Genomic DNA, 56,096 nt, shown 5'->3' on the forward strand with positions numbered 1-56,096 from the left:
GCAGCGCCCGCCAGCCGACGGTGCCCTCCAGCTCGGCGCCCGTGGCGAGGTAGTCGACGAGCACCGTCGCCTTGAGCCCCGGGATGCCCCGCCGAAGTTCGTCCACAGTGGACCGAGTGTCGAACTGCCTGCCGTTGTAGACGTAGCCGTTGACCGCGACGAGCACGGTCGGCTCGATCTGGGTGAAGCGGTCGGACACCGCGCGAGCGCCGAAGTCCGGTGAGCAGGAGGACCACGTCGCGCCCAGGCTCGCCGCCGCCAGGAAGGCGATCAGCGCCTCGGGTGAGTTGGGCACCAGCGCCGCGACGCGGTCGCCCCTGCGCACGCCCAGCTCGACGAGCCCGGCACGCGCGGCGGCGACCTCGGCCCGCAGCTGCCCGTGCGTCAGCGTCGCCTCGAAGCCGTCCTCACGCGCGAAGATCACCGCGGAGTCGTTGTCGCCCTTGCCTTCTCCACCGCGCAGCGCGTGCTCGGCGTAGTTCAGCGTGGCACCGGGGAACCACGTCGCGCCCGGCATCCGCTCGTCGTCGAGCACCGAGCTCGGGCGGTCGTGGAAGCGCACGTCGGAGAACTCGGCGAGCGCGCCCCAGAACCCGGCGAGGTCGTCGACCGACCACTGCCAGAGCGCCGGGTAGTCCGGCAGGTCCAGCTCGCGCTCCGCGCGCAGCCACGCGCGGAACGCGGCGATCTTGGTGGTGGCGACCCGATCGGGGTCGGGCCGCCACAACAGCTCGGGTTCCTCGGCGTTGAGGTTCTCGCTCATGCCTGCTTCCTAACTCATCGGCAGGCGGAGAACCAGGGATGTGTCCCAGATCTACCGGAGGTGGGAGTCGAACCAGTTGAGGGTGCGCTGCCACGTCTCGGCCGCGGCGCGGGGGTCCTCGGCGTGCGGGTCGATCGGGCCGGAGTACACGACGACGTCGGTGGCGACCTTGGCCGAGGAGGCGGCGTCGCGCAGCTTCTCCACGTCCTCGCGCGGGATCATCGTGTACTGCTCGCTGTAGATGCCCAGCCACGGGCACGTCAGCTCGCCCGCGACCTCCACCAGCGGCGGCAGGTTGGGCGAGAGCGCGGAGACGATGCCCGCGCCCGCGACGGTGACCGCCGCGCCGATGCTGCGGCTGGTGGCCACGAACAGCGCGACCGAACCGCCGACGCCGAAGCCGACGACGCCCATCCGGTCGGGCTCCACGCCCTGCTGGGCCAGCCACACGAAGGCCGCGTCGGTGTCGGCCAGCACGGAGTCGGCGGAGAGCCTGCTGACCTGGTCGAGGATGCTCTCGGCGTCCTCGGGGTCGTGCACCTGGTCGTCGCCGTCCCGGTGGTAGAGGTGCGGCGCGATGGTCAGCCAGCCCTCCTGCGCCAGGCTGCCCGCGACGTCGCGGATCGCGTCGGTGACGCCCCTGGCCTGGTGCAGCAGGACAAGTCCGCCACGAACCGCCGTGTCCGGTTCCGCGACCGTGCAGCGGAGTTCGCTGCCGTCGGTGAGCTGGAGCGTTTCGGTGCGGGTCTGCGTCATAAAGCCAGCCAATCACGTGGGGGTGAACACCAGTCAACGTGACCAACCATACGGAGCAACAACCGCGAGCCGCCCGGTGGAATTCGTGCATTAGGTTCGTCTTCGGCTGTTGGACCAGCGGCGAACCTGAGGAGCGACGATGACCGTGCGGACTCGCCCGGACCTGGAGACACTGCCCGGCTACCTGCCCGGCAGGACGATCCCGGGCGCGATCAAGCTCGCCAGCAACGAGGTCTCGCTCGGCCCGCTGCCCAGCGTGCGCGGCGTGATCGCCGAGGCCGCCGCCGGGATCAACCGCTACCCGGACATGGGGGTGACGGCGCTGGTGGACCGCCTCGCGGCGAAGCTCTCCGTCGAGCCGTCCAGGATCGCGGTCGGCTGCGGTTCGGTCGCGCTGTGCCAGCAGCTGGTGCAGGCGATGTGCGAGCCCGGCGAGGGTGTGATGTTCCCGTGGCGCTCCTTCGAGGCCTACCCGATCGTCACGCAGATCGGTGGCGCGCGGGCGATCAAGGTTCCGCTGACCGGAGCACACGCGCTCGACCTCGACGCGATGCTCGCCGCGATCACCGACGACACCCGCGTGATCTACGTGTGCACGCCGAACAACCCGACCGGGACCACGCTGCGGCGCGCGGAGCTGGAGCGCTTCCTCGACGCGGTGCCCAGGGGGCCGCTGGTCGTGCTGGACGAGGCGTACAAGGAGTTCATCACCGACCCCGACGTGCCCGACGGCATCGAGGTGGCTCGCGGCCGCGACAACGTGGCCGTGCTGCGCACCTTCTCCAAGGCGTACGGCCTGGCCGGGCTGCGCGTCGGCTACTGCTACGCCCCCGAAGAGGTCGCGGCGGCGATGCGCAAGGTCTGCGTGCCGTTCAGCGTGAACATGATCGCGCAGGCGGCGGCGATCGCGTCGCTGGACGCCGAGGACGAGCTGATGGAGCGCTGCCGGGAGATCTCCGGGGAGCGCGAGCGCGTGCGCGGCGAACTGCTCGCGATGGGCTACGAGGTGCCCGAGACCCAGGCGAACTTCGTGTGGCTGCCGCTCGCGGAGCGCACTCCGGCGTTCAACGCGCACTGCCTGGAGCAGAAGCTCGTCGTGCGGGCCTTCGGCGAGGAGGGCGCGCGCGTGACGATCAGCACGGCCGAGGAGAACGACCTGTTCCTCGCCGCAGCGCGGAGCTTCCTGGCCGGCTAGCCCATCAGCCCGTCAGCCGGAAGTCGATCACTTCGACGGGCATGCCCGCCCCGGCGACCGTCGTCCAGTGCCGGTCGCCGGTGAGGACGGGCACGCCCTCTTCCCACGCGAACGCGAGGCAGCACAGGTCGCCGAGGGAGAGCTTGCCGAGCCTGCGCTCCCGGGTGCGGCGGATGCCCGCGTCGATCCGCTTCAGCTCGGCGAAGCGCTGCGCGTGCTCGATCTCCAGCGGCACCACGGCGACGCCCATCGCCTCGATCTCGGCGGTCGCGGCCAGGGAGTCGATCCCGGCGGACTGGGCCAGGCAGTAGAGGACCTCGCCGAGGTTCACCGAGGTGATCAGCGAGTTCGGCAGCACGTCGGCGTAGGGCTGGGCGCGCGGTTCGCCGTCGAGCAGCGCGAGCACGAACGAGGCGTCGAGCAGCACCGGGCCTTCTGGGAGGGTCATTCGCGCTCGGCGTCCTCGGCCCGCGACTCCAGCAGCGCGGACTCCATCGAGGCGTCGACGCCCTTGGTGCGCTTGCCCTCCGCGACGGCGGCCTGGAGCCTGCCGAGCGCGGCTTTGGGGTCCTCCAGCACGATGCGGCCGGGTCCGACGACCCTGGCCACCAGTTCCTTCGCCTCCGGCAGCTCCGCGTCGCGCAGCAGCTGCGCGGGCAGCGTCGGCCGCCGCTTGGCGTCGAGGACGAGCCGGTAACTGGTCATGTCACCCACGGTACGCCGAAGGTGGGACGTCGTCGATGCTTCCCACCCGACTGCCGGAGAGGGTCAGGCCACCAGGCGCCACTGGTAGGAACCGCTCTTCAGCGGCGCGGTGATCTTCTTCGTCCACGCGGTCTTCACCGTGCAGGACGGGGTGACGGAGGTCTTGCGGACGGTGAACGTGCGCGCCTCGACGTACTGCTGAACTCGACGGATCTGCCCGGCGGGGACCTTGGCGGAGTGGGTCCAGCGCGCTGCGTGCGCGTGGGCGAGGACCACGGTGGCGCGCAGCGAAGTCCTCGCGGAAGTGAAGATCCGCTCGGCCTCGGCCTTGGGCACACCGGCGAGAGAGGCATTCGCGCGGACGTCGGCCCGGGCGTCGAAAATGATCTCTCCGGGGCCTTCCAGGTAGTCGCTGCGCAGGTCGGTCGGTAACCAGGAAGTCGCCGCACCGGAGACGGAATACGAAACCTGCCCGGATTCGGCACAGGCGGCGAAGGCGGCCGGAGCGCTCAGCGCGCTCACCGTCGCGGAGGCGAGAGCGACGCACAGCGCCGCGTTCAGTATGCGAGTCACGGCCGGAGATAATGGCAGCATCACCGCAGCGCAGCGGACTCAGCATCGATAAAGTGAACCTATTTCGGGCGCACTGGTTTCACCTCAGGCCGAAAGGTGAGGAAAAGACGTGAAAAGTGGGGCGACCGCCACCGATCGCCCCACTGCGCATCAGTATGTCACCTGGCGAGCTTCCACAGGAAGTTATTGTTCTTCACGGGGGCGACAACATTCTTCGTCCACACCGTCTTGACATTGCAGGGCGCGACGATGGTGGTCTTCTTGACGGTGAACTTGCGCGCTTCCTTGTACTGCTGGAGTCGCCTGGTCTGCCCGGCGGGGACATCGGCGCGATAGGACCACGAGTCGGTCTTCGACCAGCTCTTGCCGACCTGGACGCCCAGCGAGACGCTGGCCTTCGCGAAGATCGCCCCGGCCTCCGCGGTCGTGGTCCCGGTCAGCGAGGCGTTGGTCTCGGAGGTCGCGCTCTTGGTGTAGGTGATCGCGCCGGGGCCGGTGAGGTAGTCGCTGCGCAGGTTGGTCGCCTTCCAGTCCTTCTCACCGTTGGAGATCGAGTAGTAGACCTGCCCCACCTCCGGACAGGCCGCGAAGGCCTGTGCGCCAAGGCCGACGGCGGCGGGAACGATCGTGGCGGTGAATGCGAGGGCAGTGGAGGTCACCGCGGTCCTGAATCGCATTAGCTCTCCTGATGTCATTCACACCAAGGCCCCTACAGGGGGCGGGGCCTCGGTTCCCCAAGTGAGCAAGAGCGTAAGCAGCGCCCAACAGCACAACCATATTGACATTATTCGAAGCACATGTATCGACGGATTCTGATCGACCAAGGAAACGCAGTGCCATCACGCGATCACGGAGTGAGATGACAAAACGCTGCTCCATTTGCGAAAGTCCCAGCTCAAGGACGCATCAAGTCGGACAGTCAAACGCGCGGAACACTTGCCTTTCACATTTTTGACTCTTCGCCCCGGAACGAACCGACGCCTTGACGACTACCGAGAACTGGGCGCATACTCGGTAGTCGAACCGGACGGGGAGGTCGCCATGACGGTCACCGAGGAGACCCGCCAGCTGATGGACCTGTTCGAGCAGGTCGAGGACATCGAAGAGGTGGCGGAGTCGCTGCCGCTGGACGACCACCGGCGCAAGAAGCTCGTCGACGTCGCCGACCGCATCCTGGCGCAGGTGCCACCGGTCCGACCGGTCGTCGCAGGGGCGCTGCTGGACATGACCGACAAGACCGTGCGCGCGTGGGCGCACGAGGGCGTGCTGACGGTGCTCAGCACGGAACCGAGGATGCTGCTTGACCCGGCGCGGCTGCACGAGGTGCTGCACCTGGTGACCGACCTGCGCAGAGCGGGCAAGACAAGAGGACTGCTGGACGAGGTCTACCGGCGGCTCAGCGACCTGGCGCTGCTCGATCGCGAGGACCTGACGGAGAGCATCGACCAGATGCACCGCGGCGAGGGCAGAGTGGTCCGCCAGGCGGAGGCGGACGGCTGAGGCGTACCGGGTGAGGGTCACCGAAACCACGCTCGCCGGGTCCCAGGCCGCCGGACTGCGCGGCCCGGCCCGCAAGGCGTACGAGACGTTCCTGGACGACCTGGCCAACCGGGGCTGCGCGGCGCTTGGCTACCGCGTCACCGGCCCTGAGCCGTTGCCCCATCTGTGCGTGAAGCACCTGCGGGGCAACGACCGCGTCGTGGTGGCCTTCGAGAACCGGTCGTCGGTGTGGGTGCTGCTGGTCGGCCCGCACGAGGACGGCGACCCCGGCCGCAACGTCTACGACCGGCTCTACGAGCTGGCGGGTGTGACCCCGCCGCCGAGCTGGAAGCGCACGCGTCCGACGTGCTGCTCGGAAACCGGTGAGGCCCCGCTCACCAGCCCCGAGGTCGTCGACGACCTGGTGCTGCGGGCTCGCGCCGTGGGGCGCAAGCACCGCAACCAGTTCCGCCGCTGACTAGTAGTCCATCGGCCTACCGGGCACGTGGATGCCGAAGGTCCACTCGTAGCCCTCCAGGTCGAGCACCCGGCAGCGGTAGTTCCACTCCGCCTGCTCCGGCTTCCACACCTCGGTGGCCCCACCGGCGATCGCCGTCGCGAACACGGCGTCGACCGCCTCCTTCGACGGCAGGCTGACGTAGAGGCCGTGCCCGGTGGTCGGACCGCGCAGTTCGGAGCGGTCGTACCCGGCGCCGTCGTCGCTGAAGACGATGATCGCGACGTCCTCACGGCGCAGCTCGGCATGAGCCACGCCGCCCTTGCCATCGGGGAACTCGACGGTGGTCTCGAAGCCAAAAGCCCTTTCCAGCCAACGAAGTGCCGCGTTGGCGTCGCGGTAGCTGAGGTAGGTGTGCAGCGTTGCGAGGTGTGTCGCCTGGGTCATGGGGCGACCCTGGCAGCCATTTAGGTCAGCCAGTGTCCTCAGGCCGCGTCCTCAGGAGTAGTAGTCGGCGACGGCGGCTTTCGCTTCTTCGAAGAGCGCCGGGCCTTCCTTGGGGACCACGGGGAAGTCGCCACCGGACTTGATGCCCAGCAGCTGCTCCGTCGACAGCGCGAACACCACGCGGCCCAGTCCGGAGCGAGCGATCGCGCCCTCGCACATGCCGCACGGCTGGCAACTCGTGTACATGGTCGTGCCCGCAGCGGTCGCCGCGTCCAGCTCGCGAGCCGCCCACCTGGCCAGCTTCAGCTCCGGGTGCGCGGTGATGTCGGAGTCGGTGATCGAGCTGTTGCGCTCCTCGATCAGCACGTCACCGTTCGGTCCGACCAGCAGCGAACCGAAGGGCGGGTTGCCGTTTTCCTTCGCCTCGTGGGCGAGTCCGATGGCGCGGCGGAGAAGTTCTTCGGTCACTGGAGGTCCTTCCTGAGGTCGGCGACGGTGGCCAGCGCCTTCCAGGCGGCTTCGGGGCGCAGCGTCTCCTGGGGGTCGCCGTTGAACGGGTCGAGCAGCAGGGATTCGGCGCCCAGCGCTCGAAGCTCCGCGATGTCCTCCGCGATCTGGTCGAGGGTTCCTTCGCCCGCAAGGCGATCCTCGCCGAGCACCGGCTTGTCCGTCAGCCGCAACGCGATCCTGGGCGCCAGCGCGGGGGCTCCTGTCTCGGGCAGCTTCGCCACCGCCGCACGCATCCAGGCCGGGGTGAACCGCAGCATGTGCCAGGCGTCGCCGAAACGCATCGCCCGGCGCAGCGCGGCGTCGCTGTTGCCGCCCACCCAGATCGGGATTCGCTTGGAGCCGTAGTCGTTCTCGTCCTGCCAGACCTCGCGCAGCGTCTGGAGGGCTTCGTCGGTCAGCCGACCGCGCCGCTCGAACGGAACGCCGAGCGCCGCGAACTCCTCGCGCGCCCAGCCGACTCCGACGCCGAGGATGAAGCGTCCTCCGCTCAGCTCGTTGAGGTTCGACGACATGCGCGCCAGCACCAACGGGTGGCGGTACGGCGCGACCACCACCGTCGTGCCGAGGCGGATGCGGTCGGTGATCCCGGCGAGCCAGGACAGCGTCGTGAACGGCTCGTAGAACGGCGCCGGGTACTGCTCCGCCACGTCGGGGGTCACCGCGACGTGGTCGGACATCATCAGCAGGTCGAAGCCAAGACCCTCGACGGTCTGGGCCCACGCCCGCAGCGTCGCGGGGTCCGTCCCTGGGCCGAAGTTCGGCACGTTCACACCGATTTCCACAGCTCAAGCGTAGGAAGCGAGGCTCGGCGAGTGAAGGGATTCATCACGGCGTTAAGCGCGTAACGCCGTGGATCTCGCGGTATTTTCAGCCTATGACCGAGACTCTCGATCCGACCGACTGGGAGATCCTCGTCGAGCTCCAGCGCGACGGCCGACTCCCGCTCACCGAGCTCGGCCGCCGCGTGAACCTCAGCGCGTCCGCCACCACCGAGCGCGTGAAGCGCCTGGAGGCCGCAGGGGTCATCAGCGGCTACCGCGCCACCGTCGACCTGACCAAGGTCGGCTACCCCGTGCTCGCCGTCGTGCGGCTCAAGTACCCCGGAAACCGGCACCAACCGCTGCACCAGATGCTCAGCGAGCGCACCGAGATCCTTGAGTGCCTGCGCACCACCGGCGACGACTGCTACACCCTCAAGGTCGCCGCTGGCTCCATGGAGCACCTGGAGAAGATCATCGACAGCCTGGCGCACTTCGGCAGTACTACGACCAATGTGGTGTACAGCCAGACACTGCCCTATCGCGGCCCTCAGCGACCGTCCTGACCGCTTCCTCCGCCCGCGCCGCCAGGCTCCGCCGGTCTTGCCCAGCCGTCTCGATCAGCGGCAGCACGTGGACCTCGATCTCCAAGCCCCGCAAGGCAACCGTGCGCTGCAACGCCGTCAGGAACGTTTCTTCGCCGAGGAACGCCGTCGCCGTCGTCGGCCTACCGCCCACCACGAAGCGCAGCGCCAGCGGCCGCACCGGCACCCCCGCGTCGATCGCCGCCTGGAACGCCGCCGGCTTGTAGTGCCCCGACTCGCGGCCGCACCACGTCGTCCCCTCCGGGAACACGCTCACCGCCGCTCCGCTCCGCAGCACCCGTGCCAGTTCCTCAACCGTCGCTGGCAACGCGGAGAGCTTCGCCCGGTCCACGAACACCGTTCCCGCCCGCTTCGCGAGCGCTCCGATCACCGGCCAGTCCCGCACTTCCCCCTTGGCCAACGCGCGAGCCGGTCGCACCGCGTTCACCGCCACGATGTCCATCCACGACGTGTGGTTCCCCACCACCAGCACGCCACCGCGCTCCTCGGCTTCGCCCAGGACTTTCAGCTTCGCCCCCACCGCCCTGAGCACCGCCCGGAACCACCACCTGCGGCCTCCCACCAGGCACAACGGCGCCGCCAGCACCACCGCCGCGAGCCCCACCACCCGCAGCGCCTGCCTCAGCGGCGCCACCGTGTTCTCGTCCTGTAGGCATCCCACTCCGCAGGGCGACTGCGGCATCCAGGCATGCGCCGTCATACCCCCACTGTGGCGCCCGCCCCTGAACCCCAGCTGACACCCACATGTCCACCCGGCTCAGTTCTCCACAACTACTTCCCGCGCACGGATGAGCGCCTGCCGCTTCTCCTCGATCTCCTCAGCAGTGAGCGCCCCATGCTCCGCCTCCGCCGCCGCAATCAACTCGTCGAGCTTCGCCCGCTCCGTCACCAGTTCTGGGGAATTGTTTTCCACTCCACGCACCTCCTACCCGTTCTAGCGCCGTCACGGTGTCACCCAACCGCTCGCCTGGCACATCTCACAGGGGTCGTCATCGCGCTCCGGACCGTAGTCCCCGTCGCCATCGCAATCAGCGCACACGTGCTTCTCGGTAAACATGTCGGTCACCATCAGCGCGTGGTGTCACCGGCCGAGCTGCCCGCCGAGCCACAGAACATAGAGGCAGCGGCACGCGCTACCCGATGGGCTGCCAGTCCACGATCGTCGGCCGCTGATGGGTGCGCAGGAACTCGACCAGCGCTCCTTCGAGCTGGCTCAAGGTGATCTCACAACGCGCCGGGAACTCCATCTCGGCGTAGACCGGGCCGTCCTCGGGACCGTCGCCCAGAGTCACCCACGAACCCGCACCATCCGCGTAGAAGATCGCCCCGACCGGACCTTGATCACGGCGGCGCACACCGAACCGGAGGTCATGATCCGGATGGTCGTGAGGAGCGACGCGAGGCCGCGCGAGGTGAACCGCGGCGGCGTCCAGTCCTCCCTCGGTCTCAAGACGGTGCAGCATCACCGGGATGTCGGCCGGGTCGTCGATCTCCACCCGGGTCGTGGTCCAGGCACCGGTGTGCCGGGTCTGCCACGCAACGTTGATGGTCATCTCTGTTCGACCCCTTGGTAGGTGTACCGGCTGCCATCTTCCACCAGCACCGTCAACGACGAACCGGGCGGGAGGAACAGCGGAAGCAGCGTGTCGCAGGACTGGCCACCTGGCACAACGGGCTCACAGGGCGACCGGTCGATCGCGATCGTCTCGTGCAGTGGGCCAGCCCCCGCTGGTCGACGTTTGACCATCGCGCGCATTCTGACCGCAAACTGCAACTCAATGTGCCTGGCCATCATCCATATCCCGGCTGGCGGAGCATGTCCACGCTCACGCGCCCAATCCTGTGTGGGACCGAACCACGGGCCAGGCCCACTGGACAGGTCGTGCACCGAGCCGTCGGACGCCACCCACTTCCCGAGCGCGCGGGCTCCCGGTACCCCTGGAGTCAACACAGCACGAGCGCTTTCGAGAATTCGTGCACGCTCAGCAGGAGTCACCGAGTCCGCAGTTCTCGCATCTGTAGAAGCCACGTCGGAAAGAGCACGACCACCGAGACCCACGATCCACGCCTCGACTCGGACTGGCACTTGAAGCATGAGTTGCCGTAATGCGTGCAGATCGTCCTTCGCGGCCTCGAACGTGGCGTGCACCTCTTCAATCGCAGAGTCGCGCCCACCCTGGGTGGCGTGCTGCCAATGAATGGCGGCCGCGTCAATCGCGTCCTCAACGACATCGACCAGCCCAACGGGCAGCATGGCGACGGCCGCACGAGCGGCTGCGACTACCTCGCTGCGGATGGACACGTCTCAACCATGCCGCCGGTCGCCCGGCATCAGGCCGATTTTATTGGCGTCCACTCGATGGAGCAACGAAAGGGGTGGCTCCCTGATCAGCGAGCCACCCCTGCTCAAGCTGCGGAAGTGGAGGGATTTGAACCCCCGGACCCGTGAAGGTCTCCCGCTTTCAAGGCGGGTGCATTCGGCCGCTCTGCCACACTTCCCTGGTCGTGCACGGGCAGCCTAACGCGCGCCGTCAAGATCAGTTGCGTTGGCCGCGCAGGTGCTCGTCGACGCGCTCGAAGACGCTGGCCAGGACGGCCTGCTCCTCGTCGGTGATGAGGTCGATGAGGTGGGTGCGGACGCCGTCGAGGTGAGTGGGAGCGGCGGTGTTGAGGACCTCAGCACCCTTGTCGGTGAGCTCGGCGAAGACGCCCCTGCCGTCGCTGGGGCACTCGGTCCGGATGACGAGCCCGGCCTGTTCCATCCTGGTGACCTGGTGGGAGAGGCGGCTCTTGGAGGAGGCCATCTCACCGGCGAGCACGCTCATCCGCATCCGCGCGCCGGGCTGCTCGGAGAGCCGGACGAGGATCTCGTAGTCGGCGAGCGCGAGGCCGTGGTTGTCCTGGAGCTCCCGGTGCAGCCGGTATGACAGCATCTGGGAACCGACGATGTAGGCGCGCCACGCGCGCATCTCCTTGTCGTCCAGCCAACGGGGCTCGGTGTCGGTAATCCGCGTCACACCGTCAAGGCTATGCGTACCCACCCGGTATCTGCCCTTCATCACGATGTAACCGTTTGACCTGGTGCCAGCGGGTGCCAGCGGGCACACTCCACGCCCGTGCGCCCCCGCAGGCGCCTGGAGGAGGACGCAAGTATGACCACGACCACCCGGCGCGGCCGCGCGCTCGCGATCGTCGCGCTCGCCGCCGCAGCACTGGTGGCCGGCACGAGCGGGACCGCTGCCGCCACCCCGCGCGGCTGGACGAGCGACGTTCGGCTGATCGCCTTCAACGACTTCCACGGCAACCTGGAGCCGCCGTCCGGCTCCTCGGGCCGGATCACCCTCTCCGACGGCAAGACCGTCGACGCCGGTGGGGCGGCCTACCTCGCCACCCATCTGAAGAACCTGCGCAGCCAGGCGCGCGACTCGATCCTGTTGTCCGCGGGCGACAACATCGGCGGCTCGCCCGCGGTGTCCGCCCTGTTCCACGACGAGCCGACCATCGAGTTCCTGAACTCGTTGGACGTCAAGGCTTCGGCGATCGGCAACCACGAGCTGGACGAGGGCTACGAGGAGCTGAAGCGGATGATCCGCGGCGGCTGCCACCCCAAGGACGGTTGCCAGTTCCGCAAGTCCTTCAAGGGCGCCAAGTTCCCGATGCTGGCCGCCAACATGACCTTCGAGAAGACCGGCGTGCCCGCGCTGATGCCGTTCTCGATCGAGTTCTCCGGGCTGATGCCGATCGGGATCATCGGCGTCCCGCTGAAGGACCTGCCGACCGTCGTCTCCGCCGAGGCCGTCAAGGGCCTGAAGTTCGAGGACGAGGTCAAGGCGATCGACCGGACCGCGAACCTGCTGGACCGCCTCGGGGTGAAGGCCCAGGTCGTGCTGCTGCACCAGGGTGACAACACCGAGGGTGGCGGCCCGAACGACTGCAAGACCACGCCGGGCCCCGCGCGGGACATCGCGCAGCGCGCCTCGGCCAAGGTCGACGCGATCTTCACCGGGCACAGCCACCAGCAGTACGTGTGCTCCATCAACGACCCGTCCGGCAAGCCGCGCCCGGTGCTCCAGGGCGCCTCGTTCGGCCGCATCCTGTCCGTGGTGGACGCCAAGATCGACTGGTGGACCCGCGACATCATCCGGTCGACGGTGAAGCCGTTCAACCAGGTCGTGACCCGCGACGTGCCCGAGGACAGGGCGACCAAGGCACTGGTCGAGGAGGCCAAGACCAAGGCCGCCCCGATCGCCGGGCGCAAGATCGGCACGATCAGCGCCGACATCATGCGGGCCGCTGCGCCCTCCGGCGAGTCGCAGCTGGGCAACATGATCGCGGACGCGCAGCTGGAGTCCACCAAGAGCGCGGGCGCGCAGATCGCGCTGATGAACCCGGGTGGCGTGCGCGCCGACCTGGTGTTCAAGGGACCGGAGGGCGACGGTGTCGTCACCTACGGCGAGGCGTACACGGTGCAGCCGTTCGCCAACATCCTGCAGACGGTCTCGCTGACCGGAGCGCAGATCAAGACCGTGCTGGAGCAGCAGTTCCAGACCGGCCCGGACGGTGCGGCGATCATGCGCATCCTCCAGCCGTCCAGCACTCTGAAGTACACCTGGACCGCCTCCGCGCCGAAGGGCTCGAGGATCTCCGGGATCACCGTGGCCGGTCAGCCGGTGCAGGACAGCACCAAGTACCGGGTGACGGTGAACAACTTCCTCCAGGGCGGCGGTGACGGCTTCACCGAGCTGTCCAAGGGCACCGAGCTCACCGGCGGTGCGATCGACCTGGACTCGTTCATCGACTACCTGGCGAAGAACCCCAACGCGGCTCCCCCGGCGACCGACCGGATCACCGCGAAGTAAGCAGCACCAGAAAGGGCGCCCTGAAGCTCTCAGGGCGCCCTTTTGCTGTGTTCGGAAGGAGTTTCTACGCCCGAGCCCCCGGCCACGGTCCGATCGGCGTGTCAGCGACCTCGATCGTCTCCTCCTCGACGCGGAAGACCTCGAAGCCGCGCGCCTTGTAGTTGGCCAGCGCGGAAGGGCCGTCCAGCGAGCACGTGTGCACCCACACGCGCTTGGTCGGCTCAAGCTGCGGCCAGCGCTGCGCGAGGTTCCACGCGCGCACCCCGGCCTCGTGCAGCATGTGCCCGCCGAGCCCGCGCCCGACGAAGCCCGGCAGCAGGCCGAAGCAAGTGATCTCCACCTGGTCGTTCGGCTGCGCCTCAAGCTCGACGTACCCCGCCGGAGTGCCGCGCGAGTACAGCACCCAGGTCTCGACGCCGGGCCGCTCCAACCACTCCGACCAGCGCTGGTGGTTCCACCCCAGGCGGTCCGTCCAGTGCCAGTCCCCGCCAACGGCGGTGTAGAGGAAGCGGCTGAACTCCGGGCTGGGCACGTCCACCCGCACCAGGTCGACCGGCTCGGCGGGCGGTTTCGCTTGACGGAGGCCGTCAAGGTCGGTCTGCTCAAGGGACCACGTGGTCACCACCTGCGCGCTCATCCGATCACGTCCACCCAGACGGCGTGGTGGTCGGAGGCGTCGTTCAGGCGGGCGAGCGGCGAATGGCTCGGCTCCCAGAACACCCCGGCGCGCACGGGGATCAGCGGCAGCGACGGCAGCACGTAGTCGATGCGCAGGTTGCCGGGGGTCTTGTCGTTGAAGTCGCCGGTGTCCTGCCACGACGGCCCGCGCTGGCCCTTGTTCGCCCCGCCCTGCACGAGCGCGGCCTCGACGGCGCCGATGCTGTGCGGCTTGGGGTCGATCACCTTGTGCGCCTTGAGGAGCAGCTGCGCGGGCAGGTCCGCGCTCTCACCGTCGACGGGGTCGGCGTTCTGGTCACCAGCGAAGACGAACGGCCCACCGGTGAGCCCGCCGCGCTTGCCGGCGTCGTCGTAGATGTAGCCGCCCTTGCCCGGGTTGACGTAGTCGGCCCAGAAGCGGATCTCGTCGTGGTTGCGCTTGCCGTTGCGGTCCTCGGGGCCGTCGAAGGTGGGCGGGGTCGAGTGCGAGACCAGGAAGTGCACCTCCTTGCGGCCGACCTGGACGGGCACGTCCCAGTGCGACTTCGACGACAGCCGCAGGATGTCCTGCGCCTGCTTGGAGTAGAAGTCCCTGGGCAGCTTCGAGCCCGGCATGTCGGCCCAGCGGAACTTCTGGAAGGTCCGGACCGCAGCGGTGTCGATCGGGTGCTTGGAGAGCACCACCATCCCGTACTGCCCGGGGAACAACCCGAAGCCGTACGCGTCGTCTCCGCCGCCGACCTTGCCGTCGTTGTTGAGGTCGATGCCGGTCGGGACGCCGGTGTTGACGGGCGCGGTGTAGGAGTAGCGGTACTCGATCGGCTGCGCGCCCTGCTGGCCGACTTCGAGGTAGTTGCGGCGGAACGCGTCCACGGCACGATTGCCCGAGACGTAGTCGAACTCGTTGAGCAGCAGCACATCCGGGCGAACGCGCTGCACGACCTCGGCGACCTTGCGCGCCTGCGAATCGTCCTTAGTGGACAGATTCGCGAGAAGTTCACCCTCGGTCGCGCGGTTCAGCGACGCGTTGAAGGTAGCGAAGCGCGTGGTGAGCTTGTTCTCGGCGGCGACGGCTGTCGGAGCGGCTATGACCACCACGGCGAGCGCGGCGGCGAGACTGCGACGGAACAACGTTCGAACTCCTCAGGACTCCCGCACCACACTGGTGCGGTCCAGCTGGGCAGGGTTGGCGTAACCGGAGAGCGCGAGCATCAGGTCGAACTCGGCGAGCAGGCAGCGCATGGCGTGCTCGACACCACGCCGTCCCGCGACACCGAGTCCGTAGACCCAGTGCCTGCCAACGAGAACGGCTGACGCGCCGAGCGAGAGCGCGACCATCACGTCAGCGCCGCAACGGATTCCGGAATCGAAGAGCACCGGAACCTTGCCGGGCAGGGCGCCGACGACCTCGGGAAGGCAGTCCAGCGCGGCGCGCGCACCGTCGACCTGGCGACCGCCGTGGTTGGACACGATGATCCCGTCGGCGCCGGCGTCGATGACCGCGCGCGCGTCCTCGGCGTGGCAGATCCCTTTGACCACAACGGGAAGCTTGGTCCAGGACTTCAGCTTCGCGAGGTCGGCGAAGGTCAGCGCGGGGTTGCCGAACTGCCGGGACCACTCGTCGATCGCGGCGCGCATGGCGTCCTCGCCGGACTCCGGCGGCTCGGGCAGTCCTGCGCGGAACACCGGATCGGTGAGGTAGTTGCCGATGCCCTGTCCACTGTGGAACGGCAGGTTGCGGTAGCCGAGATCGCGCGGGCGCCAGGACACCGCGCTGGTGTCCACGGTCAGCACGATCGCCTCGTACCCGGCGCGTTCCGCCCGCGTCACAAGGGATTTCGCGAGTTCGTCGGTGCGCGGCCAGTACAGCTGGAACCAGCGGCGGCCCTCCGGCTCAGCGTTGGCGATCTTCTCAAGCGGCGTTGTCGACGCCGTGGACACGACGTGCACGAGCCCGAGCGCGGCTGCCGCGGCGGCGGGGGCGAGTTCCGCGTCGTCATGCACGATGCTGTTGAGCCCGACCGGGGCGAGCAGCACGGGCGCGGCCATCGGGGTGCCGAAGAGCGTGGTGGACAGGTCGCGCTCGGAGACGTCGCGCAGCATCCGGGGGACGAGCCGCCAGCGGTCGAAGGCACCGGGGTTGGCGCGCGCGGTGCGCTCGGTTCCGGCTGCTCCGGCGACGAAGGCGAACGCCTGGGCCGACATCGCGTTCTCCGCCGCACGCTCCATGCCGTCGTAGGTGATCGGCAGACCCTCGCCGGTGTCGCCGTAGATCTCCTGTTGGTAGTCCCCGAAGTGGCCCACCGGGGTATGTCTACCCGCCGCGTCGGGTGGGGGGAAGGCGGTTCGCATATCTTCGACTGCGCTCGCAGCACATCACGTGGAGGCAGCCGTGCGGTTCAACGAGGACGCCGATCTGGACGTCTCACAGGTGGAGGACCTCCGCGACTCCGGCGGTGGCGGGGTCGGCGGACGGGTCGCCATCGGCGGTGGTGGGCTCGGCATCGTCGGACTGGTGCTCTACTTCCTGTTCTCGCAGTTCGGCGGCGGTGCCGGCCTGCCAGCGGTGCCCGGTTTCGGGCTGGAGCAGGTGGAGCGCGGCGGGCGCGTGGACAACGCCAGGCTGGCCGAGGAGTGCCGGACCGGGGCGGACGCCAACGCCAAGGAGGACTGCGCGCTGGTGGCGGTGATCAACTCGATCCAGGGCTACTGGAAGCAGCAGTTCGCCGAGTCCGGGCGGACCTACCAGGCGGTGCCGACCAACTTCTTCCGCGGCGGCGTCAACACCCGCTGCGGCAGCGCGACCTCCGACGTCGGGCCGTTCTACTGCCCCGCCGACTCCGAGGTCTACATCGACCTGGGCTTCTTCACCGAGCTGCGGCAGAAGTTCGGCGCACAGGGCGGGCCGTTCACGCACGCGTACGTGCTGGCGCACGAGTACGGGCACCACGTGCAGAACCTGCTGGGCACCTCGCGCCAGGTGCGCGGGAGCGCGACCGGGCCGACGTCCGGCTCAGTGCGCTTGGAACTGCAGGCCGACTGCTACGCGGGCGCGTGGGCCAAGCACGCGACGACCACGCCGACCAGCTCGGGCAAGCCGTTGATCACGCAGGTCACGCAGAAGGACATCGACGGCGCGCTGGACGCGGCGGCCCGCATCGGTGACGACTTCATCCAGTCGCAGCTCGGCGGGCGGAAGGTCGACCCGAGCCAGTTCAGCCACGGCAGCTCGCAGCAGCGGCAGAAGTGGTTCACCACCGGGCTGCGCACCGGCAACCCGAACTCCTGCGACACCTTCCGCACCAACGACCTCGGCTGACGCTGACGCACCACGGCCCCGGGTGCGGGACCCGGGGCCGTGGTGACGAGCTGTCAGGCGGTGATGTGGTCGTGCGAGTGCTTGTTGTCCAGCTTCAGGCTGGGCGCCGAGCGCAGCGCGGCGAGCCTGGCGTTCTTGCGGACAGCGCGCGACGGGACGCCGTTGACGTCCTCGGTGCTGGTCGCGTACGCGCCGACCGACCAGGCGATGGCACCGGAGTTCCGGTTCAGCGCGGCCTGGTTGACGTTGCCGAGGTTGTCGCACGCCTGGTGGTAGCACTTGTCGTAGGCGACACCCGCCTGGCCGCCCCACTTCTCGGCCTGCGCGGCGGTCATGATGCCCTCGGCGCCGGTGAACAGGCCACCGGCCGGGATGCCGACCTTGATGAACTCGCCGTAGTCCGAGCGACCGGAGAAGTCCGTGCCCTCACTGGGAACGCCGCGCTTGGCGAAGTAGTCGACGAAGGTCTTCTCGATCTGGGCCGAGCCGTACGGGCCGGGGCCCGCGCCCGTCTTGTCCGAGTCGTCGCCGTCGTAGACGAAGTACGCCGCGTTCGGCGAGCCGACCATGTCGAAGTTCAGGTAGAGCGCGATGTCCAGCTGCTGCTCGAAGGTCAGGCCCTGGACGTACTTGGTCGAGCCGACCAGGCCCAGCTCCTCAGCGCCCCACCAGGCGAAGCGGACCGCGTTCTTGACCTTGGCCGTGCCGCCGAGCTGCAACGCGGTCTCCAGCAGCGCCGCCGAGCCCGTGCCGTTGTCGTTGATGCCCGCGCCGCCGTCGACGCTGTCCAGGTGCGCGCCCGCCATCACGACGTTGTCGACGCGACCGGTGCGGGTCTGGGCGATGATGTTGCGGCTGGGCCGGGCCTCGATGTGCACGCGCAGGTCGATCGTGGTGGCAGCGCCCGCCTTGGCCGCGAGCGCGGTGCCCTCGGCCTTGGTCACGCCGCCGGTCGGCACCTTCGCGCTGGCCGCGTCGCCGAGCGTCCAGCCCTCCGGCCCGGTGTCGCTGTTGTCCGAGATGATCACGGCCTTGGCGCCGAGGCTCGCCGCGTTGAGCTGCTTCTGCGCGAAGGAGCACGAGCCCCTGCGGATCAGCACGACCGCGCCGCTGACCGGGAGGCCGGCGAAGTCGCTGGTCTCGCAGCCGGGGCTGCCGTCCTCTGGCACGACCACCAGCGGTCCGGAGATGCCGCCGACCGCCGTGTTCGGCGAGAACTCCAGCGGGTCGGCCGCGGCCTTCACGCCGCCCGCGTCCACCGTGCCCGCGTCGATGATCTCGTGGTCGTAGGTGAAGGTCGGCGTGGTGACGTCGAAGCCCGCCGCCCGGAGCTTGCCCGCCACGTAGTCGATGCTGGCGTCGTAGCCCTTGGTGCCCGCCGCGCGGGAGCCGCCGTTGGAGTCGGCGATGCGCTGGAGCGCGCGCAGGTGGCGGTGCACGTTGTCGACGGTGACCTTGCGGTCGAGCTGCTTGGCGAGCGCCGGACCGTCGATCTCACCGCCGGGGGCCGCGGGGCCGGGGATCGCGCCCGCCGACGCGGAGCTGATAGCCAGCCCCGCGCACACCGCGGTCGCGAGCAGGGATGTTCGGAGAGCCGTACGGGGTGAACGCATGCGTGCTCCTGAATTAGTTCCGCCCAATGGCGACACCCTCGTCGGCACGTCCTTGCTGTTCAAGGGGTTATCCGGCCGTCCGGACTAGGCCAGGCGGCGGTATCGGCACGGCCGACCTCGCGCAAGGGGTTCGTCTCGTTCGGGTAACCGTCCTGTCCCGACTCGGGTGGGGTGATCGTCGCTGCGCCGAGCCCGGGTACCGGCCGTTTGCCGATAGCGTCGGCGCATGCAGGCGATCGTGATCCGTGAACCAGGTGGTCCCGAGGTGCTCAGGTGGGCGCCCTTGCCCGACCCGAAGCCGGGCAAGGGCGAGGTGCTCATCGAGGTGACCGCGACAGCGGTCAACCGCGCCGACCTGTTGCAGCGCAAGGGTTTCTACCCTCCGCCGCCCGGAGCGTCGAAGGTGCTCGGACTGGAGTGCTCCGGCACGGTCCTGGCCGTCGGCCCCGAGGTCAGCGGCTGGAAGCCCGGCAACCAGGTGTGCGCGCTGCTCGCCGGCGGCGGTTACGCCGAACGGGTTGTGGTGCCCGCCGCGCAGCTGCTCCCGGTGCCGCAGGGCGTGGACCTGGTGACCGCGGCGGGCCTGCCCGAGGTGGCCTGCACCGTCTGGTCGAACCTGGTGATGAACGCCGGGCTGACCGAGGGCGAGACGCTGCTCGTGCACGGCGGCGCCGGCGGGATCGGCACGTTCGCCGTGCAGGTCGGCCGCGCGCTCGGCGCGAAGGTCGCCGTCACCGCGGGCACCGACACCGGCCTTGAGCGCTGCCGCGAACTCGGCGCGGAGATCGCCGTCAACTACCGCACCGAGGACTTCGTCGAGGTCGTGCGCAAGGCGACCGGCGACCGCGGCGCCGACGTCGTGCTCGACAACATGGGCGCCGCGTACTTCGAGCGCAACGTCGAGGTGCTCGCGCAGGACGGCCGCCTCGTCGTGATCGGCCTGCAGGGCGGGGTGAAGTCCGAGCTCAACCTCGGCACCCTGCTCACCAAGCGCGCCACCGTGTCCGCGACCGCGTTGCGCAGCCGCCCCGTCGACGGCCGCAACGGCAAGGGCGAGATCGTCGCCCAGGTCCGCAAGCACCTGTGGCCGCTGATCGCCAACGGCACCGTGAAGCCCGTCGTGCACACCACGCTGCCCGTCAAGTCCGCTGGCGACGCCCACCGCATCCTCGAAGCGGGCGGCGTCATCGGCAAGATCATCCTCGCGGTCCGCTCCTCCTGACGCCAACGCCGTCGAACTCCCGTTTCGTACTCATAACGGCCGTCACCCCGCTATGAGTACGAAACGGGAGTTTCTCCACAGCGCCTACCCACACCCTCGCGCACTCTGTGGACAACTCCGACACGTCGTGAGGGTCCCCGCCCAGGGGGTCCCCCTGTTTCCAGTGTTCAGGACCATGTGGTCAGCGCGAAAGCAGCTTTCCCCAACCTGTGGACAACTACCCTCGTTGTGGACAACTCCCCCGCACCTGCTCCCCACTCCACCCGCGAGGCCCTCAATGACCCCTCCAGGTACTTGAGCGCACCAAACGACCCGTTCAGCGCCCTCAACGCACCAAACGGGTCGTTCAGGGCCTCAACGCACTGAAGGGGTCGTTCAGGGCTCCGTGAGCGCCTGAATGACTCGTTCATGTGGTTGAGCGTGCTGAACGAGTCATTCAGTGCGTTCAACTTGGTGAACGAGTCGTTCAGCACGTCCGCCACCGGCTGCCACCCGCCGGGCGCGGTGTCAGGAGGGGGCGAGGGTGGAGATGGCCAGGCGGGTGCCGGAGGGGTCGGAACGGGTGATGAGGTCGTACTCGTCCTGCCAGCGGGCGGCCACGGTCAGCTCGCCGGGGCGGTCGACGTCGTCGAGCACGAGGGTGGCGCCGGGCGCCATGGCCCAGCGCAGCGTGGGCAGCGCGGGGTAGCGGATCATCGACTGGCCGGGGTCGGTGCTGGGCGGGCCGTCGACGATCAGCATGTCCACCAGGCCGTACTGGTCGACGTAGGCGGCGACGGCCGGGGAGACGACCTCGGTGGAGTACCACCGCATGCCGTTGGCGTTCTCGGCGAGCGGGGCGTGCACGACCTTGGCGACGCCGTGCAGGCCCTCGCGGCGCAACTGCGTCTCGGCGTAGGTGGTCCAGCGCTCGTCGTTGTCGATGGACAGCAGGCGCCCGTACCCGCGCCGGGCGAGCAGCCGCGCGAGCACGATGGTCGACGGGCCGGTGCCGCACTCGACGAGCACGGTGCGCCCGCCGAGCAGGACCTCGTCGAGCAGCGCGGTGAGGCCGGTGGGGCGCAACGTCGCGGTCGCGGAGAACGGCAGGTACTCCGTGAGCAGCGGCCCCAGGCGCATCCACGCGTTGAGGTCCGCCATCGCGCGGCGCAGCGACTCGTCCAACCCGGCCTCCAGCTCCTGGGTCAGCGCAGCTCGGCGATGGCGCGCACGAGCTGGTCGACCTCGACGGTGTTCGTGTAGTGCGCGAGGCCGACGCGCACGGCGCCACCGACCTCGCCGACGCCGAGCGCGGCGAACACGCCGTTCTGGCCGTTGTCGGAGAAGGCGCAGATGCCGCGTTCGGCGAGGTGCTCGACGGCGGCCCACGCCTTGGTGCCGGCGATGGTGAACGCCACGGAGGGGATTCGGCGCATGGCATCGCCTATGACCATCACGTGGCGCAGCGCGCGCAGTTCGTTGATGAGGCTGGCCATCAGGCCCGCCTGGTAGGCCTTGACCGAGCCGAGCGAGGTCAGCAGCCGCTCGCGACGCGGGCCGATCGCGGCGTCGTCCAGGGTCGCGAGGTAGTCCACGGAAGCCACGACGCCCGCGAGCAGCGGATAGGCGTGCGGGCCGAGCTCAAGGCGCTCCGGACCGCGCGCCCCCGGGTCCAGCGAGCACGAGGCCAGCCGGTCGAGCAGGCTCGCGTCGCGGAACACCAGCGCTCCGACCGGCGGACCGCCCCACGCCGATGCGGAGACGGCGACGATGTCGGCGCCCATCGCGGTCATGTCGAGCGGGAGGAACGGGGCGGCGGCGGAGGCGTCGACCACCACGAGCGCGCCAGCCGCACGCGCGTAGTCGGCGATCTTGCGCACGTCCGGGCGGGTGCCGACGGCGCCGGAGGCGGCGGTGATCGCCACCACCTTGGTGCGGGAGCTGACCAGGTCGCCGTACTGCCACGCGGGCAGCTCGCAGGTCTCGATGTCGACCTCGCCCCAGCGGACCGTGCAGCCGGAGCGCTGTGCGGCGCGCTGCCACGGCAGGACGTTGCCGGGGTGGTCCAGGCGGGAGACGACGACCTCGTCGCCGAGCAGCCAGCCCTGGCCGACCGCGTCGGCGAGGCGTTCCAGCAGCACCGCCGAGCTGGGCCCGAGCACGACCCCGGACGGATCGGCTCCGACCAGGTCGGCGAAGGCGCGGCGAGCGGCCTCGACGATCGCCTCCGCCCGTTGGGAGGCAGGGAAAATTCCCCCAGGACCGGAGACGGGGGCGCGCAACGCCGTCGACACCGCCGTCGCAACCCCTTCAGGGACTTGCATACCGGCAGGTGTGTCCAGGTGCACCCAACCGTCGCCCAGTGCGGGGAAGAGCCCACGGACTTGAGCGACGTCGAACGCCATGCGACACACCGTACGGAGGATGTCCAGTCCCGTGGTCGGCGGGTAGGCGACGTCACGCAGCAGAGTCGGACGGTTACCACGGCCGGGTCGCATCGCGGTGGCCGCTCGGGCCAGGATGGTGGCATGACTCAGCCCAGCGACAACGACGGCGAGCAGCGGGTCGTGGTCATCGGACCGGACGGCACCCCGATGGGCGCGCTGCCGACCGGAGGTTTCGGCCAGAACGGCGAGGACGCCGACGGCTCGCACGAGGTGACCGACCTCGTCGAACAGCCAGCCAAGGTGATGCGGATCGGCACCATGATCAAGCAGCTGCTGGAGGAGGTGCGCGCCGCTCCCCTCGACGACGCCAGCCGCAGCAGGCTCAAGGAGATCCACCGTTCCTCCATCAAGGAGCTGGAGCAGGGCCTCGCCCCGGAGCTGCGCGAGGAGCTGGAGCGGCTGACCCTGCCGTTCGAGGAGGGCTCGACGCCGTCGGACGCGGAGCTGCGGATCGCCCAGGCCCAGTTGGTCGGCTGGCTGGAGGGGCTCTTCCACGGCATCCAGACCGCCCTGTTCGCGCAGCAGATGGCCGCGCGGGTGCAGCTGGAGCAGATGCGCAGGGGCGCGCTGCCGCCCGGCCTCGGCGGCGGGGACGGCGACCAGGGCGGCCCGAAGATCAGCGGGACCGGCCAGTACCTCTGACTGCTCCGTTCGGCGGAGCCACAACCTAGTTGAAAATGGTTATCGTTCTCTCTGGATTCCTTCCAGAGAGGCGATAGCCATGCGTTCCCTTCCCCTCGCAGCCGCGTTGCTCAGCACGGTCGCACTCGCCAGCCCCGCACTCGCCAGCCCCGCGCTCGCCAGCCCCGCGCAGGCGGACCCGGGCCAGGCCCGGCTGCTCGTCGCCGACCCCGCCGCGAGCACGGTGCACGTGCTCGACGCCCGCACCGGGCGGATCACCGGATCGCTGCCCGGCCGCAAGCTCAACGACCACGCGGGAACCGTCGTCCTCGCCGACGGGCGCGTGCTCTTCGTGGACGACGCGGCCAAGCAGCTCGTCGTGGTCAACGTCGCGGGCGCCGAGCCGCGCGTCGTCGGCACCGCCCCCGTCGAGGGCGAGGTCTCGCACTTCGCCGTGGACGCCGCAGCGCGCTTCGCCGTCGTGGCGGGCAGCGAAGGCCACGAGCACGAGTCCGGACACGCGGAGCACGCCGGGCACGCCACGCTCACGGCGGTCGACCTGAGGACCTTCAAGTCCGGGCACGGCGTCGTCCACAGTGGAGAGCCGGGCGTACTTGTCGACGGCGGCACGGTCCTGCACCGCAACGACGCGCCCGCGCAGCTGGAGAGCTACCGCCTGACGGACGTCGTCAAGGCCAACGGCGAGCACTTGACGGGCGCCGTCAAGCAGGCGATCGGCGAGCACGGGCACGGCGAGGCGTTCTCGCCGAAGCACCGGCGCGCGATCACCGCGACCGAGCGCGGCGTGGACCTGACCGAGGTGACCCGCGACGGCGGCTTCGGCGCGCAGCGCGTCGCGGCGTGGGGTGGCCCCGGGCGCGGGTTCTACCTCCGCCTGCACGACGACGCGGACACCGCCGTGACGTACGTGCGGGACAACGCCGACCCCGACTGGACGAAGTGGACGGAGCACGCGTACCTGCTCGACGTGCGCAGCGGGAAGACGACGCGCACACCGTTGGGCAGCGGCTACGTGTTCCGCTTCGGGCTCTCCGACGAGCTGGCCGGGTACGTGGTGCACGGCGCGGCGCGCGACGAGCTGGCCCTGGTCGACGTCAACGGGCGCAACGGCGGCTTCGGTGAGCTGACGCGTCGAGTCGATCTAGGTGTCCTGCCCGGCGGCCCACAGGCCGGGAAAGATCCCTTCGCCGCCCAGACGAGGAAGATCGCGCTGGACGACAGGGGCAGGACGGCCTACCTGACCGCCGGCGGCCAGGGCCGGGTCGACGTCGTGGACACCGCGGCAGGCCGCGTCAGCAGGTCACTGGCAGTGCCGACGACACTCGACCGGGGCGGCGCGATCGCGATCTGGGAGCCAGGGGTGGCGCACGCGGACACGGTCGGTCGCTAGCGCGGGCGGGCGCGCGTTCCGCCGTCCGTGGGACGCGCGTCTTTTCCACCCGACTGGGAATGTGCCGGAGAAGCGCGAAATCGCCGTGGGTTGCACACTGGGGGACACAGTTGTTGTCCCTGACTCCCAATTCGGAGGAGCCCCCTGTGAATGCGCTCCGTGGCAGCAGAATCGGTGGCGTGAGCTACGAGGCCGACACCGACAAGGACCTGGCCCCGCGCCAGGTGACCCGGTTCGCCTGCCCTCGCGGCCACGAGTTCGGCGTCATCTTCGCCGTCGACGCCGAGCCGCAGGACACCTGGATCTGCCGAAAGCACGGGGTCACGGCGGTGATCGTGGACGGCAAGCCGGCCGAGCAGCAGGCGAAGCCGGGTCGCACCCCGTGGGACATGCTGCGCGAGCGGCGGACGATCAGCGATCTCGAAGAGCTGCTTGACGAGCGGTTGGCCCTGCTGCGCCAGCGACGTGAACTCGAGAACGAAGTGACCTAGCCGAAAAACGCACTACCGCCCTTTGTGGGCGCCTATTTATGCAATCGATTGACCACATCAGGGCGCCCCGACGGCGAGCGCGTGGACGAGCCTGCGCCGCCGCCCAAGATCAAGAACGACGTCGATCCAGCACCCCAGCGGTCGGCACCGGAGACCGTGCGCGGTGGCGCGCAGCCAGGCCCGGTGCACCGCCATGCCGGCAAGCACGTGCGTGCGCAGCGCCTGCTCCGCGGTCGGCTCCACCTCGCCCAGCACGAGCAGCAGTGCTCCGCTGTCCGCCACCTCCGGTTGTCCGCAGGAGCGCGCGGCCAGCGCGGCGGCCAGTTCGGGGTGATCAGCGGGCTCGACCAGCACGGCCTCGACGCCGTTCGTCGCGGCCAGCACCTCGTCCGCGATGTCCTGGGGCACGCGGCCCGACACCGGCCATGGTGCGCTGTGCCTGGCAAGGACCTCGCGAGCTCCGACCGGCGCGCTCTTCGGCAGCGAGATCGGCGTGAGACCTGCCAGCTCCGCCAGCGCGGCGTCGATGAGGGGTGTCCCGGGCGCGGACAGCTCAGGCATCTGTCCAATGTGGACTGATCCGGTCATCGCCAGCGGGTACTCGGCGCGCGAGGCGGGTGCGACCCCGCCGACGACCACCTCAGCCCCGGCGAACCCGGCGAGCGCGTGCCCGAGGTCCAGCAACAGCACCGGCAGCGAGCGCGGACCGTAGCGCCAGGTCGTGCGCGACGGCACCAGCGAGAGGACGACGCCGTTGCCAGCGCCTTCACGCGGCTCGGCCAAGGCGTGGGTGAACGGGTCGTAGGTCCACGCGACGTCGTCGACGACCACGTGCGCTTCGACCGGGTAGCGCCCGCCGGCCGAGGGCACACGGCGCAGCCGAACGCCGCCGAGCTTGCGAGCGGGGTCCGCGGCGAGCGCCAGGTCGAGCAGTCCGCCGATGCCGTCATCGGGCCAGCGCGGCAGCGGAACCGGCTCCCCCGCCCAGGTCCGGCGTGCGGGTGGACGCAGCTCGGGCACGGTGGGCCCGGGGTCTGCGCCAGCCCACGCAGCGTTCAGAGCTGCGAGAACGGCACTCACAGGAACGGCGGCGGGTCGAGCACCAGACCTTCCGGGCCGGAGAGCGGATCGGCTCCGGGCGCCCAACCCCGCTCGGCGATCACTTGGCGCCACCGGGGCAGGCCGAGGTAGCGGAAGGCACCGGGCGCGTTGGGCACGAGGCCGGTCGCGCAGACGCGGCGAACGCGCAACGGGGTCTCGGCGACATCGGAGGTCGTGAGATCGACACTGGCCACCCGGCAGCCGCTCGCGCGCAGACTCGCCTGGAGCGAGTGGAGATCACCACGCGGGAGATCTTCGACGCCGATCAGCTCGCCGGGCTCGGTGAACCTCGGCAGCAGCCGGTCCTGGACGCGCTTGTCCAGCCACACCTGGGGTTGCGCGCCGAGATCCCGGACTCGTCCGAAGTGGACACCCGTGTCATCGGCGTACGCGCGGTCCTCGCGGTGCGGCAGGTACAGCCCTTCGGCGAGCACGCCCGCCTTCACCGCCGCGAAGACCCAGCCGTCCGGGTCGAGCAGGCCGAGCGTGAACACCCACGTGTGCACGGCCTCCAGCACGGCCTTCACGCACGCTTCGGCCGGGTCGAAGCGTGCGGCGCCGCCACCTGCGACGATGCCGGTCTCCTCGTCGATCGCGACCGCCGCGACGCAGGCGACGGGGTGTTCGGTCGGCAGCTCGACGAGGTGGATGCGCAGGCGCGATCCGGCCAACTCACCGGCGAGGCCGGGCACCGAGTCCAGGTCGATCCCGCGGCTCGGGCCGCCGAGGTGCCACCACAGCTCCAGCGCGTCCCGCTCCAGCAGTTCGAGCAGCCCGCGCCGGAACGCGTCGTCACTGTCGGCGCCCGTGGCGATGCCCGCGTAGTTGAGGTGGTGCGTGCGCGGTTCTCCACGGCGCTGGCCGGAGAAGAAGTTCAGGTAGACCCACGACGCGGGCAGCCAGCACGCTTGGCCGTCCTCCTCGCCCTCCACCCACAGCTGGGCGAGGTCAGCGGTGAAAGGCCGATACGGAACTTGTTGCCACGGCGCGAAGAACGGCAGGTCGTCGGGGCCGAAGAGGTGCGCGCCCTCGGCTTGCAGCTCGGCCGCCGTCGCCCGGCGCAGGCCGTTGGGCACGCGGTTGCCGCAGTAGCGCTCGACGGCCTCCCCGATCGCGGCGATGCGCGCGCCGTCCACATCGCCGAACGTGGTGCCGAGGCTGACCCGGTCGGCGGGCCACGCGCCGAGCCGCCGCGCGTCCGCGACCTCGGCGGTCACCCCTCGGTAGCGGTGCGGAGCACCTGGCACGTGCTCGACGTCGACCAACCGCCGGATGACTCCGGTCAGCGGATCGATCAGCGCGTCAACGGGCAGCGTCACCTGCCGACCTCCTTGATCACATCGACCGGTGCCCCGTCGGCCCACGGCAGCGCGAGCGAGCACTTGAGGACTTCTCGGCGGCTCGACAGCAGCTCCGTCGCGTCGACCGCGTCGACCCCGGTGTGCGGATTGCGGGCGTGGCGCGGCCAGTGGTGCCCAGCGATCTCCAAGCGCAGCCGCGAGTTCGGTGGCACCTCCGCGCCGACCGGCCCGATCTCCGCGCGGACCGTCGTGGGCTCGCCCGGCGTGTGCTTGTGCCGCACGACCGCGCTCCCGAGCTGCGGCCACGAGCCGTCCGGCATCTCCACCGCGAGGCGGAACACCCAGTCCGCGTCCGGGGCGTCGGCCACCGCTTCGATCTCCACCTCGACGAGCCCTGCCAGCACCCCTGCTCCCACCTCCACCACCCCGAGCGCCCGATCCACGCGCTCGGCGTCGCACCGCAGGTCAACGCCCACGTCCCGGGACGGGAACGGACGCGTCGGCTCGGCCTCGAACTCCCGTTTCGTACCGAAAGCGGGAACTGGGAGCGCTCTCTTGGCCGCTTGGAGTACGAAACGGGAAGAGACGGCGATGGCGGAGTGCCGCGAAGGCGGGGCGGTGGCCCAGGAGGTGTAGAGGGCGCCGATTCGCTTGCCGGACAACGTGTTTCGGGTGTCCATGTCGTGCGACCAGTCGCCGATGACGAGGGTGGTGGGGCCGCGCCAGGTGTCGGCGAGGCGGAGGGTGTGGCGGAGGAAGGGGTCGCGCAGGCCGCCTACGGCCAGCAGCGGAGTGTCCACTGTAGATAGTTCGGTCCAGAGGTCGCCGAGGGGTGGGGCGTTCCAGAGGGTCTGCCAAGCCGGGAGATCGAAAGCCTCGCGGACGGGGAGGGCTTCGAGGGAGTACGGCAGCGGGGTGGCGCGGGCGGTCGGAGTGCCGCCGTGCTCGGCCCACCAGCCGAGGCGGCAGGCCAGGCGCGCGGCCCCGCCGGGTTCGCGGGCGGTTTCGCCGAGGCCCAGCGCGGGGACGGCGGCGATCACTCCGGCCAGTTCGCCTTCCAGTGCGGTCACGACAGCGCAGTACGCGGCGTAGGAGGCGCCGACCGCGAAGACCCGGCCGTCGGCGAGATCGTTGTCGTGCAACCACTTCAGCACCACAGCGCCGTCCGCGCGCTCGTTGGCGTAGGGCACGAAGTCGCCGGTGGAGCCGTAGCGCCCGCGCACGTCGACCACGACGCAGGTGAAGCCGCGCTTCGCCCAGCCGTGGGCCTCGGCGAGGTGGTTGCGGCGGTCGTAGGGCGTTCGGATCAGCACTGCGGGTCCACGCTCGGCGGACCGGACCACTGTGGCTACTAGACGGGCGCCGTCAAGTGGGATGACGTGCTCTTCGGCAGTCGTCACGACGCGGCCTCGGGCACGCGGAGCACGGCGTGGTCGGTGATGGCGGCGGTGTCCAGGTCGAGCACGCGGAGGCGTCGGCGAGCGGGCAGCGACGACGTGAACGAGCCGTCGCGCTTCGTCGCGCCGAGCGCCCACGCGCGGAGGTCGAGTGCGGCCAGCGACGCGACGGCCGCAGCGTCGAGGTCGTCCATGGCGTCTTCGCCGGTGACAGGGGCTTCGGCGGCCCAGAAAGCACTCAGGTGCTCGTGGCCGGAGCCTGCGGCGGCGAGGCGGCGCTTGCGGATGTCGGAGTGCCGGATGTCCCCAGGCTCGGCGGCGACCGGTTCGATCAGCGCGTGGCGCCCCTCACGGCTCACGCGCTGCCATGCGATCCCGTGTTCGGGCAGGTCATCGAGGCTGTCCCAGCACGACGGCGCGGGCCCGTCGGACACTGCGCACACAGCCGAGAACCCACCTGTGGACAACTCTGTGGACAACAGGGCGGCAGTTGTCCACAGATCACCTCGCTCAGTGAACGGTCCGAGGACGCAGGGTTGTGCACCTGCCCTGCTCAGGGCCACCTTGAGGGCTTCGACCAGCACGGACGAGCCCATGAGGGCCACGATCGAGTTATCCACAGGCCACTGTGAGCGACCGCCGAGGAAGCCCGCCTCGCGGAAGGCGCCCAGCTCAGCGGGCGCGTCGGCCGAGTTGTCCACAGCCAGCGCGCCGCGAACGGCCGCCGTCGTGTCCTCGGGGAGGGCGACGCCCACGATCTCACCGTCCGGGCAGCGCAGCGCCGGACCGCGGCCGGGCACGTCGAAGAGGACAGCTCCGGGGATGAGGCGTTCGCCCACTGGGCCTCCCTGTCGGGTGCGGGTCGTCAAAACGGCGGTGGCCGCCACCCCGGAGTGGGAGCGGCGGCCACCTGGTGACTCAGTCCTGGTCGTCGAACGGGTTCTCCACCAGGGCGTTGCTGTGGCTGGCCGAGTTGTGCGGCAGCTCGCGCTCGGACTCGACGCGCACGAAGATCTTCTCCATCTCGCAGTTCACCTCCCCCCTGTCTCGTCTGACATCGGTTTCCAGAAGTACCACAAACGATAATCATTCCCAATAGGGCTGAATGGGTGACGACTGTGACAATCGTTGTCAGTTAGCATGTCCGGGGTGAGCACCGAAGCACTCCGCGATGACCCCGATTTCCGGCGATACTTGCTGGCCAGGGCGATATCGGTGGGCGGCACCCTGGTCAGCGTCGTCGCACTGCCGGTGCTGACCTACCAGCTCACCGGATCGGCAGCGTGGACGTCGGCGGTGGCCGCGACGGAGGCGTTGCCGTACCTGCTCTTCGGGCTCTTCGCGGGTGCGTTCGCGGACCGGGTGAACCGCCGCAAGCTCATGGTGGCGGCGGACCTGCTCAGCGCGGGACTGCTGGCGAGCGTGCCGATCGCGTGGGCGACGGGGACGCTCACGGCGCCGCACGTGCTCGTCGTCGCGTTCCTGACGCAGACGATGTTCGTGCTCTTCGACGCGGCGAATTTCGGTGCCCTGCCCGCACTTGTGGGCCGTGAGCGCACCACGGCGGCGTTCTCGGCGGTCTTCGGCACGACCACGGTCGTCGAGATCGCGGTGCCACCACTGGCCGCGCTCGCGGTCACGATGATGACGCCCGCGCCGCTGATCGCGCTCGACGCGTTGACCTACGCGGCGTCCGCGTTGCTGATCAAGGCCATCGCCCATCCTCTGTCCACTTCGGACAGATCGCGGCCTCGGTCGGCGAGCGACATCCTCGTCGACGTGCGCGGTGGCCTGAAGTTCTTGTGGCAGAACAAGATCGTGCGCACGCTGACCCTCGTCGGGGCGACGCACTCCGCGCTCGGCGGCGCGTGGATCGCGATGCAGCTGCCGTGGGCGGACCGCGTGCTCGGCATCGCTCCCTCCGGCGACGCCCGGCTGGCGGTGCTGCTGAGCTGCTGGGCGGTCGGCGGGCTCATCGCCTCGCGATTGGTGCCCCGGCTCACCAGGAAGTTCGGCGCCGCCCGGCTCGCTCTGCTGGCGCTGCCGACCTCGCTCGGCGCCGGTCTGCTGGTGATCGCGACCTCGCACTGGCTGCTGGCGATCGTCGCGATCACGTTGTGGAGCACGGCTTTCACCACGGTCGTGATCAACGGGATCACCTATCGGCAGCAGGTCACCCCGGACGAGTTGCAGGGCCGCGTGAACACCACCGCGCGCATGCTGGCGTGGGGTGTCGGGCATCCGGTCGGCGCCGCGCTGGCTGGAGCCGTCGCGGTGTGGACGGACCCGCGCGTCGGACTCGCTTCGGTCGTGGCGATCCTCGCGGTCGGCGTGGTCGCGGCGTGGTGCTCACCGCTGCGCACCGCCGCTGCTGAGCGACAGCTTCAGAGCACGGCGTCGTAGGCGCAGGCCGGGCGGCCCGTGGTGGTGTCGTGCCAGACGCGCCCTTGGACGCCGAACACCTCGGCGAGCAGGTCTGCGTCCACGGCCTCCCCCGCCGAAGCATCGGTGTGCACGATTCCCTTGTGCAGAGCCACGATTCGGTCCGCATAGCGCGCCGCCTGCTGGAGGTCGTGCAGAACGCTCACCACCGTGAGCCCGCGCTCGCGCTGGAGACCGGCGATCAGCTCCAGGACTTCGAGCTGGTGGCGGACGTCGAGGTACGTCGTCGGCTCGTCGAGCAGCAGCACGGGCGCGTCCTGGGCGAGCGCCAGGGCGAGGCGGACGCGCTGCCGCTCGCCGCCGGAGAGGTGGTCGACCGCGGTGTCCGCGTAGGGCTCGACACCCGTTGCGGCCAAAGCTGATCGGACTTGGTCGTCGTCACCGGTCCTGAGCATTCCCAACGGCCCTCGCACGGCGTAGCGGCCTTGGCGGACGAGCTGGCGCACCGTCATGCCTGGTACGGCGGGCATCGCCTGCGGCAGGGTTGCGACTTGGCGCGCGATCTCCCTGCGAGACAGGGACTCCAGAGCTTTATTGGCGATGTGGATCGTCCCGGCGTCGGGCTTGTGCAATCCCGCGATCACGCGCAGCAAAGTGCTCTTGCCGCAGCCGTTGCGGCCGACGAGCGCGACCCACTCCCCCTCGCTCACATTCAAGTCCACTGTGGACAGAACGGCGCGCTGGCCGAACGTGACGGTCACACCGGAGGCGGTGATCACCGCGAACCCCCTTCTACCTGTGCTCTGGACGCGCGCCGGGCCACCACGACGAGCACGACCGCTCCGAGGAGCGCGGTCACGGCGCCGGTCGGGATGCCGATGCGCTGCGAGCCGGACGACGGCATGAGCGCGGTGAGCGCTTGGGCGACGAAATCGGCTCCGGCCACACAGGCCGCTCCGGCGAGCGCGGATGCCGGGAGCAGCCAACGGTGTTCTGCACCAAGGACTCTGCGAACCGCGTGCGGCGCGAGCAGCCCCACGAACGACACCGTGCCCGCCGCCGCGACTGCCGCAGCCGTTGCCAGCACTGCTGCACCGAGGGCGGTCAGGCGCCACGGCACCACCGCGAGGCCGACCGTGCGGGCGTGGTCGTCGTCCACTGCAAGGAGATCGAGTGCTGGGGACAGCACGACGGCTGCCAGCACCACGACGAGCAGCCAGGGCCACAAGCCGTTCCAGTGCTCCCACGTGCGACCGGACAACGAGCCGACGAGCCAGCGCGCGGCGGCTCCAGCGAGCTGCGGGCGGGCCGTGAGCAGGACCAGCGACGCACCCGCGAGGACCGCCGAGACGAGCACTCCGAGCACCGCGAGCCGCAGCGGATCGGACTTCGCCGCGATCAGCCACAACGAAGCCCCACCGAGCACTCCGCCGAGCACCGCCGCGATCGTCAGGCTCTCCGGCTGATCGGCGATGCCCAGGAACACCGTGCCCGCCACCGCGCCAAGGACCGCGCCCGAGCCGACGCCGGTCACTTCCGGGGAGGCCAACGGATTGCGCAGCACCGCTTGCAGGATCGTGCCCGCGAGGCCGAGCGCCGCGCCGACGCCGAGACCCACGAGCACGCGCGGCACTCGGAGCTCGATCAGCACGCCGCGCGTCAGCTCATCGCCTCCGCCGAAGATCGCCGCGAGGGTGTCCGCCGGGGAGACCGTCGAGCCGACGAGCAACGCCGCGCACGCCGCCAGCACCACCAGCGCTGGCAGGACGATCAGGGTGAACCTCATGCCACCTCTCCTCGTCGGCGGATCAGCAGCGCCGCCAGCACGATCGCGACGAGCGCGGTGAGGCCGCCGACCGGGAGCTCCACGGGGTAGAGCACTGTGCGCGCCGCCAGGTCCGCCACCACCACGAGCAGCGCTCCGAACAGCGCGGACCACGCCATCCACGCGCGCGGATCGGCGTTCGGGCGGAGCCTGCGGGCGAGGTGCGGGCCGAGGAAGCCCACCCACGCGATCGGCCCAGAAGGTGCCACCGCGATGGCCACGAGGGCGCTCGCGACCACGAGCACGATCAGGCGCGCGCGGTCGGCTCGGACGCCGAGCGCCGAGGCGGTCTCGTCGCCGAGCCGGAGGACTCCGAGCAGCGGCACGCACAGCAAGGCCAAGGGCAGCAAGGCGATCAGGCCCGGCGCGGAGATCGCGACCGACTCCCACGAGGTGCCGGTGAGCGAGCCGAGGAGGTAGCGGAACAGCACGCCCTGCTCGCGGGAGTCGGAGAGCGAGACCGCCGTGAGCAGCAACGCCTGCATCGCCGCGTTCACCGCCGCGCCGACCAGCAGCACTGCCGCCGGGCCGACCGCGCGCCTCGCCGCGAGCAGCGTGATGAGTCCGCCCACCACCGCTCCGATCAGCGCGGGCACCAGTGGCGCTCCCGGGATCGGCAGCGCCCACACCACGCAGACGCCGACCAGGACCGCCGCTCCGCTGGAGACTCCGAGGAGTTCCGGCACCGCGAGCGGATTGCGCAGCGACTCCTGGAGGAGCAGGCCCGCCACCGCGAGCGCCGCGCCCACGAGCAGGCCGAGCACCAGGCGCGGGGCTCGGAGCAGCACCACGACCGCGTGTTCGAGGTCCGTCTCGCCGACGAAGGCGGCGGGCAGCCGGTTCACGCCGACGAGCGGAGTGCCGAGGCAGAGCGCGGCCACGCACACCACGAGCAGGGCGAGCGCGGCCACGAGAACGCTTCTCTTCATGCGGTGGCGAACCGTCCGTAGCTGGTCAGCGGGGCTTAAGCCCTGAATGACTCATTCAGTCCGCTCAACCACCTCAATGACTCGTTCAGTCCGTTGAACCACATGAACGAGTCATTCAGTGCGTTGGAGTTGCTGAAAGAGTCATTGAGGACGCTCAACCACCTCAACGAGTCATTCAGGGGTTAAGCGGCGCGAGCGGGGGTTGGGGGGTCAGGGGGTTGTGGAGAGGAGGGACTGGGATTCGTCGATGATCAAGGAGAGTGAGCGGGTGCCTCGGCCGGAGCCCCACGGCTTGGGGGCGACCTCGTGGACGCGGCCGGACTTGACGGCGGGGATCTGCGCCCAGACGGGGTTGGCGGCGAGCTGCTCGGAGAGCTTCTTGTCGGTGCCGAAGAGCAGCGAGTAGACGAAGACGACGTCTGGTCGTTTGGCCAGGATCTCCTCGACGCTGAAGGTGCTGGCGGTCTCGGCGTTGGTGCCCTTGGCGGTCCAGGGATAGGTGTAGAGCGTGCCGAGGAGCTTGCCGACGAGCGAGTCGGTGGTGTCGACGCCGATGGAGTCGGCGCTGCCGTACATGAGCAGCACGGTCTTCCTGTCGTTGCCCTTGTCGCGGCTGGCCTTGACGGCGCTCGCGAGCTTCGCGCGGAAGCGGGTCTCGGCGTCGGTGGCCTCCTTGACGCGTCCCGTCAACGAGCCGAGGGCGCGCAGGTAGCCGACGGAGTCCTTCCAGTCCCTGGGGTCGACCGTCCACAGTGGAGCATTGAACTTGGCGAGGGCCTGGCGCAGCTGGTCGTGCACGCCGGACAGGCCGATCACCAGATCGGGGCGCAGCCCGGCGATGGCCTCGACGTCCTCGGAGCCGAAGCTGCCGGGCACGACGGGAACGGCGCGCCCCTCCTGGCCGAGCAGCGCGGGGTGGACGAGCAGCGCGGCGTTGCTGGTCCCGGCGGGCTTGAGGCCGAGTTCGGTCAGGGCGTCATCGCACAGGCCGGTCAGGCAGACCACCCGAGCAGGCGCCTGGGGCAGCGTGATCCGGGTGCCACGGGGGTCGGTGATGTCGAGCGCGGGCGACAGGGGCTCGACGCGGGTGTCGACCTGCGCGGCTCCCCCTTGTGCGGCAGGGGTTTGCGCGGGAGCGGAGGTGCACGCGGCCAGCGCGAGCACGGCGAGTAACGCGAGCGGGGCGCGCGGGCTGCGCACGGGGACACCTCCGGGGTCGGCCACGAGGACACCGAAGACGATAACGGTTTTCAAAAGCGGCTGTCGAGCGTCGTTATCGAGGCATTACCAGCCGAAGCACAGGGCCAACCGGGGGCCGCTCGGCACGCCGGTACGCTCGTCCGCGTGTCCACCAGCACCATTGACGAGCACGCCGCCCCCCCTGCGCACACCCACCGCACCTGGGGCAAGGCCTTCGACGACCTGAGTCGTGGATGGCAGCAGAAGGAACTGTGGGGCCACCTGGGCTGGCAGGACATCAAGCAGCGATACCGCCGCTCGGTGCTCGGTCCGATCTGGATCACGCTCAGCATGGCGGTCACCGCGACCGGACTCGGGCTGCTGTACTCGCAGCTGTTCGACGCCAAGATCCACAACTTCCTGCCGTACGTCACCGTCGGCTTCATCGTGTGGAACTTCATCGCGGGCTGCGTCAACGAGGGCGCCGAGGTCTTCATCTCCAACGAGGGCCTGATCAAGTTCCTGCCGTCGCCGCTGTCGGTGCACGTCTACCGGCTGGTCTGGCGGCAGGTGCTGTTCTTCGTGCACAACCTGCTCGTCTGGGTCGCGATGCTGGCGATCTTCCCGCCGGACGGCGTGACGGCGCACTGGAAGTTCACCATGCTGATGGCGATCCCGGCGTTCTTCATCCTGGCGCTCAACGGCCTCTGGGTGGCGTTCCTGACCGGCGTGATCTCCACCCGCTTCCGGGACATCCCGCCGATCATCGGCAGCGTCATGCAGCTGCTGTTCTTCGGGACGCCGATCGTCTGGGAGCTGTCGACCCTGAGCAACCGCACGAACATCGGCAAGGACGTGCTGGAGCTGAACCCGTTCCTGCACTTCGTGGAGATGCTCCGCCAGCCCATGCTGGGCAGGGACATCATCTGGCACCACTGGGTGGTCGCCGGGATCATCACCGTCGTCGGCTGGGCGTTGGCACTGCTGTTCATGCGCAACTACCGTGCCCGCGTGTCCTACTGGGTCTGAGTGAGGCCGAAAACCAATGGTCAGCATTGACGTGTGGAACGCTTCCGTCGAGTTCCCGATCTTCGACGCGAAGACCCGCTCCCTGAAGAAGGCCGTGCTCGGCAAGGCCGGCGGCAAGATCGGCACCGACCAGAAGGTGCCCGTCATCGAGGCGCTGCGGGACATCAACCTGTCCATCCAGCACGGTGACCGGATCGGTCTGGTCGGGCACAACGGCGCGGGCAAGTCCACGCTGCTGCGGCTGCTCTCCGGCATCTACGAGCCGACGCGCGGCAACGCTCGCATCATCGGCAGGGTCGCGCCGGTCTTCGACCTCGGCGTCGGCATGGACCCGGAGATCTCCGGCTACGAGAACATCATGATCCGCGGCCTGTTCCTCGGGATGAGCCGCAGGGAGATGCTCAAGCGGGTCGACGACATCGCCGAGTTCAGCGAGCTCGGCAACTACCTGTCGATGCCGCTGCGCACCTACTCCACCGGTATGCGGGTGCGCCTCGCCCTCGGCGTGGTGACCTCGATCGACCCGGAGATCCTGCTGCTGGACGAGGGCATCGGCGCCGTCGACGCGGCGTTCATGGCCAAGGCGCGGGACCGGCTCAACGACCTGGTCAAGCGCTCGGGCCTGCTGGTCTTCGCCAGCCACTCCGACGAGTTCCTGATGGAGCTGTGCAACTCGGTGATCTGGATGGACCACGGCCAGATCAAGATGCAGGGCGGCCTGCGCGAGGTGCTCACCGAGTACAAGGGCCGCGACCCGTTCGAGAACCTCCCCCAGCACGTTCTGGAAAGGATCGGCGAGAGCCGATGAGCAACCAGACCACCCCCGAGAACCCGCCAGCGCTGCCGGCGGGGGCGGTCGTCGCCGTCATCGTCACCTGTCGCAGGCGTGAGCTGCTGACGGAGTCGCTGAAGGTGATGGCGTCGCAGACGCGACAGCCCGACCACCTGATCGTCGTCGACAACGGCCCGGACCAGCCGGTCAAGGACGTCGTCGACAACTGCCCGCTGAACACCACCTACCTGCTGTCCAAGCGCAACCTGGGCGGCGCGGGCGGGTTCGCGCTCGGCATGCTGCACGCGCTCGCGCTGGGCGCGGAGTGGGTGTGGCTGGCCGACGACGACGGCAGGCCCGCCGACGACTCCGTGCTGGAGGTGCTGCTGGAGGAGGCCGACAAGCGCAAGCTCGCGGCCGTCTCCCCGGTGGTGGTCAACATCAACCACCCGGACAAGCTCGCCTTCCCGCTGCGCCGCGGTCTGACCTGGAAGCGCCAGCGCGAGGAGCTGTCCTCCGAGGAGAGCCCGGACTTCCTGCCCGGTATCGCCTCCTTCTTCAACGGCGCGCTGTTCCGGGCCTCCACCCTGGACGTCATCGGCGTTCCGGACTACCGGCTGTTCGTGCGCGGCGACGAGGTGGAGATCCACCGCAGGATCGTGCGCACCGGGCTGCGCTTCGGCACCACGCTGCGGGTCGCCTACGCCCACCCGGACGGCTCCGACGAGTTCAAGCCGATGCTCGGCGGGCGCTTCCACGCGCAGGACCCCGGCGACTCGATCAAGCGCTACTACACCTACCGCAACCGCGGATACCTGTTGGCGCAGCCGGGAATGCGCAAGCTCGGGATGCTGGAGGTGGCCCGCTTCGGGCTGTACTTCCTCGCCCAGCGCAAGGACCCGAAGGCGTTCGTGGAATGGGCGAAGCTGGTCAACCAGGGCCGCTCGGAGAAGTTCTTCCGCCGCTGAGCGGCGCTGATGATCACCTGGTTCGCCGTCAGCTGATCCGCTGACGGCGAACCCGTCTTGCCGCGCGCGTTCCCGCGCTGGTGTCGTGAAGGCATGAGCGACAAGAAGACCCTCGTGCTGCACCTGTCCGGCGTTCCCAGCCCGCTGCTGTTCGCGGTCAGCGACGACACCGCGACGGAGCTGACCGGCTCCCTCGTCGAGCTCGTCCGCTCCGGCTCGACCAGCGCGGTGCGCTGCGCGGACGGCTCCGACGTCGTCGTGGACTTCGGCAAGGTCGTCACCGCGCACATCGGGGCGCTGCCCACGGTCGGCGAGGTCCACGGCGCACCCGGCAGGCGCATGCGCGGCCTCTCCTGACCTCCGTCCACATTCCGGGACCGGAGCTTCGCGCTGTGCCCGCCGCCAGCCGGTCGGCGTCGGTCGACCGGTGCAGCGGCCTGCCCCGCACCAGGCCCAGCGGCCGCCGTCAGAGCGCCGGGAAACCGCTTGTAACCATTTTTCTCGACGTTAAACATCGACTTCCTACTTAACCGATTAAGGTTGCGGTGCTTTCGACATCTTCACACCGAGTGGAAAGCCTGCGCCGTTCGGGGTTACATGATTGCGGACCGCATGCGACCGCGATCGGGGTTTCCCCATGCAACAGCGCTTTACCGCGTGGATTCTGCTTGTCTCCGCACTTGTCACCGCAGCAATGGCGCTGTCGCTCCCACTGGCTCCCGTCACGGTTGACCAGCCGATCGTCACCTGGCCGAAACAGGGTGAGCGGGTCAGCAACACCGTTGTCCCGCTGCTGCCCTACCGGCCGCTCGAACTGACCGCCGAGGTGCCGTGCGCGGCGATCTCCGCGGTGAACGCCACGGGCGGGGAGGTCCTGCGCACGCTGCCGCCCTCCCGCGACTCCGCACAGCAGGACCACGGGCTGACCATGCGCGTGGTGAACGGCATCGTGCAGGTCAGGGCTTCGGGAAAGTCGATCATCGAGGAACGGCTGCCCAGGACCGACTGCTCATACCGGGTGATCGCGAACGGCACCGGGATCGAGGTCTGGCGCGACGGCATCCAGCTGGTCAGGCACGCGGGTGTGCTGCCGCCGCAGGTCGCGATGCTGGAGACCGGGGCGGCCGGGATGGCCGAGTCCGATGGCATGCGGGTCGTGCTCAACACCGACGCGCGATTCCAGTCGACGCCGACCAACGCGAAATTCGTTCTGTTGATCGTGCATGGATTTCTGCTGATCGGCTGCATCACGCTCGCCGTTCTTCGATTCCGGGCGAAACGACCTTCCGAAGATCGAATTCGATGGCGGGCGGTTGATTTCCTCGTGCCCGCCGCACTGCTCGTCTGGACGGTGCTCGGGCCGACGAACGATGACGACGGCTGGTATCTCCGGCACGCGCTGAACCTCGGTGAAGTGGGCTACGTCGGCAACTACTACCACTCGTTCAACGCGCCCGAGACGCCGTTCCTGGTCGCCCAGTACCTGCTCGCCGGGTGGACGTCGATGGGCACCTCGATGCTGTGGGTGCGGCTGTTCCCCGCCCTGCTCGGCATCGGAACGTGGTTCGCGCTGCGGTGGTTCCTGCACAGCGCGCTCGGCGAGCGCAGGGCCTACCGCGCGCTGCCGTGGCTGCTGGCGCTTGCCTTCCTGGTGTGGTGGCTGCCGTACAACCCGACGCTGCGGCCGGAGCCGGTCACCTGCCTCGGAGTCGCGCTGACGCTCGCGCTGTGCGAGTACGCGCGGCGCCGCGAATGGCCTGGGCTGATGGCGCCGGCCGTGCTGCTGGCCGCGCTCACCACGCTGACCATGGGCGCGGGCCTGATCGCGTGGGCGCCCGTCGCGCTCCAGCTGCCGTGGCTGTGGCGCTCGGCTCGCGGGCGGGACCGGCTCGCGCTGCTCGCGGCCGTGCTCAGCTCGGGGACGGTGGCCTTCACCGTGCTCTTCGCCGACGGCAAGCTCGCGGACCTGATCGAAGCCACCAAGATCCACTACTACTACTGGATCACCATGGGCTGGACCGAGGAGTGGGGCCGCTACGGCACGCTGCTCGTGCCCACCGGCTCCGGCAACTGGGCCAAGCGCGCACCGGTGCTGCTGATGATCGTCTGCCTGGTGTTCGTCGTGGCGCGGGCGCGGCGCCGGAAGTGGCGCGTCGACGCGGTGATGGTGCGGCTGGCCGGGGTGCTCGGCTTCGGCATGGTGGCGCTGGCGATCATCCCGACCAAGTGGACCCACCACTTCGTCGGCATCGCCGCGCCCGCGATCGCGCTGCTGGCGCTGACGACCTTCGCCGGGCCGCGCGGGCGCAGAACCGTCCCCGCCGTCGCCGGAGGGCTGTTCGTCGCGTTCACCGGCGTGGTGATCTTCAGCGGCCCCAACCTGTGGCACGGCTTCGGCGCGTGGGGTCAGCCGTTCTCGCTGACCGGGAACATCGACCCGATGCGCACCCTCGACCCCGACGAGAAGGACCTGGTCGAAACGCTGATGCTGGCGATCGGCCCGGTCAAGGCCAACAACGTGCTGCTCTGGGCGGGCGCGATCGGGCTCTGCTGGTTCCTGCTGCGGCGGCGACGGCGGTGGGCCGCTCTCGGTTCGGCGCGGGTGCTGCTCGGCACCCAGGCGCTCGTGGTCGCACTGTTGCTCGTGCTGTTCGTGATCGCGCCGCTGCGGCAGCTGCCCGGCTGGTCGCTGGCCAGCGGCACGCTGCGCAACGGCTGCGGGATCGCCGACACCGTGCGCTTGCAGGACGGCAAGTCGTTGACCGACCACCTGGCCGGGCGCGTGGCCTACGTGGACTGGAGCATCGGCATCGGCTACCCCTGCGTCGCGATCCCCGCCGTGAAGGACGGCATGGTGACGCCGCCGGAGTACCGCGTGCTCGCCGCCGAGAAGTTCACGATGGGCGGCCTCGTGTCGGTCTACGAGGGCATCGGCGGCACCCACGGCTTCCTCGGCCGGGTCGCGGAGATGGTCAAGGTGCCCGCCGACGCGCCCAACTCCGCCGACTTCCCGTGGGGCGGCCTGGAGCGGGTGAAGTACCTGCACGAGCCCGGTCGCTACTCCGTGGCCATGACCCACCGCGTGGAGCACGGCCTCGAAGGCCCGCCCACGATCGCGCGGCTGGAGTACGCCGGGGTGCCCGCGGGCTACGTGGAGCAGGCGATCGACCCGACGCGCCTGCCCGACGACGTCGACGACGACCGCTACGACACCCTCGGCCTCCGCTGAGGCCGTCGCACTCGACGGTGGTGACCCCTGAAGCCCTGAACGGGTCGTTTGGTGCGCTCAACGCACTGAACGGGTCGTTCAGGGCTTACGCGGTGCGGCTGCGCGGGTGGGGTTACTGGGGCTTGAAGACGACCAGGCGGAGCATGACGAAGTTGATCGCGGTGGCGGTGGCCTGGGCGATCACCCACGCGATGGTGATCTTGAGGGCCGAGGCCGGGAGCAGAGCCAGTGCCAGCGCGTTCACGCCGACGTTGACGAAGAACGTCACCCCGTAGAGCAGGATGAAGCCGCCGAGCCTGCCTGCCCCGGCCGGCGCCGCCTGGAAGGTGAACCGCTTGTTCAGGAAGTAGGCGGTGGTGGTGCCGAAGACGAAGCCGAGCGCCTTGGCGGGGTGCACCCACATGCCCAGCGCCAGGAACAGCTGGTAGGTGCCGTAGTCGACCAGCGCCGAGAACCCACCGACCAGCACGAACCGGGTGAGCTGCGCGGCAAGGCCGAGCTTGGGCGCCTCTGGCGAGGTCTGCTCGGCCGCTTCGGAGGTGGTCACAACGGTCCGCCTTCTCGTTCGCCTTCTCGTTCGCCGATCACGTCGGCGGGGTGCCGCCGGAGCGGCGGAATCCCCCGTAAGTACGCTACCGCGTGACCTAACCGCCTTGACGAATGGGCGTTTTCGCATGCCACAGCGCCTCAAGGGCCAGCACCGCGTCACCGCGTGGGTGTTGGTCGGCGCAGCCGTGATCACAGCTGTGCTGGCGGTCCTGCTGCCCCTCGCCCCCGTCCGCGTCCAGCAGCCGGTCCTGAGCTGGCCGGAAGCGGGCGCTCAGCCGCGCTCCACCGTGGTCCCGCTCGTGCCGTACCGGCCGCTGGAGATGACCGCGGAGCTGCCGAGCCGGACGATGGACGCGCTCGACCGGAGCCGGTTCACCGCGGGCGGCAAGTGGGCGGACGTGCTCACAACGCTGCCGGAGGACGAGAACCAGCCGGTGAGCCGTGGCCTGCGAGTGCAGACGCGCGGCGGTGAGGTGCGGATCTCGGCGTCGGAGCAGGTGCTGCTGAGCGAGCGCCGTCCGGCGGGCGTCAAGGACTACCGCTTCGTGGCGACGTCCAAGGGCGTCTCGGTGCTGCGCGACGGCAAGGTGGTGGCCGACCGGCCGGGCCTGCTGCCGCCGCAGGTGGCGATGCTGGAGACGGCCGCGGAGAACATGCAGGAGGCGAACGGGCTCTCGGCGAAGCTGAACACCGACGCCCGCTTCCAGTCCGCGCCCGCGACGCTGAAGCTGGTGCTGCTCGTACTGCACGCTCTCTGTCTGTTCGGGTGCCTGTGGCTCTGCGTGAGCCGCTACCGCTACTCCGAGCGCGCGCGGCGGGAGACGGACGAACCGCGGTTCAAGCTCGGGCTGATCGACATCGCGGTGCCCGCGATCCTCGTGCTGTGGGCGATCATCGGGCCGTTCAACGACGACGACGGGTGGTACCTGCGGCACGCGCTGAACATCCCGAACTCGGGGTACGTGGGCAACTACTACCACTCGTTCAACGCGCCAGAGGCGCCGTTCATGTTCAGCCAGTACCTGCTCGGCGCGTGGGGGCTGATCAGCAAGTCCACCCTGTGGATGCGGATGTTCCCGACCGTCATCGGGATCGCCGTGTGGTTCGTGCTCCGGCGCTACCTGCACGCGGCGCTCGGCGGCAGGCGCTCGGTGCGGCGGCCCTACACGGCACTGCCGTACCTGCTGGCGCTGGCTTTCCTGGTGTGGTGGATGCCGTTCGAACTCACGCTGCGGCCGGAACCCGTTGTGTGCCTTGGCGTTGCGGTGAACCTCGCACTGACGGAGTACGCGCGGCGGCGCGAGTGGCCGGGGCTGTACGCGGTCGCTGTCGCGGTCGCCGCGCTGACCACGCTGACCACGGCGACGGGCGTCGTCGCGTGGGGACCGCTGCTGCTGCACGCGCCGCACCTGGTGCGCTACACCAGGAACTGGGCGGTCAAGGAGCGCATCGCCTACCTCGGCATGCTGCTGGTGAGCGGGACCGCCGCGTTCCCGGCGGTGTTCTGGGACATGAAGCTCAGCGACCTGATCGAGACGACCCGCATCCACACCTGGTACTGGTTCGTCACGCCGTGGTACCAGGAGATCGAGCGCTACAACGCGTTGCTGCACCCGGGAACCCTCGGCAACTGGGCCAAGCGCGGCGCGGTGCTGCTGACCGTGGTGGCGCTGGTGTTCGTGGTGATCAGGCTGGCGACGCGGCGCGACCGCAACGGCCCGCTGGACCGGCTGATCATCGGCAGCGCGGCCATGTCTGGCATCGGGCTCGCGGCGCTGGCGATCTCCCCGACCAAGTGGGTGCACCACTTCGGCGGCATGGCGGTGCCCGCGATCCTGGTGCTGGCGCTGACCGCCTTCGCGAGCCCGATCCCCGCGCGCGTCCGGCGCACGGCACCCGGCCTGCTCGCGGGCGGGGTCGCGGCCTTCGCGACGGTGGTGATCTTCAGCGGGACGAACTCCTGGCACGCCTTCTCCGACTGGGGCCAGCCCTTCGGCGACCACGTCTCGATGCCGGACCCGGCGGCGGTGGCCAAGGACCCGAACGCCTTGAGCGGCAAGCAACTCCTCGAAGGGCAGATCCCGCACGTCGGCCCGCTGAAGTTCAGCAACATGCTGCTGTGGCTGGCGGTCATCGGCCTGTGCTGGTGGCTCGCGCGGCGGGCGATGGGCGGCGGCGGACGGCGGTGGGCCGCACTGGGCACCGCGCGGTTGTTCACCGTCGTGCAGACCGCGCTGGTGGTGCTGATGCTGGCGGTCTTCGTGATCGCGCCGATCAACCAGCACCCGCAGTGGTCCCCGGCGAAGGGCAACCTGAAGAGCGTCATCGGCGGCTCGTGCGGGCTCGCGGACGAGCTGTACGTGCCGTTGAACAAGCTGACGCCGGTGCTGCGCGGTCCGGACCGCCCCGCGCTGCGCGATGCCAAGGGCGCCATCACCGTGCGCGAACTGGTGCGCGACCAGCCGACGTTCGTGGACTGGCCGATCGGGCTCGCCTACCCGTGCGTCCCGGTGCTGCCGGTGAAGGACGGCATGACCACGCCCGCGGAGTACCGCCTGGTCGCCTCGGACCAGCTCGGCGGAACGCGGACGGTCACGCTGAACGAGCGGGTCGGTGGCACGCAGGCGTTCATGAACCGCGTGGCGACGATCGACCGCGTCCCGGTGGACGTCGTGCCGACCAAGACGCCGCGAGCGCCGTGGGGGCACTTGGAGCGTGTCGTGTACCGTCACCCTCCGGGCCGCTACACGGTTTCGCGCACCGAACGCGTCGAATGGGGCCTGGTCTCCTGGCCGAGGCTGGCCCAGTTCGACTACGTGGGCGCCCGCGATGGCTGGCTCAACGAGTAGCGCACTCCACGGAGATTTGCACCTATGCCTGAGAAGCTCGGCAGACTGACCGGATGGGGCCGCACGGCCCCGACCATCGCGAGGGTTCTGGAGCACCCGGACCGCGCCGAGCTGGCCACCGCCGTGCGCGCGGCCGACGGCCGGGGAGTGATCCCCAGGGGCCTCGGCCGCAGCTACGGCGACGCCGCTCAGAACGCCGGTGGTCTCGTCGTGGACATGACCGCCTTCAACCAGATCCACTCCGTGGACACCGAGACGGGCATCGTCACGGTGGACGCCGGGGTGAGCCTGGACAAGCTGATGCGCGAGATGCTGCCGCACGGCCTGTGGATCCCCGTGCTGCCGGGCACTCGCCAGGTCACCGTCGGCGGGGCGATCGCGGCGGACATCCACGGCAAGAACCACCACGTGGAAGGCAGTTTCTGCAACCACGTGCTGGCGATCGAGCTGCTGACCGCGGACGGTGAGATCCGCACGGTGACGCCGGAAGGCCCCGGCTCGGACCTGTTCTGGGCGACCGCGGGCGGCATGGGCCTGACCGGTGTGGTGCTGCGCGCCACGGTGCAGCTGAAGTCCGTGGAGTCGGCGTACTTCCTCGTCGACACCGAGCGCACCAAGGACCTGGACGACCTCATGGCCAGGTTGATGGACAACGACGACCAGTACACCTACTCGGTGGCCTGGTTCGACTCCGCGTCGACGGGCGCGAAGATGGGCCGCGCGGTGCTCACGCGCGGCTGGTCGGCCAAGCTCGACGACCTGCCGGCGAAGCTGCGCAGCGCCCCGCTGAAGTTCACCGCGCCGCAGCTGGCCACCGTGCCGCCGGTGTTCCCGAGCGGCCTGCTGAACAAGCTGACCGTGAGCGCCTTCAACGAGGTCTGGTACCGCAAGGCTCCCAAGGAGCGCCGCGGTGAGGTGCAGAACATCACCCAGTTCTTCCACCCGCTGGACATCGTCGGCGACTGGAACCGGGTCTACGGGCCGCGCGGATTCCTGCAGTACCAGTACGTGGTGCCCTACGGCGCCGAGGACACCGTGCGCAAGTCCATGGAGATGATCTCCGCTTCCGGCGCGGTGTCGTTCCTCAACGTCCTCAAGCGCTTCGGCGCTGGCAACGCCGCCCCGCTGTCCTTCCCCTCACCGGGCTGGACCCTGGCCGTGGACATCCCGATCACCGACCGGCTCGCGCCGCTGCTGGACAAGCTCGACCAGCTGGTGCTGGAGGCCGGTGGGCGGCTGTACCTGGCCAAGGACTCCCGGCTGACCCCGGACGCGTTCCGCTCGATGTACCCGCGCCTTGCCGAGTGGCAGAAGGTCCGGGACGCGGTCGACCCGCGTGGTGTGTTCAACTCCGACCTCTCCAGAAGGCTGATGCTGTGATCGACGCCGTTGGCAACCCCCAGTCCCTGCTGCTGCTCGGGGGCACCTCCGAGATCGGCCTGGCGATCGTGGACCGCTTCGCCGACCAGCGTCCGCTGCGCGTCGTGCTGGCCGCGCGCCCGTCCGAGCGCTTGGACGAGGCCGCGGAGCGCTTGCGCGCCAAGGGCTGCACGGTCAGCACGCTGGCCTTCGACGCCCGCAAGCCGGAGACCCACGAGGAGGTCGTCGGCAAGGCGTTCTCCGATGGCGACATCGACGTGACCGTGGTGGCCTTCGGTGTGCTCGGTGACGCCGAGCGCGCGTGGCAGGACGTCGAGCACGCCCGCGAGATGGCCGAGGTCAACTTCGTCGCGCCGGTGACCGTCGGCGTCGCGCTGGCCAACCGCCTGCGCCAGCAGGGGCACGGCGCCGTTGTCGCGCTGTCCTCCGTCGCCGGTGAGCGCGTGCGCAGGTCGAACTTCGTCTACGGCTCCACCAAGGCCGGTGTCGACGGCTTCTACCTGGGCCTCGGCGAGGCGCTGAAGCCGCACGGCGTGCAGGTCACCGTGGTCCGCCCCGGTTTCGTGCACACCAAGATGACCAAGGGCATGAAGGCCGCTCCGCTGGCCGCCCAGCCGGAGCAGGTCGCCGAGATCGCCGTGACCGCCGTGCGCCGCCGCCAGGACCTGGTATGGGCGCCGGGCGCGTGGCGGTTCGTGATGTCGGTGCTGCGGCACATCCCGCGCGCGATCTTCCGCAAGCTCCCCATCTGACCCTGACGTCCCGAACGGCTGAGCCGTTCGGGTGAGTTCGGAGATCGCGAAAGGCGCACCCGGCTGGACCGGGTGCGCCTTTCTGCTGGTCGGAAGGGCTGGACCTGAGCAATATCATCGTTATTGTGACCGGCTCCCCCGCCTCCGCTCCGTCAACTTCCCCCCACCATCCAGCGATCCCCTGTTAGTTGCCATCCAGCCGCTTGAGCTGGGCTTTGTTACTGAATGTCGACTTGGTGACGGTCGGTAACACCGCTGGCTTGTCCTACGAATGAGGGATCGTGCGCCTTCGCCTGTTCTCCGCCGCCACGGCTGCCGTGGTCGCTGCCACCGTGCTCGTGCCCGGCGTGGCCGGTGCCGACGACGTCCCGGTCCTCCCGGCCGGGTTCGTCCTGACCGACCAGCGCAGCGGCCAGGAGCCGTTCGAGCTGACCGACTTCGCCCACCTCGCCGACGGCAGCGTGCTGACGACCGGCAAGAAGGGCACCGTGGCGTGGGTCCCGACGGTCGGGGAGCCGCGCACGATCGCGACCCTGCCGACGCGCTCCAGCGGTGACCTGGGGCTGACCGGGCTCGCGCTGGCCAACGACTTCGCCACCTCGCGGCAGCTCTACCTGACGCGCGCGCTGAACGTGGGCACGGGCAAGGAACTGCGGATGAGCCGGTGGACGCTCACCTTCTCGACCGGGACAGCGCAGCAGCCCGCGCAGCCGAACGGGCTCGCCAACGAGGTCCCGCTGCTGCAGATCCCCGGCAACACCGACATCCACGGCATCACGGGCCTGGCGGTCGGGCCGGACGACTCGATCTGGGTCTCGGTCGGCGACAGCGCGGGTGTGCGCTACTCCGAGGGCGCGACCCCGGACAACGTGGACAAGTTCGCGTTGAAGTCGCTCGAGGTCGACGAGCCCTACGGCAAGCTCTTCCGGCTCAACCCGGACGGCAGTGGCACGCAGAGCAATCCCTTCTACCAGGCCGAGAACCCGCGCTCGTGGCGGAGCAAGGTGTACGCGAGCGGCTTCCGCAGCCCGTTCCGCTTCTCGCTCGACCCGTCCTCGGGCGCCCCGGTGCTCGCCGACGTCGGGTGGGAGCGGCGCGAGGAGATCAACCTCGTCCAGCCCGGCCAGAACTACAAGTGGCCGTGCTGGGAGGGCGACATCCAGACGCCCGCCTACAGCCTGATTCCCTTGTGCGCCACCACGGTCAACACTCCGCCGCTGCTGAGCTACATCCGCAGCGAGGGCAACGCGGTCGCGGGCGGCATCGTGTACTCCGGCACCGCCTACCCCGCCGAGTACCGGGGCGCCTACTTCTACGGCGACTACGCGCAGAAGAAGATCTGGACGCTGCGCTACAACCAGGACGGCACGCTGGTGCCCGGTTCGGTGAAGCCGCCGTTCGGCACGCAGGTCGGCGGGCCGGTGAAGTTCGGCGCGGCCAGCAACGGCGACATCGTGATCGCCGACATCTACACCGGCCAGCTGCGCAGGCTCAGCTACTCCTCGGCCAACCACGCGCCGATCGCGAAGGCCACCTCCACGACGAAGCCGTCCACCCGCGAGGTCACCTTCAACGCGAGCAAGTCCTACGACTTCGACGGCGACGCGCTGACCTACATGTGGGACTTCGGCGACGGCACCACCGGCGCGGGCATCGAAGCGACGCACACGTACGCAACCGGCCAGAACCTCCTCACCGCGAAGCTCACCGTGACGGACGCGCTCGGCAAGACGGGCACGGCGCAGCTGACCGTGGCGCCGTCCAACAACGCTCCGAAGATCACCATCACCAAGCCACCCGCGAACAAGGTCTTCGCGATCAACGAGCCGGTGCAGCTGAGCGCGACCGCCACCGACGTCGAGGACGGCGCGCTGACGGTGACCTGGAGCAGCGACCTCGTGCACTGCCCGACCAACGCCGCGTGCCACTCGCACCCGGACGTGGGCGGGACCGGCCCGAACTTCGGCATGCCGTTCACCGACCACCCCGAGTCCCGCGTGGACATCACCGCCAAGGCCACCGACCGCTACGGCGTGACCACCACGGAGTCCTATTCGGCGCTGCCGTGGCAGCAGCGGCTCACCGTGGCCAGCAACATCCCGGCGGGCGTGCGCATCGGCTCCAACGGCGCGACGACCACCGCGCTGATGACCGTGGGCTCCGAGGTCGGCATCGAGGCGGCGGACCTGGCCTCCGACGGCGCGGCGACGTTCGCGAAGTGGACCGACGGCTCCACCGCGCGCACCCGCAACGTGATCATGGGCCAGACCGACATCACGGTCACCGCGGACTACGTGACGCCGATCGACAAGCGCTACGACGGTGATGCCGCGTTGCGCGCGCAGTTCGGCGCTCCGCTCGCGCCGGAGGTCGCCGAGGGCGGGCTGCGCTACCGCGAGTACGAGCGCGGACGGCTCTACTGGACGCCCGCTGACGGCGTGAAGGCCGTCAACGGCGCGATCCTGGCCACCTACCTGGTCAACGGCGGGCACTCGCGGCTCGGCGCGCCGACCACCGACGAGCTGCCGACGCCGGACGGGACCGGGCGCTTCAACCACTTCGCGGGCACGCCGTACAGCGGCTACGCGTCGGTGTACTGGACCCCGCAGATCGGCGCCGTGGCGATCTGGGGCGACATCCGGGGCGCGTGGGCGCGCACGGGCTGGGAAGCCGGACCGCTCGGCTACCCGATCACCAGCGAGTCCGGGACGCCCGACGGGATCGGCCGCTTCAACCACTTCAGCAAGAACGGCTCGGTCTACTGGACCTCGGAGACCGGGGCGCAGGCGATCTACGGCGACATCCGCAAGGCGTGGGAGCGCACCGGCTGGGAGGCGGGTCCGCTGGGCTACCCGACGACCGACGAGATGGGCACCCCGGACGGGCGGGGCCGCTACAACCACTTCAGCAAGGGCGGATCGGTCTACTGGACCGGAACGACCGGGGCGCACGACATCTACGGCGCGATCAAGGCGCGCTGGGCGCAGCTGGGCTGGGAGCGGTCCTACCTCGGCTACCCCACCTCCGGCGAGCTGGACGTGCCGGGCGGGCGGCGGAACCTGTTCCAGAACGGCAAGATCACCTGGGAGCGGGCGACGGGCAAGGTGACCGACTCCCGCTGACGAAGACCACCTGAATGTCCTTTGTGGACAGACGGCGGCGACGGTGTGCAGGGCGCCGTCGCCGCCGTCTTTTTTCTCCCCCGACCGCACCTATCCGAACAAGATCGAATCCCCGTACCTTGCACGGATGCATCCAGGGCTTGAGATCGCGAAGACAGTCGCGCGCATCGGCGGCCACGTCGTCCGCGAGCGCTTGACCAGTGCTCGCGCGACGAACGCGGCGGACATCCCCGTCTCCGGCAAGGAGCTCACCACGGCGTGGCTGACCGCCGTGCTCGGCGCGGAGGTCAGCTCGTTCAGCACGGAGGACGTCAGCAGCGGGACCTCCTCCCGCTGGCGGATCACCGTGACCTACAAGGAGACCGGGCAGCTGCCGACGGCGTTCTTCGTGAAGACCACCCGCGGCTTCAAGCAGCGGCTCACGCTGAGCCTGGCGCGCGTGCTGGACGGGGAACCGAACTTCTTCGAGCACCTGCGCCCCGAGCTGGACATCGAGGCGGCGCGCGGCTTCCACGGCGCGGCCGATGTGGCGTCCGGGCGCTCGATCTCGTTGATGGAGGACATCGCGGCGTCGAGGGGCGCGACGTTCTGCACGCCGAAGACGCCGATCTCCCGCGCGGAGATCGAGGACCTGCTCACCGCGATGGCGCACTGGCACGGGCGGTTCTGGGACTCCGAGGAGCTGCGCGGGCACGGCTGGCTGAAGCCGCCGAGCGGGCACTTCGACAACCTGGACCGGCTGATCGGCTTCGCCAAGCGCTGCCAGGTCGGGGCGAAGCGGGCGCGCTCGGTCATCCCCGAAGCGCTGATCCCCATGCAGGACAAGCTCTACCGCGGCCTCGAACGCTCGCTGACCATTGCCAGCGAGGGACCGCTGACGCTGCTGCACGGCGACTCGCACGTCGGCAACACCTACCGCACCTCGGCGGGGCGGATGGGCTTCACGGACTGGCAGATCGTGATGCGCGGCAGCTGGGCATTCGACTTCGCCTACACCGTCAACTCCGGGCTCGACGTCGCCGACCGGCGGGCGTGGGGGCGGGAGCTGCTGGAGTTCTACCTGGAGCGCCTCGCCGAGGCAGGCGCTGAGGCCCCGGACGCCGACACCGCGTGGCTGGCCTACCGCAGGCAGTCGTTCTTCCCGTACTTCGTCTGGCTGGCCACGATCGGCCACAGCGCGATCCAGCCGAAGTACCAGCCCGACGAGGTCAGCCTCGGCATCATCGAGCGCACCGGCGTCGCGCTGCTGGAGCTGGACGGCTTGGCCGCGCTCGACGAGTAGCACCCGGGAACGGCGAAACCGCCGCTCTCCGAAGGGAAAGCGGCGGTTTCGCGAGGTGGTTCAGAGGTAGTAGCCGACGCCGAGGAAGACGACCCAGGCGAGGCCGAGGACCTGCAACCAGCGGTCCTTGAGCACGATCTCCTCGGGCTCACCGCCGTTGCCGCTGTCCACGTCCACCGCGTAGCGCAGGATCGCGATCACGAACGGCACCATCGAGACGACCGACCAGGCGGAGCCGGAGCGCTCGCCGATCTCGAACGCCCACAGGCCGTAGGTCATGATCACCATGGCCGCGGCGATGGCCCAGACGAAGCGCAGGTAGCTGGCGGTGTAGCTCTCCAGCGACTTGCGGATCTTGGCGCCGGTGCGCTCGGCGAGGCGGATCTCCGCGTAGCGCTTGCCCGCCACCATGAACAGCGAACCGAACGCGGTGACCAGCAGGAACCACTGGGACAGCGCGATGCCGGTCGCGGCACCACCGGCGATGGCGCGCATCAGGAAGCCCGAGGCCACGATGCACATGTCGATCACCGGCTGGTGCTTCAGGCCGAAGCAGTAGCCCAGCTGCACGACCTGGTAGACCGCGATGATGATGACCAGGTTCCAGCTGGCCGTCATGGAGACGGCGAGCGAGCCGAGCAGCAGCGCCACGGCGGTGCCGAAGGCCAGCGGCACCGGGACGATGCCCGCGGCGATCGGCCGGTTGCGCTTGGTCGGGTGCGCGCGGTCGGCCTCGACGTCCTTGCTGTCGTTGACCAGGTAGATCGCGGACGCCGCCAGCGAGAACGCGACGAAGGCGATCAGCGCCTTGAACAGCACGTCGATGTTGCTGACCTGCCCCGCGGCGAAGGGCGCCGCGAGGACGAGGACGTTCTTGACCCACTGGCGCGGTCGCGCGGCCTTGATCAGACCCCTGGTGGTGCGCACCAGGCTGGGCTTGTTCTCACCTGGTTCCACGGCGGCGGTCTCCGGGGCGGAGGTGGTCATGGTCACTCCGAACGTTCGGATTTGCGCAGCCAGCGGCTGACGCCGGCGCCGATCGTGGCACCGAGTACGGACCCGGCCAGCACGTCTGTCGGGTAGTGCACGCCCAGCACGAGGCGGCTGAGCAGCATCGGCGGCACCAGCAGCGGGGTGAGCCGCTTGCCGGTGAGCCCGCCGTAGATCACCGCGGCGGCCGCGGTGGAGGTGGCGTGGGAGGAGGGGAAGCTGAGCTTGCTCGGCGTCCCGACCAGGATCTCCACGTCCGGGCTGTCCGGGCGGGGCCGCCGCACCACGCGCTTGACCGCGATCGAGGCGCCGTGCGCCGCCGCGACGCCCGCCGCGCCGACGAGCCACTGCCTGCGGCGCTTGCGGTCCACCACCGCGCCGAGCGCGCCGATGGCGAGCCAGCCCGCGGCGTGCTCGCCGAAGAACGACATCGCCTTGGCCGCCTTCACCACGGGGGGTTTGGCGATCCGGCGCTGCACCTCGGACAGGGCGGCGGTTTCCTGCGTAGACATCTTTCTCCAGCTTTCAACGTGTGAGACGCCGCGACCCGAGACCGCGCGCTTTCCTTCTGGACGCGCGGTCCCGGGCCGGTGTTGCGTCAGGAGCCGAACAGCTGCTTCCACGCGTCCCGGCTGGAGAGCTGCGGCAGCGCCTGGCGGTACTCGCGCTGCACCCGCGGCCACTCCTTGGCCAGCCGCCTGTGGTTGTTCAGCGCCCGGGCCATCAGCTGCTTGAACAGCTTCGGGTCCCGGCGGCGGAAGGCGACCCCGCTGCCGTCGGCGTTGGAGACCGTCGCGCTGTCCAGCGCGCCGAGCAGGAACCAGCGTCCGGCCTGGGCCGAAACGTTGATCTGCGGGCGGTCGATGGCCTCGCGGTCGGGCTCCTTCAGGTGGTGCGCCAGGGACAGCGCGGCGCGGGCCGCGATGACCACCGGGTTCACCGGCGGCTTGAGCAGGCGCTCAGCCTTCACCGGGTCGAACGTCGGCGGCGGGAACTCCCTGGCCGAGGGCAGGATGTGCGCGTCGCTGTACTCGTTGCGGATCTTCAGGATCTCCGGGCGCTTGGTGCCCAGGGTCTCGAAGAGCTTGCCCGGGCCCTCCAGGAAGTCCTCGATCGCCTTCTGGTGCAGGGCGACCGTGGAGTACTCCATGGAGAACAGGTGCCGCAGCGAGAGCTTGAGCCCCTGCTTGAGCAGCGGCCCGCGCACGTCGTACGGGCTGTGCAGCGCGGCCATGATGAGCCGGTTCCGCACGTGGAAGTACGCCGTCCAGTCGGTGGCGTCGTCCTTGTCCGTCCACGGCATGTGCCACACCGCGGCGCCCGGCAGCGACACGGTCGGGAAACCGTGCGCACCCGCGCGCAGCGCGTACTCGGCGTCGTCCCACTTGATGAACAACGGGAGCGGCAGGCCGATCTCGTCGATCACCTGGCGCGGGAACAGGCACATCCACCAGCCGTTGTAGGTGCCGTGGATGCGCAGGTGCAGCTCCTCGGTCTCCCGCAGCGGCTCCTCGCCGAAGTCGTGGTCGGTGACCGCGCCGGGGGCCTTGCGCCACATCGCCGACTTGAGGTCGACGACCTCGCCGAAGCTGTGCAGCCGGGCCCGCGCCTGGAGGTTGAGCATGTGCCCGCCGACGACCACCGGGCTGGACGCCGCACGCGCGAAGGCGTTGGCGCGCAGCACGCTGTCCGGCTCCAGCCGGATGTCGTCGTCGAGCAGCAGGATCTGCTCGCAGTCGGTGTTCTCCACGCCCTCGTAGAGCGCGCGGGTGAAGCCACCGGAACCGCCGAGGTTGGCCTGCTCGATGACCTCCAGCTTGTCCCCGAGGCGGCGGACCGCCTCCGGGTAGCCGGCCTCGTCGCGGACCTTCTTGCCGCCCTGGTCGACGACGAAGACCTTGCCGATCACGTCGAGGACCGCGGGGTCCTCGCCGAGCGCGTGCAGCGCGATGACCGCGTCCTGCGGGCGGATCGTGCAGATGCCGACGGAGACCTTCTGCTCCGGCAGGTCCTTGTCGGTGGACCAGACGGCGTCCTTGATCTCCAGCTGGGCGTCCTCGGTGAAGACGTCGAACCAGATCCAGCCGCCGTCCTCGAAGGGCTGCAGCGAGACGTGGAACTCCAGCACGGTCCAGTTCTTGGCACCGCGAACGGCCTTGCCCTGCAGGTGCACGATGTCGCCGCTGGGCTTGGAGCGGTAGACGTCCACCCGGCCCGTGCCGCGGACCGTCATCCGCAGCACGACGTCGCTGACCCACGTCCACCGCTTCCAGTAGGAGGCGGGGAAGGCGTTGAAGTAGGCGGCGAAGGAGGTCTTCGTCGAGGCCGGGACCGTCACCGAGCGGCGCGAGGTGAAGTGCACCCGGTTCGAGGCGTTCGACGGCTCGTCCACGTACAGCGGACGGACGTCCAACGGGTCCTCGTCGCGCGGGAAGATCACCCGCTGGAGGACGCGGTTGGCGGGGACCTCGCTGTTGCGTCCCCCCACGCGGACCGAGCTGACATCGCTCAGCTTGGCGTCCGGCGCGTCGTCACGCCCCTGCGCGGTCGCGGTGCTCTGCTGCTCGGCCACTTCTCTTCAATCCTCCAGCGAACCGTCGAACGCGCGGCCCTCGGTGAAGTACGGCGCGATCTTGTTGTCGAACATGCTCATCGCCGATCCGATGGCCATGTGCATGTCGAGGTACTTGTAGGTGCCGAGGCGACCGCCGAAGAGGACCTTGTTGTTCTTGGCCTCCGCCTTCGCCAGCTCGCGGTAGCGCTCCAGCTTGGTGCGGTCGTCCGAGGTGTTGATCGGGTAGTACGGCTCGTCTTCCTTCTCCGCGGCGCGGGAGTACTCGCGGACGATGACCGTCTTGTCCGTCGGGTAGTCGCGCTCGGGGTGGAAGTGCCGGAACTCGTGGATGCGGGTGTACGGGGCGTCCGCGTCGTTGTAGTTCATGACGGGGGTGCCCTGGAAGTCACCGATCGGCAGCACCTCGGGCACCAGGTCAACGGTGCGCCAGCCCAGCCAGCCCTCGGCGTAGTCGAAGTAGCGGTCCAGCGCGCCCGTGTAGACGATCGGGGTGCCCTGCGGGATGTCGTTCTTGATGTCGAAGAAGTCCGTGCTCAGCCGAACCTCGATGTTCGGGTGGTCGGCCATCTTCTCCAGCCACGCGGTGTAGCCGTTGACCGGCAGACCCTCGTAGGTGTCGTTGAAGTACCGGTTGTTGAAGGTGTAGCGGACCGGCAGGCGGGAGATGACCGCGGCGGGCAGCTCCTTCGGGTCGGTCTGCCACTGCTTCGCGGTGTAGTCCCGCACGAACGCCTCGTAGAGGGGGCGACCGATCAGGGAGATCGCCTTCTCCTCCAGGTTCTTGGCGTCCTTGGAGTCGATCTCGGAGGCCTGCTCGGCCACCCACTTCTTCGCGTCCTCGGGCGAGACGTACTTGCCGAGGAACTGGGACAGCAGGCCCAGCCCCATCGGGAACTGGTACGCCTGTCCCTTGTGCATGGCGAACACGCGGTGCTGGTAGTCGGTGAACTCAGTGAACTGGTTCACGTAGTCCCAGACGCGTTTGTTCGACGTGTGGAAGAGGTGGGCACCGTAGCGGTGCACCTCGATACCGGTCTCTGGTTCGGCCTCGGAGTACGCGTTGCCTCCGATGTGGTCGCGGCGGTCGATGATCAGCACACGCTTGTCCAGCTGGCTGGCGACGCGCTCGGCAACCGTAAGGCCGAAGAGTCCGGAACCGACGACAATCAGGTCATAGCCTGCGAAGCTCACGGTTGGCCAGGGTACTGATGTCCCGACGACGATCCGAACCGGCCCTGTCAAGGGCTTGATCAGGTGTTATCACTCACCGCGCTCGCCGCCTCCCGCGCACGCCGATGTCAGCGCCCGCCGCACCCGGGAAAGTGCCCCCGTTCGGCCTAGCCGCCGGTGCGTCCACCTCATCTCGCCGCCGCCGCTGAACAGCCGCGACCTCGCCCGGGCGGTCCGGCGGCAACCCGAAAGACATCCACCTGTCAGGTGATCGGCGCACCCGCGCAACCGCGACCGATCGGACACGCAACGTAGTCGCCGGGCGTGGCCCAGATCGCCCAGAGACCTGGCGCACAAACCCCGTTTCCGCCCAGCCTGAAGCGCCTTGGCACGTGGTGAACGCCTAGGCTGTTTCCGCGGACCGGCCCACCTGCTCTGGTGGAGGCCG

General features: G+C 69.7%; 55 protein-coding genes and 1 tRNA gene (1 of these 56 only partly in view). 21 read left to right on the forward strand and 35 right to left on the reverse strand.

Translation table 11 applies throughout. The features are described 5' to 3' along the window. A protein-coding gene (locus CCN37_RS12100) for an acetoacetate--CoA ligase (RefSeq protein WP_086820832.1) crosses the window boundary here: on the reverse strand, positions 1-763 show its start. 1,226 nt of this gene lie to the left of the window's left edge; the window shows 763 of its 1,989 coding nt (coding positions 1-763); its start codon is at positions 761-763; its stop codon lies beyond the left edge, outside the window. 51 nt (positions 764-814) lie between these two features. Beyond that, positions 815-1,519, reverse strand: coding sequence for a dienelactone hydrolase family protein (locus CCN37_RS12105; protein WP_086820833.1), 705 nt, complete (start codon positions 1,517-1,519; stop codon positions 815-817). A 139-nt stretch (positions 1,520-1,658) separates the two neighbouring features. On the opposite strand from CCN37_RS12105, the gene hisC reads away from it, so the two are divergent. Next, positions 1,659-2,714 carry a histidinol-phosphate transaminase gene (gene hisC, locus CCN37_RS12110; RefSeq protein WP_086820834.1) on the forward strand — a complete coding sequence of 352 codons (1,056 nt, stop codon included), beginning with the start codon at positions 1,659-1,661 and terminating at the stop codon, positions 2,712-2,714. A gap of 4 nt (positions 2,715-2,718) precedes the next feature. Here hisC and CCN37_RS12115 read toward each other — a convergent pair whose 3' ends face one another. From CCN37_RS12115 to CCN37_RS12130, 4 genes are all read right to left on the reverse strand, one after another. Beyond that, positions 2,719-3,162 (reverse strand): PIN domain-containing protein, encoded by a 444-nt coding sequence (locus tag CCN37_RS12115; RefSeq protein ID WP_086820835.1) that lies wholly within the window; start codon positions 3,160-3,162, stop codon positions 2,719-2,721. Continuing rightward, entirely contained in the window at positions 3,159-3,419 is a 261-nt protein-coding gene (locus CCN37_RS12120) for a hypothetical protein (protein WP_086820836.1), read from the reverse strand. The genes CCN37_RS12115 and CCN37_RS12120 overlap by 4 nt, the downstream gene beginning before the upstream one ends. Before the next feature lie 63 nt (positions 3,420-3,482). Continuing rightward, positions 3,483-3,992 carry a hypothetical protein gene (locus tag CCN37_RS12125; RefSeq protein ID WP_086820837.1) on the reverse strand — a complete coding sequence of 170 codons (510 nt, stop codon included), beginning with the start codon at positions 3,990-3,992 and terminating at the stop codon, positions 3,483-3,485. Between the two features lie 158 nt (positions 3,993-4,150). Continuing rightward, positions 4,151-4,669 (reverse strand): hypothetical protein, encoded by a 519-nt coding sequence (locus CCN37_RS12130; RefSeq protein ID WP_086820838.1) that lies wholly within the window; start codon positions 4,667-4,669, stop codon positions 4,151-4,153. 364 nt (positions 4,670-5,033) lie between these two features. Between CCN37_RS12130 and CCN37_RS12135 the strand changes: the two genes are divergently transcribed. Beyond that, the gene (locus CCN37_RS12135) at positions 5,034-5,492 is read left to right on the forward strand and encodes a hypothetical protein (RefSeq protein WP_086820839.1); all 459 of its coding nucleotides are present in this window, start codon (positions 5,034-5,036) and stop codon (positions 5,490-5,492) included. Between the two features lie 10 nt (positions 5,493-5,502). Then, entirely contained in the window at positions 5,503-5,949 is a 447-nt protein-coding gene (locus CCN37_RS12140; protein WP_086820840.1) for a hypothetical protein, read from the forward strand. Here CCN37_RS12140 and CCN37_RS12145 read toward each other — a convergent pair whose 3' ends face one another. The 3 genes from CCN37_RS12145 to CCN37_RS12155 are packed head-to-tail and all read right to left on the reverse strand — an operon-like array spanning position 5,950 to position 7,667. Further along, positions 5,950-6,375: a VOC family protein gene (locus CCN37_RS12145; protein WP_086820841.1), complete on the reverse strand. Its 426-nt coding sequence runs from the start codon at positions 6,373-6,375 to the stop codon at positions 5,950-5,952. It lies immediately after the preceding gene. Positions 6,376-6,426: 51 nt separating this feature from the next. Next, on the reverse strand, positions 6,427-6,843 hold the full coding sequence (locus CCN37_RS12150; RefSeq protein WP_086820842.1) for a nucleoside deaminase: 417 nt from the start codon (positions 6,841-6,843) through the stop codon (positions 6,427-6,429). Continuing rightward, positions 6,840-7,667, reverse strand: coding sequence for an LLM class flavin-dependent oxidoreductase (locus CCN37_RS12155; protein WP_086820843.1), 828 nt, complete (start codon positions 7,665-7,667; stop codon positions 6,840-6,842). Before CCN37_RS12155 ends, CCN37_RS12150 begins: the two co-directional genes overlap by 4 nt. Positions 7,668-7,759: 92 nt before the next feature. Here CCN37_RS12155 and CCN37_RS12160 point away from each other — a divergent pair, with 92 nt between their 5' ends. Next, positions 7,760-8,209: an Lrp/AsnC family transcriptional regulator gene (locus tag CCN37_RS12160; RefSeq protein WP_086820844.1), complete on the forward strand. Its 450-nt coding sequence runs from the start codon at positions 7,760-7,762 to the stop codon at positions 8,207-8,209. Here CCN37_RS12160 and CCN37_RS12165 read toward each other — a convergent pair. From CCN37_RS12165 to CCN37_RS12185, 6 genes are all read right to left on the reverse strand, one after another. After that, positions 8,148-8,948 carry a 1-acyl-sn-glycerol-3-phosphate acyltransferase gene (locus tag CCN37_RS12165; RefSeq protein WP_143261572.1) on the reverse strand — a complete coding sequence of 267 codons (801 nt, stop codon included), beginning with the start codon at positions 8,946-8,948 and terminating at the stop codon, positions 8,148-8,150. The genes CCN37_RS12160 and CCN37_RS12165 overlap by 62 nt on opposite strands. Positions 8,949-9,005: 57 nt before the next feature. Then, positions 9,006-9,161: a hypothetical protein gene (locus tag CCN37_RS39790; RefSeq protein WP_168200642.1), complete on the reverse strand. Its 156-nt coding sequence runs from the start codon at positions 9,159-9,161 to the stop codon at positions 9,006-9,008. Positions 9,162-9,381: 220 nt separating this feature from the next. After that, the gene (locus CCN37_RS12170; protein WP_086820846.1) at positions 9,382-9,801 is read right to left on the reverse strand and encodes an Imm1 family immunity protein; all 420 of its coding nucleotides are present in this window, start codon (positions 9,799-9,801) and stop codon (positions 9,382-9,384) included. Continuing rightward, positions 9,798-10,550, reverse strand: a complete 753-nt coding sequence (locus tag CCN37_RS12175; RefSeq protein WP_086820847.1) for a DddA-like double-stranded DNA deaminase toxin — start codon at positions 10,548-10,550, stop codon at positions 9,798-9,800. Before CCN37_RS12175 ends, CCN37_RS12170 begins: the two co-directional genes overlap by 4 nt. Before the next feature lie 112 nt (positions 10,551-10,662). After that, positions 10,663-10,747: transfer RNA gene (locus CCN37_RS12180), tRNA-Ser, on the reverse strand. Positions 10,748-10,785: 38 nt separating this feature from the next. Next, a complete protein-coding gene (locus CCN37_RS12185; RefSeq protein WP_371504055.1) occupies positions 10,786-11,217 on the reverse strand; it encodes a MarR family winged helix-turn-helix transcriptional regulator in 432 nt (143 codons plus the stop codon). A gap of 183 nt (positions 11,218-11,400) precedes the next feature. Between CCN37_RS12185 and CCN37_RS12190 the strand changes: the two genes are divergently transcribed. Next, complete coding sequence (locus CCN37_RS12190) at positions 11,401-13,107, forward strand: bifunctional UDP-sugar hydrolase/5'-nucleotidase (RefSeq protein ID WP_086820849.1); 1,707 nt, start codon at positions 11,401-11,403, stop codon at positions 13,105-13,107. A 64-nt stretch (positions 13,108-13,171) separates the two neighbouring features. Here the strand turns inward: CCN37_RS12190 and CCN37_RS12195 are convergent, their stop codons facing one another. Genes CCN37_RS12195 through CCN37_RS12205 form a run of 3 tightly spaced genes read right to left on the reverse strand, consistent with a single transcriptional unit; the run spans position 13,172 to position 16,068 of the window. Continuing rightward, on the reverse strand, positions 13,172-13,744 hold the full coding sequence (locus CCN37_RS12195) for a GNAT family N-acetyltransferase (protein WP_086820850.1): 573 nt from the start codon (positions 13,742-13,744) through the stop codon (positions 13,172-13,174). Next, positions 13,741-14,895 (reverse strand): endonuclease/exonuclease/phosphatase family protein, encoded by a 1,155-nt coding sequence (locus tag CCN37_RS12200; RefSeq protein WP_086820851.1) that lies wholly within the window; start codon positions 14,893-14,895, stop codon positions 13,741-13,743. Before CCN37_RS12200 ends, CCN37_RS12195 begins: the two co-directional genes overlap by 4 nt. 12 nt (positions 14,896-14,907) lie before the next feature. Further along, positions 14,908-16,068 (reverse strand): alpha-hydroxy-acid oxidizing protein, encoded by a 1,161-nt coding sequence (locus CCN37_RS12205; RefSeq protein WP_210407984.1) that lies wholly within the window; start codon positions 16,066-16,068, stop codon positions 14,908-14,910. Positions 16,069-16,156: 88 nt separating this feature from the next. Here CCN37_RS12205 and CCN37_RS12210 point away from each other — a divergent pair, with 88 nt between their 5' ends. After that, positions 16,157-17,083: a neutral zinc metallopeptidase gene (locus CCN37_RS12210; RefSeq protein WP_086820853.1), complete on the forward strand. Its 927-nt coding sequence runs from the start codon at positions 16,157-16,159 to the stop codon at positions 17,081-17,083. Positions 17,084-17,136: 53 nt separating this feature from the next. On the opposite strand, the gene CCN37_RS12215 is transcribed toward CCN37_RS12210, so the two are convergent. Then, positions 17,137-18,696, reverse strand: coding sequence for a M28 family metallopeptidase (locus CCN37_RS12215; protein WP_086820854.1), 1,560 nt, complete (start codon positions 18,694-18,696; stop codon positions 17,137-17,139). 226 nt (positions 18,697-18,922) lie between these two features. Here CCN37_RS12215 and CCN37_RS12220 point away from each other — a divergent pair, with 226 nt between their 5' ends. After that, entirely contained in the window at positions 18,923-19,918 is a 996-nt protein-coding gene (locus CCN37_RS12220; RefSeq protein ID WP_086820855.1) for an NAD(P)H-quinone oxidoreductase, read from the forward strand. A 507-nt stretch (positions 19,919-20,425) separates the two neighbouring features. Here the strand turns inward: CCN37_RS12220 and CCN37_RS12225 are convergent. Both CCN37_RS12225 and CCN37_RS12230 read right to left on the reverse strand, forming a co-directional pair. Further along, positions 20,426-21,082 carry a class I SAM-dependent methyltransferase gene (locus CCN37_RS12225; protein ID WP_086820856.1) on the reverse strand — a complete coding sequence of 219 codons (657 nt, stop codon included), beginning with the start codon at positions 21,080-21,082 and terminating at the stop codon, positions 20,426-20,428. Between the two features lie 20 nt (positions 21,083-21,102). Further along, positions 21,103-22,302 carry a cysteine desulfurase-like protein gene (locus CCN37_RS12230; protein ID WP_086820857.1) on the reverse strand — a complete coding sequence of 400 codons (1,200 nt, stop codon included), beginning with the start codon at positions 22,300-22,302 and terminating at the stop codon, positions 21,103-21,105. 123 nt (positions 22,303-22,425) lie between these two features. On the opposite strand from CCN37_RS12230, the gene CCN37_RS12235 reads away from it, so the two are divergent. From CCN37_RS12235 to CCN37_RS12245, 3 genes are all read left to right on the forward strand, one after another. Continuing rightward, positions 22,426-22,986, forward strand: a complete 561-nt coding sequence (locus tag CCN37_RS12235; protein ID WP_086820858.1) for a bacterial proteasome activator family protein — start codon at positions 22,426-22,428, stop codon at positions 22,984-22,986. Between the two features lie 79 nt (positions 22,987-23,065). After that, positions 23,066-24,376 (forward strand): YncE family protein, encoded by a 1,311-nt coding sequence (locus tag CCN37_RS12240; protein WP_086820859.1) that lies wholly within the window; start codon positions 23,066-23,068, stop codon positions 24,374-24,376. Between the two features lie 146 nt (positions 24,377-24,522). Further along, positions 24,523-24,867 carry an RNA polymerase-binding protein RbpA gene (locus CCN37_RS12245; protein ID WP_246842968.1) on the forward strand — a complete coding sequence of 115 codons (345 nt, stop codon included), beginning with the start codon at positions 24,523-24,525 and terminating at the stop codon, positions 24,865-24,867. Positions 24,868-24,924: 57 nt separating this feature from the next. Here CCN37_RS12245 and CCN37_RS12250 read toward each other — a convergent pair whose 3' ends face one another. From CCN37_RS12250 to amiA, 5 genes are all read right to left on the reverse strand, one after another. Then, positions 24,925-25,887, reverse strand: coding sequence for a hypothetical protein (locus CCN37_RS12250; RefSeq protein ID WP_086820861.1), 963 nt, complete (start codon positions 25,885-25,887; stop codon positions 24,925-24,927). Between the two features lie 56 nt (positions 25,888-25,943). Continuing rightward, entirely contained in the window at positions 25,944-27,287 is a 1,344-nt protein-coding gene (locus CCN37_RS12255) for a YcaO-like family protein (protein WP_086820862.1), read from the reverse strand. Next, positions 27,284-28,669, reverse strand: a complete 1,386-nt coding sequence (locus CCN37_RS12260) for a CocE/NonD family hydrolase (protein WP_086820863.1) — start codon at positions 28,667-28,669, stop codon at positions 27,284-27,286. The genes CCN37_RS12255 and CCN37_RS12260 overlap by 4 nt, the downstream gene beginning before the upstream one ends. Continuing rightward, on the reverse strand, positions 28,666-29,505 hold the full coding sequence (locus CCN37_RS12265; protein ID WP_086820864.1) for a hypothetical protein: 840 nt from the start codon (positions 29,503-29,505) through the stop codon (positions 28,666-28,668). The genes CCN37_RS12260 and CCN37_RS12265 overlap by 4 nt, the downstream gene beginning before the upstream one ends. Positions 29,506-29,584: 79 nt before the next feature. Further along, on the reverse strand, positions 29,585-29,689 hold the full coding sequence (gene amiA, locus CCN37_RS41445) for a streptamidine family RiPP (RefSeq protein WP_246842970.1): 105 nt from the start codon (positions 29,687-29,689) through the stop codon (positions 29,585-29,587). Positions 29,690-29,806: 117 nt separating this feature from the next. Between amiA and CCN37_RS12270 the strand changes: the two genes are divergently transcribed. Continuing rightward, positions 29,807-31,069 (forward strand): MFS transporter, encoded by a 1,263-nt coding sequence (locus CCN37_RS12270; RefSeq protein WP_086820865.1) that lies wholly within the window; start codon positions 29,807-29,809, stop codon positions 31,067-31,069. Here CCN37_RS12270 and CCN37_RS12275 read toward each other — a convergent pair. The 4 genes from CCN37_RS12275 to CCN37_RS12290 all read right to left on the reverse strand — a co-directional run bounded on the left by CCN37_RS12275 (position 31,051) and on the right by CCN37_RS12290 (position 35,002). Beyond that, positions 31,051-31,827: an ABC transporter ATP-binding protein gene (locus CCN37_RS12275; protein WP_246842972.1), complete on the reverse strand. Its 777-nt coding sequence runs from the start codon at positions 31,825-31,827 to the stop codon at positions 31,051-31,053. The two genes, CCN37_RS12270 and CCN37_RS12275, sit on opposite strands and share 19 nt — an antisense overlap. Beyond that, positions 31,824-32,834, reverse strand: coding sequence for an iron ABC transporter permease (locus CCN37_RS12280; protein ID WP_086820866.1), 1,011 nt, complete (start codon positions 32,832-32,834; stop codon positions 31,824-31,826). The genes CCN37_RS12275 and CCN37_RS12280 overlap by 4 nt, the downstream gene beginning before the upstream one ends. Continuing rightward, the gene (locus CCN37_RS12285) at positions 32,831-33,802 is read right to left on the reverse strand and encodes an iron ABC transporter permease (RefSeq protein ID WP_086820867.1); all 972 of its coding nucleotides are present in this window, start codon (positions 33,800-33,802) and stop codon (positions 32,831-32,833) included. The genes CCN37_RS12280 and CCN37_RS12285 overlap by 4 nt, the downstream gene beginning before the upstream one ends. Positions 33,803-34,012: 210 nt before the next feature. Beyond that, positions 34,013-35,002 (reverse strand): ABC transporter substrate-binding protein, encoded by a 990-nt coding sequence (locus CCN37_RS12290; RefSeq protein WP_086820868.1) that lies wholly within the window; start codon positions 35,000-35,002, stop codon positions 34,013-34,015. 144 nt (positions 35,003-35,146) lie between these two features. Between CCN37_RS12290 and CCN37_RS12295 the strand changes: the two genes are divergently transcribed. The 5 genes from CCN37_RS12295 (at position 35,147) to CCN37_RS12315 (ending at position 40,979) form a co-directional block, all read left to right on the forward strand. Further along, positions 35,147-36,010 carry an ABC transporter permease gene (locus CCN37_RS12295; protein ID WP_210407985.1) on the forward strand — a complete coding sequence of 288 codons (864 nt, stop codon included), beginning with the start codon at positions 35,147-35,149 and terminating at the stop codon, positions 36,008-36,010. Between the two features lie 16 nt (positions 36,011-36,026). Continuing rightward, positions 36,027-36,818: an ABC transporter ATP-binding protein gene (locus CCN37_RS12300; RefSeq protein WP_086820870.1), complete on the forward strand. Its 792-nt coding sequence runs from the start codon at positions 36,027-36,029 to the stop codon at positions 36,816-36,818. Next, a complete protein-coding gene (locus tag CCN37_RS12305; protein WP_086820871.1) occupies positions 36,815-37,750 on the forward strand; it encodes a glycosyltransferase in 936 nt (311 codons plus the stop codon). The genes CCN37_RS12300 and CCN37_RS12305 overlap by 4 nt, the downstream gene beginning before the upstream one ends. Positions 37,751-37,843: 93 nt before the next feature. After that, positions 37,844-38,107 (forward strand): hypothetical protein, encoded by a 264-nt coding sequence (locus CCN37_RS12310; protein WP_086820872.1) that lies wholly within the window; start codon positions 37,844-37,846, stop codon positions 38,105-38,107. Between the two features lie 280 nt (positions 38,108-38,387). After that, positions 38,388-40,979, forward strand: coding sequence for an arabinosyltransferase domain-containing protein (locus CCN37_RS12315; protein ID WP_086820873.1), 2,592 nt, complete (start codon positions 38,388-38,390; stop codon positions 40,977-40,979). Positions 40,980-41,091: 112 nt separating this feature from the next. Here the strand turns inward: CCN37_RS12315 and CCN37_RS41450 are convergent, their stop codons facing one another. Further along, positions 41,092-41,526 (reverse strand): GtrA family protein, encoded by a 435-nt coding sequence (locus CCN37_RS41450; RefSeq protein ID WP_305764708.1) that lies wholly within the window; start codon positions 41,524-41,526, stop codon positions 41,092-41,094. A gap of 127 nt (positions 41,527-41,653) precedes the next feature. Here CCN37_RS41450 and CCN37_RS12325 point away from each other — a divergent pair, with 127 nt between their 5' ends. The 5 genes from CCN37_RS12325 (at position 41,654) to CCN37_RS12345 (ending at position 50,913) form a co-directional block, all read left to right on the forward strand. Beyond that, positions 41,654-44,377, forward strand: coding sequence for an arabinosyltransferase domain-containing protein (locus CCN37_RS12325; RefSeq protein WP_086820875.1), 2,724 nt, complete (start codon positions 41,654-41,656; stop codon positions 44,375-44,377). A gap of 24 nt (positions 44,378-44,401) precedes the next feature. Beyond that, a complete protein-coding gene (locus tag CCN37_RS12330; RefSeq protein ID WP_086820876.1) occupies positions 44,402-45,757 on the forward strand; it encodes an FAD-binding oxidoreductase in 1,356 nt (451 codons plus the stop codon). Next, on the forward strand, positions 45,754-46,509 hold the full coding sequence (locus CCN37_RS12335; protein ID WP_086820877.1) for a decaprenylphospho-beta-D-erythro-pentofuranosid-2-ulose 2-reductase: 756 nt from the start codon (positions 45,754-45,756) through the stop codon (positions 46,507-46,509). The genes CCN37_RS12330 and CCN37_RS12335 overlap by 4 nt, the downstream gene beginning before the upstream one ends. A gap of 281 nt (positions 46,510-46,790) precedes the next feature. Next, complete coding sequence (locus CCN37_RS12340) at positions 46,791-49,631, forward strand: PQQ-dependent sugar dehydrogenase (protein WP_246842973.1); 2,841 nt, start codon at positions 46,791-46,793, stop codon at positions 49,629-49,631. A 127-nt stretch (positions 49,632-49,758) separates the two neighbouring features. Further along, positions 49,759-50,913 (forward strand): aminoglycoside phosphotransferase family protein, encoded by a 1,155-nt coding sequence (locus CCN37_RS12345; RefSeq protein WP_086820878.1) that lies wholly within the window; start codon positions 49,759-49,761, stop codon positions 50,911-50,913. 60 nt (positions 50,914-50,973) lie between these two features. On the opposite strand, the gene CCN37_RS12350 is transcribed toward CCN37_RS12345, so the two are convergent. From CCN37_RS12350 to glf, 4 genes are all read right to left on the reverse strand, one after another. After that, on the reverse strand, positions 50,974-51,900 hold the full coding sequence (locus CCN37_RS12350) for a decaprenyl-phosphate phosphoribosyltransferase (RefSeq protein ID WP_086820879.1): 927 nt from the start codon (positions 51,898-51,900) through the stop codon (positions 50,974-50,976). Between the two features lie 2 nt (positions 51,901-51,902). Further along, complete coding sequence (locus CCN37_RS12355) at positions 51,903-52,415, reverse strand: phosphatase PAP2 family protein (RefSeq protein ID WP_086820880.1); 513 nt, start codon at positions 52,413-52,415, stop codon at positions 51,903-51,905. Positions 52,416-52,501: 86 nt separating this feature from the next. Then, positions 52,502-54,475 carry a glycosyltransferase gene (locus CCN37_RS12360; protein WP_086820881.1) on the reverse strand — a complete coding sequence of 658 codons (1,974 nt, stop codon included), beginning with the start codon at positions 54,473-54,475 and terminating at the stop codon, positions 52,502-52,504. A gap of 6 nt (positions 54,476-54,481) precedes the next feature. Further along, positions 54,482-55,669 carry a UDP-galactopyranose mutase gene (gene glf / locus CCN37_RS12365; RefSeq protein WP_086820882.1) on the reverse strand — a complete coding sequence of 396 codons (1,188 nt, stop codon included), beginning with the start codon at positions 55,667-55,669 and terminating at the stop codon, positions 54,482-54,484. Between the last annotated feature and the right edge of the window lie 427 nt (positions 55,670-56,096).

The organism is Allokutzneria sp. NRRL B-24872 (genome assembly GCF_002155965.1).
Lineage (GTDB): Bacteria > Actinomycetota > Actinomycetes > Mycobacteriales > Pseudonocardiaceae > Allokutzneria.

Excerpts from the sequence above, each read along its gene's own strand:
- CCN37_RS12105 (WP_086820833.1), bottom strand. The coding sequence starts at position 1,519 with ATGACGCAGACCCGCACCGAAACGCTCCAGCTCACCGACGGCAGCGAA.
- hisC (WP_086820834.1), top strand. The coding sequence starts at position 1,659 with ATGACCGTGCGGACTCGCCCGGACCTGGAGACACTGCCCGGCTACCTG.
- CCN37_RS12115 (WP_086820835.1), bottom strand. The coding sequence starts at position 3,162 with ATGACCCTCCCAGAAGGCCCGGTGCTGCTCGACGCCTCGTTCGTGCTC.
- CCN37_RS12120 (WP_086820836.1), bottom strand. The coding sequence starts at position 3,419 with ATGACCAGTTACCGGCTCGTCCTCGACGCCAAGCGGCGGCCGACGCTG.
- CCN37_RS12130 (WP_086820838.1), bottom strand. The coding sequence starts at position 4,669 with ATGCGATTCAGGACCGCGGTGACCTCCACTGCCCTCGCATTCACCGCC.
- CCN37_RS12135 (WP_086820839.1), top strand. The coding sequence starts at position 5,034 with ATGACGGTCACCGAGGAGACCCGCCAGCTGATGGACCTGTTCGAGCAG.
- CCN37_RS12145 (WP_086820841.1), bottom strand. The coding sequence starts at position 6,375 with ATGACCCAGGCGACACACCTCGCAACGCTGCACACCTACCTCAGCTAC.
- CCN37_RS12160 (WP_086820844.1), top strand. The coding sequence starts at position 7,760 with ATGACCGAGACTCTCGATCCGACCGACTGGGAGATCCTCGTCGAGCTC.
- CCN37_RS12165 (WP_143261572.1), bottom strand. The coding sequence starts at position 8,948 with ATGACGGCGCATGCCTGGATGCCGCAGTCGCCCTGCGGAGTGGGATGC.
- CCN37_RS12170 (WP_086820846.1), bottom strand. The coding sequence starts at position 9,801 with ATGACCATCAACGTTGCGTGGCAGACCCGGCACACCGGTGCCTGGACC.
- CCN37_RS12185 (WP_371504055.1), bottom strand. The coding sequence starts at position 11,217 with ATGCGCGCGTGGCGCGCCTACATCGTCGGTTCCCAGATGCTGTCATAC.
- CCN37_RS12190 (WP_086820849.1), top strand. The coding sequence starts at position 11,401 with ATGACCACGACCACCCGGCGCGGCCGCGCGCTCGCGATCGTCGCGCTC.
- CCN37_RS12195 (WP_086820850.1), bottom strand. The coding sequence starts at position 13,744 with ATGAGCGCGCAGGTGGTGACCACGTGGTCCCTTGAGCAGACCGACCTT.
- CCN37_RS12215 (WP_086820854.1), bottom strand. The coding sequence starts at position 18,696 with ATGCGTTCACCCCGTACGGCTCTCCGAACATCCCTGCTCGCGACCGCG.
- CCN37_RS12220 (WP_086820855.1), top strand. The coding sequence starts at position 18,923 with ATGCAGGCGATCGTGATCCGTGAACCAGGTGGTCCCGAGGTGCTCAGG.
- CCN37_RS12230 (WP_086820857.1), bottom strand. The coding sequence starts at position 22,302 with ATGGCGTTCGACGTCGCTCAAGTCCGTGGGCTCTTCCCCGCACTGGGC.
- CCN37_RS12235 (WP_086820858.1), top strand. The coding sequence starts at position 22,426 with ATGACTCAGCCCAGCGACAACGACGGCGAGCAGCGGGTCGTGGTCATC.
- CCN37_RS12240 (WP_086820859.1), top strand. The coding sequence starts at position 23,066 with ATGCGTTCCCTTCCCCTCGCAGCCGCGTTGCTCAGCACGGTCGCACTC.
- amiA (WP_246842970.1), bottom strand. The coding sequence starts at position 29,689 with ATGGAGAAGATCTTCGTGCGCGTCGAGTCCGAGCGCGAGCTGCCGCAC.
- CCN37_RS12270 (WP_086820865.1), top strand. The coding sequence starts at position 29,807 with ATGTCCGGGGTGAGCACCGAAGCACTCCGCGATGACCCCGATTTCCGG.
- CCN37_RS12280 (WP_086820866.1), bottom strand. The coding sequence starts at position 32,834 with ATGAGGTTCACCCTGATCGTCCTGCCAGCGCTGGTGGTGCTGGCGGCG.
- CCN37_RS12285 (WP_086820867.1), bottom strand. The coding sequence starts at position 33,802 with ATGAAGAGAAGCGTTCTCGTGGCCGCGCTCGCCCTGCTCGTGGTGTGC.
- CCN37_RS12300 (WP_086820870.1), top strand. The coding sequence starts at position 36,027 with ATGGTCAGCATTGACGTGTGGAACGCTTCCGTCGAGTTCCCGATCTTC.
- CCN37_RS12305 (WP_086820871.1), top strand. The coding sequence starts at position 36,815 with ATGAGCAACCAGACCACCCCCGAGAACCCGCCAGCGCTGCCGGCGGGG.
- CCN37_RS12310 (WP_086820872.1), top strand. The coding sequence starts at position 37,844 with ATGAGCGACAAGAAGACCCTCGTGCTGCACCTGTCCGGCGTTCCCAGC.
- CCN37_RS12315 (WP_086820873.1), top strand. The coding sequence starts at position 38,388 with ATGCAACAGCGCTTTACCGCGTGGATTCTGCTTGTCTCCGCACTTGTC.
- CCN37_RS12325 (WP_086820875.1), top strand. The coding sequence starts at position 41,654 with ATGCCACAGCGCCTCAAGGGCCAGCACCGCGTCACCGCGTGGGTGTTG.
- CCN37_RS12330 (WP_086820876.1), top strand. The coding sequence starts at position 44,402 with ATGCCTGAGAAGCTCGGCAGACTGACCGGATGGGGCCGCACGGCCCCG.
- CCN37_RS12345 (WP_086820878.1), top strand. The coding sequence starts at position 49,759 with ATGCATCCAGGGCTTGAGATCGCGAAGACAGTCGCGCGCATCGGCGGC.
- CCN37_RS12350 (WP_086820879.1), bottom strand. The coding sequence starts at position 51,900 with ATGACCACCTCCGCCCCGGAGACCGCCGCCGTGGAACCAGGTGAGAAC.
- CCN37_RS12355 (WP_086820880.1), bottom strand. The coding sequence starts at position 52,415 with ATGTCTACGCAGGAAACCGCCGCCCTGTCCGAGGTGCAGCGCCGGATC.